At 69.2% G+C, this 55,238-nt stretch carries 60 protein-coding genes (1 of these 60 running past the window's edge); 26 read left to right on the top strand and 34 right to left on the bottom strand.

Features of this window, described 5'->3' with window-relative positions; translation table 11 throughout:
- Positions 1-590: 590 nt before the first annotated feature.
- Together Ahu01nite_RS19975 and Ahu01nite_RS19980 are read left to right on the top strand one after the other, a co-directional pair.
- Positions 591-1,133 (top strand): hypothetical protein, encoded by a 543-nt coding sequence (locus tag Ahu01nite_RS19975; protein WP_203838088.1) that lies wholly within the window; start codon positions 591-593, stop codon positions 1,131-1,133.
- Positions 1,134-1,257: 124 nt separating this feature from the next.
- A complete protein-coding gene (locus Ahu01nite_RS19980; RefSeq protein WP_203838089.1) occupies positions 1,258-4,104 on the top strand; it encodes an RICIN domain-containing protein in 2,847 nt (948 codons plus the stop codon).
- Here Ahu01nite_RS19980 and Ahu01nite_RS19985 read toward each other — a convergent pair.
- Positions 4,101-4,475, bottom strand: a complete 375-nt coding sequence (locus tag Ahu01nite_RS19985) for a DsrE family protein (protein WP_203838090.1) — start codon at positions 4,473-4,475, stop codon at positions 4,101-4,103. The two genes, Ahu01nite_RS19980 and Ahu01nite_RS19985, sit on opposite strands and share 4 nt — an antisense overlap.
- A gap of 14 nt (positions 4,476-4,489) precedes the next feature.
- Between Ahu01nite_RS19985 and mtfM the strand changes: the two genes are divergently transcribed.
- Both mtfM and Ahu01nite_RS19990 read left to right on the top strand, forming a co-directional pair.
- Positions 4,490-4,594, top strand: a complete 105-nt coding sequence (mtfM, locus tag Ahu01nite_RS51390; RefSeq protein WP_275411766.1) for a small membrane protein MtfM — start codon at positions 4,490-4,492, stop codon at positions 4,592-4,594.
- 38 nt (positions 4,595-4,632) lie between these two features.
- Positions 4,633-5,196 (top strand): heme-binding beta-barrel domain-containing protein, encoded by a 564-nt coding sequence (locus Ahu01nite_RS19990; protein ID WP_203838181.1) that lies wholly within the window; start codon positions 4,633-4,635, stop codon positions 5,194-5,196.
- Here Ahu01nite_RS19990 and Ahu01nite_RS19995 read toward each other — a convergent pair.
- Complete coding sequence (locus Ahu01nite_RS19995; RefSeq protein WP_239158990.1) at positions 5,177-5,956, bottom strand: aminotransferase class IV; 780 nt, start codon at positions 5,954-5,956, stop codon at positions 5,177-5,179. The genes Ahu01nite_RS19990 and Ahu01nite_RS19995 overlap by 20 nt on opposite strands.
- Positions 5,957-6,018: 62 nt before the next feature.
- On the opposite strand from Ahu01nite_RS19995, the gene Ahu01nite_RS20000 reads away from it, so the two are divergent.
- The 10 genes from Ahu01nite_RS20000 (at position 6,019) to Ahu01nite_RS20045 (ending at position 13,061) form a co-directional block, all read left to right on the top strand.
- A complete protein-coding gene (locus Ahu01nite_RS20000) occupies positions 6,019-6,420 on the top strand; it encodes a Fur family transcriptional regulator (protein ID WP_203838182.1) in 402 nt (133 codons plus the stop codon).
- The gene (gene ygfZ, locus Ahu01nite_RS20005; RefSeq protein WP_203838092.1) at positions 6,417-7,475 is read left to right on the top strand and encodes a CAF17-like 4Fe-4S cluster assembly/insertion protein YgfZ; all 1,059 of its coding nucleotides are present in this window, start codon (positions 6,417-6,419) and stop codon (positions 7,473-7,475) included. Before Ahu01nite_RS20000 ends, ygfZ begins: the two co-directional genes overlap by 4 nt.
- Positions 7,476-7,705: 230 nt before the next feature.
- Positions 7,706-8,539 carry a beta-keto acid cleavage family enzyme gene (locus tag Ahu01nite_RS20010; RefSeq protein WP_203838093.1) on the top strand — a complete coding sequence of 278 codons (834 nt, stop codon included), beginning with the start codon at positions 7,706-7,708 and terminating at the stop codon, positions 8,537-8,539.
- Entirely contained in the window at positions 8,536-9,471 is a 936-nt protein-coding gene (locus Ahu01nite_RS20015) for an asparaginase (RefSeq protein ID WP_203838094.1), read from the top strand. The genes Ahu01nite_RS20010 and Ahu01nite_RS20015 overlap by 4 nt, the downstream gene beginning before the upstream one ends.
- A gap of 68 nt (positions 9,472-9,539) precedes the next feature.
- Complete coding sequence (locus Ahu01nite_RS20020) at positions 9,540-10,046, top strand: helix-turn-helix domain-containing protein (protein WP_203838095.1); 507 nt, start codon at positions 9,540-9,542, stop codon at positions 10,044-10,046.
- Positions 10,043-10,504, top strand: coding sequence for a hypothetical protein (locus Ahu01nite_RS20025; protein WP_203838096.1), 462 nt, complete (start codon positions 10,043-10,045; stop codon positions 10,502-10,504). The genes Ahu01nite_RS20020 and Ahu01nite_RS20025 overlap by 4 nt, the downstream gene beginning before the upstream one ends.
- A gap of 66 nt (positions 10,505-10,570) precedes the next feature.
- A complete protein-coding gene (locus Ahu01nite_RS20030) occupies positions 10,571-10,882 on the top strand; it encodes a DUF2516 family protein (protein WP_203838097.1) in 312 nt (103 codons plus the stop codon).
- A complete protein-coding gene (locus Ahu01nite_RS20035; RefSeq protein WP_438874798.1) occupies positions 10,879-11,766 on the top strand; it encodes an alpha/beta fold hydrolase in 888 nt (295 codons plus the stop codon). The genes Ahu01nite_RS20030 and Ahu01nite_RS20035 overlap by 4 nt, the downstream gene beginning before the upstream one ends.
- 30 nt (positions 11,767-11,796) lie before the next feature.
- On the top strand, positions 11,797-12,234 hold the full coding sequence (locus Ahu01nite_RS20040) for a RodZ family helix-turn-helix domain-containing protein (RefSeq protein ID WP_203838098.1): 438 nt from the start codon (positions 11,797-11,799) through the stop codon (positions 12,232-12,234).
- An 11-nt stretch (positions 12,235-12,245) separates the two neighbouring features.
- Positions 12,246-13,061, top strand: coding sequence for an EI24 domain-containing protein (locus Ahu01nite_RS20045; protein ID WP_203838099.1), 816 nt, complete (start codon positions 12,246-12,248; stop codon positions 13,059-13,061).
- Positions 13,062-13,070: 9 nt separating this feature from the next.
- Here the strand turns inward: Ahu01nite_RS20045 and Ahu01nite_RS20050 are convergent, their stop codons facing one another.
- The 3 genes from Ahu01nite_RS20050 to Ahu01nite_RS20060 form a co-directional block, all read right to left on the bottom strand.
- A complete protein-coding gene (locus tag Ahu01nite_RS20050) occupies positions 13,071-14,087 on the bottom strand; it encodes a LacI family DNA-binding transcriptional regulator (protein ID WP_203838100.1) in 1,017 nt (338 codons plus the stop codon).
- Positions 14,088-14,091: 4 nt separating this feature from the next.
- Positions 14,092-15,498 carry a GH1 family beta-glucosidase gene (locus tag Ahu01nite_RS20055; RefSeq protein WP_203838101.1) on the bottom strand — a complete coding sequence of 469 codons (1,407 nt, stop codon included), beginning with the start codon at positions 15,496-15,498 and terminating at the stop codon, positions 14,092-14,094.
- Between the two features lie 133 nt (positions 15,499-15,631).
- On the bottom strand, positions 15,632-16,390 hold the full coding sequence (locus Ahu01nite_RS20060) for a maleylpyruvate isomerase family mycothiol-dependent enzyme (RefSeq protein WP_203838102.1): 759 nt from the start codon (positions 16,388-16,390) through the stop codon (positions 15,632-15,634).
- A gap of 53 nt (positions 16,391-16,443) precedes the next feature.
- Here Ahu01nite_RS20060 and Ahu01nite_RS20065 point away from each other — a divergent pair, with 53 nt between their 5' ends.
- Entirely contained in the window at positions 16,444-17,532 is a 1,089-nt protein-coding gene (locus tag Ahu01nite_RS20065; RefSeq protein WP_203838103.1) for a UDP-N-acetylmuramate dehydrogenase, read from the top strand.
- On the opposite strand, the gene Ahu01nite_RS52035 is transcribed toward Ahu01nite_RS20065, so the two are convergent.
- The 3 genes from Ahu01nite_RS52035 to Ahu01nite_RS20080 form a co-directional block, all read right to left on the bottom strand.
- Positions 17,527-18,810: a carbohydrate-binding protein gene (locus Ahu01nite_RS52035; protein WP_203838104.1), complete on the bottom strand. Its 1,284-nt coding sequence runs from the start codon at positions 18,808-18,810 to the stop codon at positions 17,527-17,529. The genes Ahu01nite_RS20065 and Ahu01nite_RS52035 overlap by 6 nt on opposite strands.
- A gap of 89 nt (positions 18,811-18,899) precedes the next feature.
- The gene (locus tag Ahu01nite_RS20075) at positions 18,900-19,397 is read right to left on the bottom strand and encodes a CAP domain-containing protein (protein WP_203838105.1); all 498 of its coding nucleotides are present in this window, start codon (positions 19,395-19,397) and stop codon (positions 18,900-18,902) included.
- A gap of 119 nt (positions 19,398-19,516) precedes the next feature.
- The gene (locus Ahu01nite_RS20080) at positions 19,517-20,209 is read right to left on the bottom strand and encodes a sensor histidine kinase (RefSeq protein ID WP_203838106.1); all 693 of its coding nucleotides are present in this window, start codon (positions 20,207-20,209) and stop codon (positions 19,517-19,519) included.
- Positions 20,210-20,392: 183 nt separating this feature from the next.
- Here Ahu01nite_RS20080 and Ahu01nite_RS20085 point away from each other — a divergent pair, with 183 nt between their 5' ends.
- From Ahu01nite_RS20085 to Ahu01nite_RS20135, 11 genes are all read left to right on the top strand, one after another.
- Entirely contained in the window at positions 20,393-21,091 is a 699-nt protein-coding gene (locus tag Ahu01nite_RS20085) for a response regulator transcription factor (RefSeq protein ID WP_023562706.1), read from the top strand.
- A gap of 79 nt (positions 21,092-21,170) precedes the next feature.
- Positions 21,171-23,516, top strand: coding sequence for a chemotaxis protein CheW (locus Ahu01nite_RS20090; RefSeq protein ID WP_203838107.1), 2,346 nt, complete (start codon positions 21,171-21,173; stop codon positions 23,514-23,516).
- Between the two features lies 1 nt (position 23,517).
- Positions 23,518-23,955 carry a chemotaxis protein CheW gene (locus tag Ahu01nite_RS20095; RefSeq protein WP_203838108.1) on the top strand — a complete coding sequence of 146 codons (438 nt, stop codon included), beginning with the start codon at positions 23,518-23,520 and terminating at the stop codon, positions 23,953-23,955.
- Positions 23,955-24,827 carry a hypothetical protein gene (locus Ahu01nite_RS20100; protein ID WP_203838109.1) on the top strand — a complete coding sequence of 291 codons (873 nt, stop codon included), beginning with the start codon at positions 23,955-23,957 and terminating at the stop codon, positions 24,825-24,827. Before Ahu01nite_RS20095 ends, Ahu01nite_RS20100 begins: the two co-directional genes overlap by 1 nt.
- 16 nt (positions 24,828-24,843) lie before the next feature.
- Positions 24,844-26,016: a protein-glutamate methylesterase/protein-glutamine glutaminase gene (locus Ahu01nite_RS20105; protein WP_203838110.1), complete on the top strand. Its 1,173-nt coding sequence runs from the start codon at positions 24,844-24,846 to the stop codon at positions 26,014-26,016.
- Complete coding sequence (locus Ahu01nite_RS20110; protein ID WP_203838111.1) at positions 26,013-26,858, top strand: CheR family methyltransferase; 846 nt, start codon at positions 26,013-26,015, stop codon at positions 26,856-26,858. Before Ahu01nite_RS20105 ends, Ahu01nite_RS20110 begins: the two co-directional genes overlap by 4 nt.
- A 15-nt stretch (positions 26,859-26,873) precedes the next feature.
- Positions 26,874-27,251: a response regulator gene (locus Ahu01nite_RS20115; RefSeq protein WP_239158991.1), complete on the top strand. Its 378-nt coding sequence runs from the start codon at positions 26,874-26,876 to the stop codon at positions 27,249-27,251.
- Positions 27,248-27,727, top strand: a complete 480-nt coding sequence (locus Ahu01nite_RS20120; RefSeq protein ID WP_203838113.1) for a chemotaxis protein CheX — start codon at positions 27,248-27,250, stop codon at positions 27,725-27,727. Before Ahu01nite_RS20115 ends, Ahu01nite_RS20120 begins: the two co-directional genes overlap by 4 nt.
- Positions 27,724-28,086 (top strand): response regulator, encoded by a 363-nt coding sequence (locus Ahu01nite_RS20125; protein ID WP_203838114.1) that lies wholly within the window; start codon positions 27,724-27,726, stop codon positions 28,084-28,086. The genes Ahu01nite_RS20120 and Ahu01nite_RS20125 overlap by 4 nt, the downstream gene beginning before the upstream one ends.
- A gap of 7 nt (positions 28,087-28,093) precedes the next feature.
- Positions 28,094-28,579 carry a hypothetical protein gene (locus Ahu01nite_RS20130; protein WP_203838115.1) on the top strand — a complete coding sequence of 162 codons (486 nt, stop codon included), beginning with the start codon at positions 28,094-28,096 and terminating at the stop codon, positions 28,577-28,579.
- Between the two features lie 492 nt (positions 28,580-29,071).
- A complete protein-coding gene (locus Ahu01nite_RS20135) occupies positions 29,072-30,256 on the top strand; it encodes a hypothetical protein (protein WP_203838116.1) in 1,185 nt (394 codons plus the stop codon).
- A gap of 24 nt (positions 30,257-30,280) precedes the next feature.
- Here the strand turns inward: Ahu01nite_RS20135 and Ahu01nite_RS20140 are convergent, their stop codons facing one another.
- The 26 genes from Ahu01nite_RS20140 to flgB form a co-directional block, all read right to left on the bottom strand.
- Complete coding sequence (locus tag Ahu01nite_RS20140; protein ID WP_239158992.1) at positions 30,281-31,330, bottom strand: sulfotransferase family protein; 1,050 nt, start codon at positions 31,328-31,330, stop codon at positions 30,281-30,283.
- A gap of 62 nt (positions 31,331-31,392) precedes the next feature.
- Positions 31,393-31,632, bottom strand: coding sequence for a hypothetical protein (locus Ahu01nite_RS20145; RefSeq protein ID WP_203838118.1), 240 nt, complete (start codon positions 31,630-31,632; stop codon positions 31,393-31,395).
- 3 nt (positions 31,633-31,635) lie between these two features.
- Entirely contained in the window at positions 31,636-33,342 is a 1,707-nt protein-coding gene (locus Ahu01nite_RS20150) for a hypothetical protein (protein WP_203838119.1), read from the bottom strand.
- Positions 33,332-35,377 carry a flagellar biosynthesis protein FlhA gene (locus Ahu01nite_RS20155; protein WP_203838120.1) on the bottom strand — a complete coding sequence of 682 codons (2,046 nt, stop codon included), beginning with the start codon at positions 35,375-35,377 and terminating at the stop codon, positions 33,332-33,334. The genes Ahu01nite_RS20150 and Ahu01nite_RS20155 overlap by 11 nt, the downstream gene beginning before the upstream one ends.
- Positions 35,378-35,452: 75 nt before the next feature.
- Positions 35,453-36,538 (bottom strand): EscU/YscU/HrcU family type III secretion system export apparatus switch protein, encoded by a 1,086-nt coding sequence (locus Ahu01nite_RS20160; RefSeq protein WP_203838121.1) that lies wholly within the window; start codon positions 36,536-36,538, stop codon positions 35,453-35,455.
- 3 nt (positions 36,539-36,541) lie between these two features.
- Positions 36,542-37,309, bottom strand: a complete 768-nt coding sequence (locus tag Ahu01nite_RS20165) for a flagellar biosynthetic protein FliR (protein WP_203838122.1) — start codon at positions 37,307-37,309, stop codon at positions 36,542-36,544.
- Positions 37,306-38,169 carry a flagellar type III secretion system pore protein FliP gene (gene fliP / locus Ahu01nite_RS20170; protein WP_239158993.1) on the bottom strand — a complete coding sequence of 288 codons (864 nt, stop codon included), beginning with the start codon at positions 38,167-38,169 and terminating at the stop codon, positions 37,306-37,308. Before fliP ends, Ahu01nite_RS20165 begins: the two co-directional genes overlap by 4 nt.
- On the bottom strand, positions 38,147-38,575 hold the full coding sequence (fliO, locus tag Ahu01nite_RS20175) for a flagellar biosynthetic protein FliO (RefSeq protein ID WP_203838123.1): 429 nt from the start codon (positions 38,573-38,575) through the stop codon (positions 38,147-38,149). The genes fliP and fliO overlap by 23 nt, the downstream gene beginning before the upstream one ends.
- A 3-nt stretch (positions 38,576-38,578) precedes the next feature.
- A complete protein-coding gene (fliN, locus tag Ahu01nite_RS20180; protein ID WP_203838124.1) occupies positions 38,579-39,331 on the bottom strand; it encodes a flagellar motor switch protein FliN in 753 nt (250 codons plus the stop codon).
- On the bottom strand, positions 39,328-40,266 hold the full coding sequence (locus tag Ahu01nite_RS20185) for a flagellar motor switch protein FliM (protein WP_239158994.1): 939 nt from the start codon (positions 40,264-40,266) through the stop codon (positions 39,328-39,330). Before Ahu01nite_RS20185 ends, fliN begins: the two co-directional genes overlap by 4 nt.
- Before the next feature lie 114 nt (positions 40,267-40,380).
- Positions 40,381-40,845, bottom strand: coding sequence for a flagellar basal body-associated FliL family protein (locus Ahu01nite_RS20190; RefSeq protein ID WP_203838125.1), 465 nt, complete (start codon positions 40,843-40,845; stop codon positions 40,381-40,383).
- Between the two features lie 20 nt (positions 40,846-40,865).
- Positions 40,866-41,876: a flagellar motor protein MotB gene (locus tag Ahu01nite_RS20195; RefSeq protein ID WP_203838126.1), complete on the bottom strand. Its 1,011-nt coding sequence runs from the start codon at positions 41,874-41,876 to the stop codon at positions 40,866-40,868.
- Between the two features lie 3 nt (positions 41,877-41,879).
- Positions 41,880-42,668, bottom strand: a complete 789-nt coding sequence (locus Ahu01nite_RS20200; protein WP_203838127.1) for a flagellar motor protein — start codon at positions 42,666-42,668, stop codon at positions 41,880-41,882.
- Positions 42,668-42,952 carry a flagellar FlbD family protein gene (locus Ahu01nite_RS20205; RefSeq protein ID WP_203838128.1) on the bottom strand — a complete coding sequence of 95 codons (285 nt, stop codon included), beginning with the start codon at positions 42,950-42,952 and terminating at the stop codon, positions 42,668-42,670. The genes Ahu01nite_RS20200 and Ahu01nite_RS20205 overlap by 1 nt, the downstream gene beginning before the upstream one ends.
- Before the next feature lie 184 nt (positions 42,953-43,136).
- The gene (locus Ahu01nite_RS20210; RefSeq protein WP_203838129.1) at positions 43,137-44,354 is read right to left on the bottom strand and encodes a flagellar hook protein FlgE; all 1,218 of its coding nucleotides are present in this window, start codon (positions 44,352-44,354) and stop codon (positions 43,137-43,139) included.
- 3 nt (positions 44,355-44,357) lie between these two features.
- Positions 44,358-44,957 carry a flagellar hook assembly protein FlgD gene (locus Ahu01nite_RS20215; RefSeq protein WP_203838130.1) on the bottom strand — a complete coding sequence of 200 codons (600 nt, stop codon included), beginning with the start codon at positions 44,955-44,957 and terminating at the stop codon, positions 44,358-44,360.
- 97 nt (positions 44,958-45,054) lie between these two features.
- Entirely contained in the window at positions 45,055-47,427 is a 2,373-nt protein-coding gene (locus Ahu01nite_RS20220; RefSeq protein WP_203838131.1) for a flagellar hook-length control protein FliK, read from the bottom strand.
- Positions 47,428-47,485: 58 nt separating this feature from the next.
- Positions 47,486-48,514 (bottom strand): transglycosylase SLT domain-containing protein, encoded by a 1,029-nt coding sequence (locus Ahu01nite_RS51395; protein ID WP_203838132.1) that lies wholly within the window; start codon positions 48,512-48,514, stop codon positions 47,486-47,488.
- A complete protein-coding gene (locus Ahu01nite_RS50470) occupies positions 48,511-49,188 on the bottom strand; it encodes a flagellar FliJ family protein (RefSeq protein WP_239158995.1) in 678 nt (225 codons plus the stop codon). Before Ahu01nite_RS50470 ends, Ahu01nite_RS51395 begins: the two co-directional genes overlap by 4 nt.
- Positions 49,189-49,578: 390 nt before the next feature.
- Positions 49,579-50,886: a FliI/YscN family ATPase gene (locus Ahu01nite_RS20235; protein WP_203838133.1), complete on the bottom strand. Its 1,308-nt coding sequence runs from the start codon at positions 50,884-50,886 to the stop codon at positions 49,579-49,581.
- Positions 50,883-51,548: a FliH/SctL family protein gene (locus Ahu01nite_RS20240; protein WP_239158996.1), complete on the bottom strand. Its 666-nt coding sequence runs from the start codon at positions 51,546-51,548 to the stop codon at positions 50,883-50,885. Before Ahu01nite_RS20240 ends, Ahu01nite_RS20235 begins: the two co-directional genes overlap by 4 nt.
- A complete protein-coding gene (gene fliG, locus Ahu01nite_RS20245) occupies positions 51,541-52,566 on the bottom strand; it encodes a flagellar motor switch protein FliG (protein WP_203838134.1) in 1,026 nt (341 codons plus the stop codon). Before fliG ends, Ahu01nite_RS20240 begins: the two co-directional genes overlap by 8 nt.
- Positions 52,567-52,616: 50 nt before the next feature.
- Positions 52,617-54,218, bottom strand: coding sequence for a flagellar basal-body MS-ring/collar protein FliF (gene fliF, locus Ahu01nite_RS20250; RefSeq protein ID WP_203838135.1), 1,602 nt, complete (start codon positions 54,216-54,218; stop codon positions 52,617-52,619).
- Between the two features lies 1 nt (position 54,219).
- The gene (gene fliE / locus Ahu01nite_RS20255) at positions 54,220-54,546 is read right to left on the bottom strand and encodes a flagellar hook-basal body complex protein FliE (RefSeq protein WP_203838136.1); all 327 of its coding nucleotides are present in this window, start codon (positions 54,544-54,546) and stop codon (positions 54,220-54,222) included.
- A 2-nt stretch (positions 54,547-54,548) separates the two neighbouring features.
- On the bottom strand, positions 54,549-54,944 hold the full coding sequence (locus tag Ahu01nite_RS20260) for a flagellar basal body rod protein FlgC (RefSeq protein WP_203838137.1): 396 nt from the start codon (positions 54,942-54,944) through the stop codon (positions 54,549-54,551).
- A gap of 6 nt (positions 54,945-54,950) precedes the next feature.
- On the bottom strand, positions 54,951-55,238 hold the 3' portion of the coding sequence (gene flgB / locus Ahu01nite_RS20265; protein WP_203838138.1) for a flagellar basal body rod protein FlgB. Its footprint extends 60 nt past the window's final position; 288 of the gene's 348 nt are visible here — the last part of the coding sequence; its start codon lies beyond the right edge, outside the window; its stop codon occupies positions 54,951-54,953.

Consider the following 55,238-nt stretch of genomic DNA (forward strand, 5'->3'; position numbering starts at 1 on the left):
CGGACCCTGCGAGCCCTGTGACCTCCGCGGACCCTGCGGACCCTGTGACCTCCGCGAACCCTGCGGACCCTGTGACCTCCGCGAACCCTGCGGACCCTGTGACCTCCGCAGACCCTGCGAATCCTGCGAATCCTGCGAATCCCGCGAATCCCGCGAATCCCGCGAATCCCGCGAATCCCGCGAACCCCGCGAACCCCGCGGATGCTGAGGCGGGGGTTTGGGGGGTTGCGCCTGGTGGGGTGGGGTCGGGGTTGCCGGAGTCTTGGGCTGCTTGGCCTGGTCAGGTGGAAGTGCAGGGGGCGGGGGAGGCTGGGCCGGGTAAGCGGCGGTGGTGGCTGGTGGCGTTGGTGGCGGCTTGGGGGGTGGTGTTGGCGGGGGGTGTGGTGTGGTCGGTGCGGAATGATCCGCCGACCGTGGCTGAGCAGCGGGATATCGGTGATGCGTTGCCGTTGGTAGAGCGGGTGACCGGGGCTGTTCTGGCTGCTGCTGATGGGCCGGATCGGACTGTGGAGCTGGGGGCTCTGAGGTTTGACCGTGGGTGTTCGCTGACGCCTGTTCGGGGTGGGGTGGAGGCGTCGCGGGATGTGGTGGTGCGGGTTCGGGATGACCAGGCGGCGGGGGTGCTGGAGTCGATCGCGGAGGGGTTGCCTGCGGGGTATGGGGCCGGGGTGCGGCACAACGCGGCGAGCACGAGGTTTGCGTTGCATGCCGATGCGGGGGAGTTCGTGGGGGTGGACTCCGAGGTTGCCGATACCTCGAGGGCGGTGACCGTGACGGTGAGCACGGGGTGCCGGCCGCTTTCGGAGGGGGTCGACTACGCGCCGGCTCCGGTGGTTCCGCCGCTCGGGGAGGTGCCCGATGCGTTCCTGGATGCTCTTTCGGCGCTGCAGGGTGAGCGGGTCTACAGCGGGGTTGAGGTGGCGTGCCCGGACGGGCGGGTTGCGCGGACGTTTGTGGCGGACGACGTCAAGGGGCCCGCTGATCTGGGGCGGGCGTTGCGGGATGTCACCGGTGGGGCCGTTGTGGTGCGGGCCGATGCGGGTGAGTGGGCGTACCGGGTCGGGGAGGTTTCTGTGGTGGTCACCGAGGGCGACGGGGTGGCGCGGGTTGCTGCCACGATCAGTTGCCGGTGAGTTAACGGGCATCGACCGGCGGCTATCTATTTACGGCGGTGGTGGGGTGATTTACGATCCTGTAACAACAGGATTCGAACAGAATCCACCATGAGCGCACGCCCTGGCCCACCCGGAGGCTGCTGTGGAACGTCGCAAATTTCTGGCCGCAACCGCCGCCATCCCCGCAGGCGCGGCAATGACGCAGCCGGCAGCCGAGCAACGAGCCAAACCGGTCACCAGGCCGGGGGCCGGCCTTGGGCGGGCAGCTCCGGGCGGACACGTCGTCAATCGCGCCCCGCTGCAGCCCGACGCCTTCATCCGCCTCGCGCCCGGCTCGACCCGGGCCACCGGATGGCTCGCCACGCAGCTCGGTCACCAGCTCGCCGGCCTCAACGGGCGGATGGCCGAGGTGTCGCACTTCCTGCAGTACGACAACACCGGCTGGATCCACCCGGGCCTGGGCGGCTGGGAGGAGGTTCCGTACTGGCTGAAGGGGTTCAGCAGCCTCGGCTACGTGACCGGCGACGCGCGGGTGCTGGCCGAGACCCGGCGCTGGATCGACGGGGTGCTCGCTGCGCAGGCGCCGGATGGCTATTTCGGGCCGGACGGGCTGCGTTCCAGCCTGAACAACGGCCCGGATCTGTGGCCGCACATGCCGATGCTGCACGCGGTGCGCGGGTTTCAGGAATACACCGGGGACGCCCGCGTCCTGCCTTTCCTGACGCGTTTCTTCCAGTACGTCAACGCGCAGGCCACCAGTGTCTTCTCGCAGAGCTGGGGCAGTTTTCGCTGGGCCGACACGCTGGAGGTGGTGTTCTGGACCTACAACCGGACCGGGGACGCTTTCCTGCTCGACCTGGCGCGGAAGATTCACGCGAACTCGGCGAACTACCTGAACAATCTGCCCAGCCCGCACAACGTGAACCTCGCCCAGGGGTTCCGGGAGCCGGCCGTTTACTCGGTGCTGTCCGGGGAGGCCGCGCACCGGGAGGCCAGTTATCAGGACTATGCGGCGATCATGAATGCGTGGGGGCAGTTCCCGGGCGGTGGGTTCGCCGGGGACGAGAATGCCCGGGGCGGGTTCGGGGATCCCCGGCAGGGGTTCGAGACGTGCGGGATCGTCGAGTTCATGGCGAGCCACGAGATGCTCGCGCGGATCACCGGTGACGCCGTCTGGGGGGACCGGGTCGAGGAGCTGGCGTTCAATTCGCTGCCCGCTTCGCTGGACAATCGGCAGACCGGGATTCACTACATCACGAGTGCGAACAGTGTTTCGCTGCTGGACCGGGCCGGGAGTCAGGGGCAGTTCCAGAACGGGTTCCCGATGCAGGCGTACATGCTGGGCATCGACAATTACCGGTGCTGCCCGCACAACTACGGGATGGGCTGGCCCTACTACGTCGAGGAGATGTGGGCCGCGAGCCCGGACGGTGGGCTGGTCGCGAACCTGCACGGGCCGTCAAAGGTCACGGCCGCGGTCAACAGCAACACGACGGTCAGCATTGCCGCCGAAACCGCGTATCCGTTCGGGGACACGATCACCTACACGGTGAGCACGGCGAGCCCGGTGGCGTTCCCGCTCTATCTGCGCATTCCCGGGTGGTGTGAAGCGCCGAGTGCGGCGGTCAACGGAGCACCCGCCAACATCCAGCCAGGGCCTGCGTACGGAAAAATCAGCCGGACCTGGTCGGAGGGTGACCGCGTCGTCCTGAAGCTGCCCATGCGGGCGCGCGCCCGGACGTGGAGCGGCAACCACAATTCCGTCTCGGTCGATTTCGGGGCCCTGACCTTCTCGCTCGCGATCACCGAGAACTGGTCGCGGACCGGTGGCACCGACGAGTGGCCGACGCAGGAAGTGCGTCCCGGATCAGCGTGGAACTACGGCCTCGACCAGACCACGGATTTCGCCGTGACCACCGGGCTGGGCAATGCCTCGGACCCGTTCACGCCCGCGACCGTTCCGATCCGCATCACCACGACAGCGCGGAAGATTCCGGCTTGGACGGCGGATGCCGATCAGATCGTGACGCCGTTGCAGGACAGCCCGACGCCCTCGGCCGAGCCGGTGGAGACCGTGACGCTCATTCCGATGGGTGCGGCCCGGCTGCGGATCACGTCATTTCCGAGGATCGGCGCGGGGCGGCCGTGGGTGCCGGCGGGGGTGGCGTTCCGGATCCAGAATCAGCACAGCGGCAAAGTGCTCGGCGTCGACCAGATGTCGCTCGAGGACAGCGCGCGGGTGGTGCAGTTCGCGGACAGCGGCACCGCCGATCACCTGTGGCAGATCGTCGACAACGGCGACGGTTTCGTGCGGCTGCGCTGCGTCAATTCGGGCAAGGTGCTCGGCGTCGACCGGATGCAGCAGACCGACAGCGCCCAGGTCGTGCAGTTCGCGGACAACGGCACCGCCGACCATCTCTGGGAAATCATCGACAACGGCGACGGGTACGCCCGCCTGCGCAATAAGAACTCCGGCAAGGTCCTCGCCGTGTCCGGCATGTCCACCGCCGACTCCGCGAACGTCGTGCAGTTCAGCGACAACGGCACCGCCGACCACAATTGGCGGTTCGTCCCGGACGGCACGGTCAAAATCGAGGCCGTCCACAGCGGCAAGGTCCTCGCCATTCAGGACATGTCGTCGGCGAACGGCGCGCAGCTGACACAATGGCCGCCCACCGGCACGGCCGATCACGTGTGGCGCTTCGAGGACGCCGGCGCCGGGCATTTCCGGATCGTCAGCACGCTGACCGGCAAATGTGCCGACGTCAGCGGGGCGTCAATCGCGGACGGCGCGCGAGTGGTCCAGTGGGACTACCTGGGCGGCACCAACCAGCAGTGGCGACTGGCCTGGGCCGGTCCGGGCATTTTCAAGATCGTCGCCCGGCACAGCGGCAAGCTGCTCGGGGTCTCGGGCCAGTCCACGGCGGACGGCGCGATCATCACGCAGGCAGCCGACGCCGGTCAGAAATGGCGCCTGATATTGGGTTAGTAAACGACAGCCTGGGCGCCGTCGGACATGATCTCCTCGACGAAGACGGCGGCGCCGGCGATACGGATGCCTGGCAGCACGTCCGCCGGGCCGATGTCGCGGCGGGCGGCGCACTGCGTGCACAGGGTCACCTTGCCGCTGGCCAGGATCAGGTCGATCAGGTCCGGCAGGGGTGCCGCGTGCGGCAACTCGAACTCCGCGGCGCGGCCCGGCAGCGCGAACCAGGCCGACTCGCCGGTGAGCCAGAACGACACGTCGATGCCGGACGCCGCCGCCGTGCTCGCGACCGTGAACGCCTGCGAGCAGCGCTCCGGGGCGTCCGCACCGGCGGTGGTCTTGACGACGAGAAGGCGGGCCATACGGGTCAGCATAGGATGGCTCCGACATGGTTACTGAGATCGGGTACGTGAGCCTGCTGGTCGCCGGGATCGGCGCGCTGGCCGGTGGGCTGGGTTATCTGGCAATGCGCATAACAAGGGGACGCTGGTGAGCAGTGAGACGGAGAACCCGCTGGGCCCGCCGCCCTGGATGAACGCCCCGCCGGTCGAGGAGTACCCGTTCGAGGACACCCACGACCTGCGTAAAGGCCCGGATCTGCACCCCGCGCTGCTGGGGCTGCTGCCGTTCATCGGGCTGTGGCGCGGCCGTGGTCAGGGTGGTTTCCCCGAGCCGGAGGACTTCAACTTCGCGCAGGAGGTGCGGATCAGTCACGACGGCCGGCCGTTCCTTGCGTACGAGTCGAGGATCTGGATTCTCGACGAGGACTCGAAGCCGACCGGGATGGGCGAGCGCGAGGTCGGTTTCTGGCGCCCGGTGCTCAACGCCGAAGGCCGCCCCACCGACGAGATGGAAGCCACGCTGACCACGCAGAACGGCGTGATCGAGATCTACGAGGGCGCGGCGACCGGCACCCGGCTGGAGATGGCCACCGCAGGGGTCGGGCACACCGCCACGGGCCTCGCGGTCACCGGCTCGCACCGCCTCTACGGCATCGTCGACGCTGCTCTGCTCTATGCGCAGGAGCTGGCCACGGCCGACGGCCCGACGCTGCACCCGCACCTCTCCGCCCGTCTCATCCGGGTCGGTGGATAAATCCGAGCAGTTCGAGCAGGCGCGGCGTCCAGGGTGACGCCGCGCGTGCCGAGCCGTTCAACGTCCGGGCCTCGGCAAGACCCCGCAACGAGCTGACGAGCCAGATCGCATCGGCTTCCGCCAGCTCGTCGAGGGAGACCATCCTTTCTTCGGTACGCAGGCCAAGCGCGACAACCGACGAAAGCAGCTTCGCCGCCGTGGTGCCGGGCAGGATCCCGGTCGGCTCAGCGGGAACCGTGCACAACGTGTCCCCGCTGAGCCAGACCAGGCTCGCCGTGGGGCCTTCGAGCGCGTACCCGTCGCTGGTCAGCCAGAGCAGGTCGTCGGCGCCCTGGAGCTCGGCCCAGCGCTTGGCGGCGAGATTCTCGGCGTACGAGATGGTCTTGGCGCTGGAGAGTGACCACGGCGGCCGTTTCGTCAGTCCCAGGTCGTGCGTGATCAGCCGGATGCCGTCCCGGCGCTGGATCCGGGAGATCTGCGGCACATCGGAAACCGTGGCGAAACTGGTCGCGGGCGTGACCACGAGCCGCAGGGCGCCGTCCTCGTGGGTGAGCCCGGCCACCAGATCGGCCAGCCCATCCGGGACCGTGAGCCCGAGCAACGCCGCTGACCTGCCCAAACGCTCCAGATGTGGGCCGAGCTCCCACGGCCCGTCCGGGCGCAGGTGCACGGTTTCGAAGACGCCCTCGCCGTAGAGCAGCCCGCGGTCGGTCGCGGTCAGCTCGCCGGAACCAGGAATTACCAGGATCGGTGCGCTCACAGCGCGGAGGGTATCGCCGCGCGAACTATGCTCGTAACGTGTCCGCCACATCCCTTGCCGAGATGCTCCGGGAGCGCGGCCTGCGTCTGACTCCGCAGCGCCAGCTGATCCTGGAGGCGGTCCACGACCTCGGCCACGCCACCCCGGAGCAGATCCATCACTGTGTGCGTGAGCGCGCCGCCGGAGTGAACATCACCACGGTCTATCGCACCCTCGAGCTGCTCGAGGAGCTGGGCCTGGTCAGTCATACCCACCTCTCGCACGGCTCGCCGACCTATCACGCCGCGGGCGAGGACCAGCACGTCCACCTCGTCTGCCGCAACTGTGGCTCGATCGACGAGGTCGACCCGGGAATCATGGCGCCGGTGAGCGAGAAACTGCTCGCCGACCGCAACTTCCGGGTCGACGTGGGCCACGTGTCGCTGTTCGGCGTCTGCGGCGACTGCAAGGAGGAGCCCTCATGACCACCGTCCTCATCCAGGATCTCGAGCCGGAGTCGGCCGACATCGGCGTGCCCGCGCACTACGGTGACCCGATGCGCGAGCAGCGCACCCTCGACACGGCGGTCGGCCTCGTCGACCGCTCCAACCGTGACGTCATCGCGGTGCCGGGTGTCGAGCGCGCGAGCTGGCTGCACACCCTCACCACCCAGCACCTCAGCGACCTGCGCGAGGGCCAGGGCACCGAGCTGCTGGTGCTCTCGCCGAACGGGCACGTCGAGCAGCACGCGATGGTCACCGAGGACGGCACGACGGCGTGGCTCGACACCGAGCCCGGTGCCGGTGCGGGGCTGTTCAAATACCTGACGATGATGCAGTTCTTCACCAGGGTCGAGCCGCGCGACGCCACCAGTGAGATCGCGGTGCTCTCGCTGGTCGGCCCAGAGGCTGCGGCGACCGCTGCCCGGCTGCTCGGCGTCGAGCTCGCGGAGCCCCGGGTGTTCGACGTGCCGGGGCCGAAGTTCGCCGCGGGGTCCGTGCCGAACGAGCCGACCGCGCTGTACGAGGTGCGGGCCTTCGACGGGGGGCTCGCCCGGAGCGTGCCGCTCGGTGTTGACCTGCTGGTGCAGCGGGAACGGCTCGACGACGTGCTCGGGAAGCTCGCCGACGTGCCCAGGGCTGGGTTGTGGGCCTACGAGGCCGTGCGCGTCGCGCGCAAGATGCCGCGGCTGGGCTGGGAGACCGACCACCGCACGATTCCGGCCGAGGCGGAGTTGCTCGCGCCGGCCGTGCACCTCGACAAGGGCTGTTACCGCGGGCAGGAGACGATCGCCCGGGTGCACCACCTAGGCCGCCCGCCCCGGCGCCTGGAGCTGCTGCACCTCGACGGCATCGCCAGTGATCACCCGCCGGCCAAGGGCACCGAGGTCATGCTGGACGGGCGTGCGGTGGGCTTCATCGGCACGGCGGTGCGTCACTACGAGCTCGGCATGGTCGCGCTCGCCGTGCTGAAGCGCAACGTCGCCCCCGACGCGAGCCTGCTGGTCGGCGAATCAGCCGCAGCCATCGACGCCGACTGACGGCGACCGTGCCCGTCCCGGGCGGCCTCCGTGCCCGCCCAGGGCGGCGACCGTGCCCGCCCAAGGCGGCCTCCGTGCCCGCCCAGGGCGGCGACCGTGCCCATCCAGGGCGGAGACCGTGCCCATCCAGGGCGGCGGACGGGGCCATCCAGGGCGGCGGACGCGGTTGTGCGTGGCGGGCGCGGCCATCGACCGTGGGCCGCGCGGATCTCCGTGGCAGGATCTCGGTTATGACCGGGACCCTGATCACTGTCGCGCCTACCGGTGCGGAGAGCAGTAAGGCGGCCGTACCCGCGCTGCCGGTGACCCTGGACGAGCTCGTGGCCACCGCCAAGGAGTGCGAGGCGCTCGGCGCCGCGATCGTCCACGTCCATATCCGCGACGACGCGGCCGAGCCGACCCTCGACCAGGGCCGGCTGCGCGCGACCGTGACCGCCCTGCGCGAGTCGACGGACCTGATCGTGCAGCTGTCCTCGGGTGGGGCGGTGACCGACCCGGAGGCCGCCCGGCTGGCGGTGCTCGACGCCGGCCCCGAGATGGCCTCCTGCACGATGGGCACGGTCAACTTCGGCGACGGGGTGTTCCTGAACCGCTGGGAGTTCATCGTCGACCTGCACACCAGGATGCAGGAGCGCGGCATCGTCCCCGAGTACGAGATCTTCGACCTGGGCCAGCTCACGACGCTGCAGGTGCTGCTCGACCGGCACGGGCTGCCGGCGGGCGGGCACGTCCACGTCGATCTGGTGATGGGCGTTCCGGGCGGGATGCCGGGTACGGCCGACGCGCTGGTCGCCTGTCACCGTGTGATCCGGGACCTGCCCGCGGGCACCACGTTCTCCGCGACGGGCATCGGGCGCAGCAGCATCCCGGTCATGCTCGCCTCGGTCTCGGCCGGCGGTCACCTGCGGGTCGGCATGGAGGACACCCTGACGTACGCGAAAGGCCGTGCCGTGGAATCGAACATGCAGCTCGTGGCGCGCGCGGTGGGGCTGGCCCAGCTGGCTCAGCGTCCGCCGCTGACCACAGCCGAGGCGCGCGATCTGCTGGGGGTTCCAGTCCGATGATTCTTGCCGAGGTGGTGCGTTCGGGGTTCACCGAGTGTGTGCACGAGGGTGCCGTGGTGGTGCTGGACGCCGCCGGTGCGGTGGTCGCCGCGGCGGGGGACGTAACCGGGCCGGTGTTTCCGCGTTCGTCCAACAAGCCGTTGCAGACGGTCGGGATGTTGCGCAGCGGTCTGCGTACGGCGGATCCGGCCGATCTTGCCCTGATCAGCGGCAGTCATTACGGCCAGCCGTTCCATGTGGCGCGGGCCCGCCGGATCCTGGAGACGGCCGGGCTGACCGAGGACGCACTGCGCTGTCCCGAGGCGCTGCCGTCGCTGGACAGCGAGCGCGACCTGGTCCTGCGTGAGGGCGGTGGGCCGTCGCGGATCCGGATGAACTGTTCCGGCAAGCACGCCGGCATGCTCGCGACCTGTGTCGAGAACGATTGGCCGCTCGACGATTACCGGGATGCCAAACACCCGTTGCAGGCGGCCATCGCCGCGGCGGTGACCGAGCTGGTCGGTGAGCCGATCGCCGCGACGGGGATCGACGGCTGTGGCGCGCCGGTCTTCGCGTTCTCGCTGACCGCGCTGGCCCGGGGGTTCCAGCGGCTGGTCGCGGCGCCGCCCACATCGTTCGAGCGGCTGGTCGCGGACACGATGCGGGCCGATCCGGAGCTGGTCGCGGGCACCGGCGCAGAGGACACGCTGCTGATGCGCGGGGTGCCGGGGCTGCTGGCGAAGGGCGGCGCGGAGGGCGTACAGGTGGTGGCGATCCCTGAGGTCGGTGCGGTCGCTCTCAAGATCTCCGACGGCGCCATGCGGGCGCGGATGCCGGTGCTGGTCTCGGGTCTGCGCAGGCTCGGTGTGGACGAGCCGGTCCTGACACAGCTGGCCGCCGTGCCCGTGCTGGGCGGCGGCAACGAGGTGGGCGAGGTCCGCGCGACCTGGTGACATGCTTCACGCTAACTCTTGCTAGCATTTTGCTTGCAAGAGTTAGCACCCCGCGCTACCTTCGATTCATGGCCACCGGTAAGGATCTGCCCCAGGACGTCGGGACGTTCATCCGCGACCTGCGGCAGACCGCGAAGATCTCGCTGCGGCAGCTGGCCGACCGGGCCGGGGTGAGCAACCCCTATCTCAGCCAGATCGAGCGGGGGCTGCGCAAGCCCAGCGCCGAGGTGCTGCAACAGCTGGCCAGCGCATTGCGGGTGTCGACTCCCGCGATGTACCTGCGCGCCGGCCTTCTCGACGGGGAAGGTCAGCAGGGGGTGATCGCGGCGATCGCGGTCGACCCCGATCTGACGATCGCCCAGAAGCAGTCGCTGACCCAGATCTACGAGACGTTCCGCAACGAGAATGCCCGCCAGGCCGCCGACGACGCTGCCGCGGCCGCTGATGCCGACGCCACGGTGCCCGATCCCGCCACCGGCGAGGTCGAGGTCCCGGATGAGGACGCGGCCATCAAGGCGGAGCTCCTGAAGACGCAGACGCAGACCACGACCACTCAGCCCGAGGAGAAACCGTGACCGAGCAGACCAAGACCCGTTTCCCTGCCCCGCTCTACGCCGCCGCCGGTGCCGGTGACCTCGCCTGGCAGGAGCTGCGCAAGCTCCCCGCCGTGGTCAGCGAGCTCAGCGACCGCGCCGCCGCGTCGCTGAAGACGGCGAACGACACCGCCACCACCACCGCCGGATCGCTGCGGGAGAAGGCCGGCACGACCGACTTCGACAGGCTGCGCAGCACGGCCACCACGTCCGCCGTCGCCTTCGCCCAGGTGGCTCAAGAGCGTGCGGTGTCGGTCTACACCTCGCTGGTCGCCCGGGGCGAGCGCGTTGTCGGCACCGGCGTCGTCGACGCCGCCGACGTGGTCAACGCGGACATGCTGACCACCGAGGAGCCGACCGCCGCGATCGCGCCCGGCGTCAGCCCGACCCCGGCGACGGTCAAGCCCCGCAAGCGCGTCACCAAGCCGGCCGCTGAGTAATCGGCGACACGACCTTGATCAGCGGGCCCCCGTGAAAGCGGGGGCCCGCGGCATAGAATCGTCGACATGATTTCCAGCGCGCCGCTGTTCTATGGCCATGTCAAGTTCTACATCGACGTGCTCGTTGTCATCGGATCGATGGTCGTGCAGGCCGTCGCCTTCATTCACTGCGTCACCCAGCGCGGCGACGGGTTCCAGGCCATCGGCACGCTGCCCAAGGGTGCCTGGCTCGCGATCCTCGCGGTCTGCATGGTGCTCACCCTGCTCGGCGGGGCCACCGGCATCTTCGGGCTGATCGGCATCGCCGCGGCCCTGATCTACCTGCTCGATGTCCGCCCCGGCCTGCGTGACCTGTCGGACGGCAAGGGCTTCTGGTGAGGTTCCGCCGCCCGGCACCCCCGGACGGTGGCCCCCGGGCGCACGGCCCGGGACCCTCCGCGCCACGGACCGGCCGGCCCACCCTTCCGGCACCGCCGACCCAGCTCATCGAGACTCCGCGCGGCGCGAGCATCGAGCAGCTGGTCACCGGCACAGGCGAGCCGGTCACGGTCTTCGCCCACGGGCTCGCCGGCGACATCTCGGGCACCCGTCCGCTCGGCAGCGCCGTCCTCGGCCGCCGGGTCTTCTTCCATTTCCGGGGTCACGGCCGCTCCGAGGCGCCGCCCGGGCCGTGGAGCTTCGGTGACCTCGCGGCCGACCTGCGCGCGGTCGCCGACAACGCGGGGGCGACCCGGGCCGTCGGGGTCAGCATGGGCTCGGGTGCGCTGTGCCGGTTGCTCGCCGAGGATCCCGGCCGGTTCGAGCGGATCGTCTGCTACCTCCCGGCGCCGCTGGACGGCGTGCGCCCCAAGATCGCCGAGGAGCGGTTGACGCGGTTGCTGGCCGCGGTCGAGTCCGGCGAGGCCGCGGCGGTGGCCTGGGCGGTCGAGGAGGAGCTACCCAACGCTGTTCGCGACACCCCGACCGGGTGGAGCTACCTGCGTCACCGGGTCGAACAGCTGCTGCGGGACGGGCTCGCGCCCGAGCTCGAGACGTTGTGGCGGGAGCCGGCTGTTGCGGATGTCGGGGCGCTCCGGGCGTACAAAGGGAAGGCTCTGATCATCGGTTGTCAGGGCGACGAGGTGCATCCCGTGCCGTGGGCGGAGCAGCTCGCCGAGCTCCTGCCCGATGCGCAGCTGCACGTGTACGACCGGCCCTCCGTGCTGTGGACGAACCGCCAGGAGTTGCGGGACCGAATCTCCACGTTCCTGAACATGCCGTAACTTTTTGCGGGTTCGAGCGGTGTTAATGGCGTGCGGCTCACCCCGAAATCAGTCTTCCTCGGCATCGTGCTGCTCGGGTTCCCGTTCGCGATCGCGCTCGGCTGGTCCCTGGGTCACCAGGAGGCCCCGCCGGCGATCGTGAGCGCGGAACCGGGCGGAGCGGGTGGCATCGGCGCGGCCCCTGTCCGAGTCACCCACCCCACGGCCGAGGCCACCACATCACCGCGATCGGTGTCCGAACCGGTCTCCGTGATCGAACCTGTGGCGACCAGTGTCGCCCCCAGCGCGCTGCCGTCGGCACCCGCGCCGGCCACCTCCGAGACCACGTCACCGGCACCGACGCTGACCGAACCGCCGGTGCCCACCCCGACCTCGGTGGCCCCGAGCGAGCCGAGCGGGTCGCCCTCGCCGTCGGAATCTTCCGAACCTGCCCCCTCCTGGCTGGGCGGACTGTTCCTGAGGCGCTAGTCTCACGGGCCGTGACCGACTCTCCGCTCCGAGCCGCGGCCCAGCAGACCGGCGGCGCCGCCCGTGACTTCTTCACCGGGGCGGGCCTGCTCGGCCGTGGCCTCGGTCTGGTGCTCGCCTCCCCGCGGCTGCTCGGCCTGGGCCTGCTGCCCGCGCTGCTCGCCGGGGTCCTCTACACCGGTGCCCTGTTCGCCCTGATCGCCTTTGTCGGCGACCTGGCCGCGGCGGTGACCTGGTTCGCCGACGGCTGGTCCACGGTGTGGCGGGACCTGATCCGGGTGGTCGCCGGTGCCGCGCTGATCGGCCTGTCCGGGCTGCTCGGCGTCCTGACCTTCACCGCGGTGACGCTGCTGATCGGCGACCCCTTCTACGAGAAGATCTCCGGTCTGGTGGAGCGTCGCTACGGTGGCGTGCCCGACGAGGTCGAGGTGCGGCTCCTGCATTCGCTGCGCCGGAGCCTCACGGACTCGCTGCGGCTGATCGGCCTGTCGATCGCGTTCGGCATCCCGCTGTTCCTCGCCGGTTTCATCCCGGTCGTGGGTCAGACGGTGATCCCGGTGATCGGCGCGGCGGTCGGTGGCTGGCTGCTCGCCCTCGAGCTGACCGGGGTCCCCTTCGAACGCCGCGGCAAGCGACTCAAGCACCGCCGCGAGGAGCTGCGCAAACGGCGGCCGCTCGCGCTGGGCTTCGGCGTCGCGGTCTTCCTGTGCTTCCTGATCCCGCTCGGCGCGGTGCTGCTCATGCCCGCCGCCGTCGCCGGCTCGACCCTGCTGTCCCGCAAGGTGTTCGGCCTGCCTACCTCGATCGAACGGGTGGCATCCATCTAGGCCATGGGGCTAGGCCGAGGCGCGGACGACCAGCTCGGTGGGGAGGACCACTGCGGCGGGTACGTCGAGCCGGTCATCGATCACGCCGAGCATCTGCCGTGCCATCGTGCGTCCCATGTCGACGATCGGCTGCCGGACCGTGGTCAGCGGCGGGTCGCTGAGCCTGCTGATCTCGACATCGTCGAAGCCGATGACCGCGACGTCGTGCGGGATCCGGCGGCCCGTCTCACGCAGGGCCTGCAGCGCGCCGTGGGCCATCATGTCGGAGGCCACGAAGACCGCGTCCAGCCCGGGGTCGCCGTCGAGCAGGACCCGCATCGCGCGGATGCCCGACTCGCGGGTGAAGTCGCCGATCGCGACCTGCTCGGGCAGGCCGGCCTCGGCGAGCGCGGTGCGGTAACCGGCGAGCCGGTCGATGCCCGCGACCATGTCCTGCGGCCCGGCGATCGTCGCGATCCGGCGGCGGCCGGTGGCCAGCAGGTGACGCACGGCGGCGGCGACCCCGCCCAGATGGTCGACGTCCACGTAGGGCACCAGCAGCTCGGTGGGGGTCATCGGGCGCCCGCTGCACACCACCGGGATGCCGAGCCGGGCCAGCGTGCCGGGCAGCGGGTCGGCGCCGTGCATCGAGGCGAACATGACGCCGTCGACGTGGCCGGCCATGGCGTACCGCTCGACCCGGTCGTGGCTCGCGGCCGAGCCGGCCATCATCAGGACGAGCTGCTTGTCGGCCGCCTCGAGCTCCGTACTCACCCCGCGGATCACCGCGGGGAAGAACAGGTCGTCGGAGAAGACCCGGCTGGCCGTCTCGGGCAGGATCAGCGCGATCGACTCCGTGCGCTGGGTCACCAGGCTGCGCGCGGCCTGGTTGGGCACGTAGCCCAGCTCCTCGACGGCCTGCTTGACCGCGTCGCGGATGGCCACCGCGACCGTGGTCGAACCGTTGACGACGCGGGAGACGGTCGCACGCGACACCCCGGCCCGGCGGGCCACCGCTTCGAGCGTCGGCCGCTCCCGCGTCACCATCAACTCACTCCAGACCGTTCCGTCGGATGACCGCGCTGTACCACTTGGCGCTCTGCTTGGGGAGCCGCTCCTGCGTCGCGTAGTCGACGTGCACGAGACCGAAGCGCTTGTTGTAGCCCTCGGCCCATTCGAAGTTGTCCATCAACGACCACGCGAAGTATCCCCGAAGGTCCACCCCGTGGGAAAGGGAGTCGAGACAGGCGCGCAGGTGCCCGTCGAAGTAGTCGATCCGGTCGGTGTCGTGCACCTCGCCGGTCTCCGGGGACGGCCCGTCGCCGTACGACGCGCCGTTCTCCGTGATCATCATCGGCACGCCGTAGTCGTCGTGGATCCGGTTCAGCAGCCGGGTCAGCGCGGCCGGCTCGATCTGCCAGCCGATGTCGGTGATCGGGCCGACCGGCTTGCGGAATCCGATGCCCTCGCTGCCCGGGGTGTCGAGGGCGGCGGGGGTGCCGGGCTTGGCCGACACGTACGTCGGCGTGTAGTAGTTCACGCCGAGCACGTCGATCGGGGCGTTGATGATCGCCTCGTCGCCGTCGTGGATGTAGTCGAGGTCGCCGAAGCGCGCCATGATCTCGCGGACGTCGGCGGGATATTCGCCCTTGAACAGCGGGTCGAGGAAGATCCGGTTGCCGACCCCGTCGACGATGCGGGCTGCGTCGACGTCGCCGGGGTTGGCCGGGTCGAGCGGCGCGACGGCCGTCGGGTTCAGGGTGATGCTGACCGTACGGGCGCCCGCGTCGCGCAGTGCCCGCGCGGCGAGCCCGTGCCCGAGCAGCAGGTGGTGCACGGCCTTGAAGGTCGAGCCCGGGTCCTGGATGCCGGGGGCGTGCACGCCGTTGCCGTACCCCAGGTAGGCCGAGCACCACGGCTCGTTCAGCGTGGTCCAGGTGTTGATCCGGTCGCCGAGGCGGGCGTAGACGATCTGGGCGTACTCGGCGAAGGCCTCGGCGGTCTCGCGGTTGGTCCAGCCGCCGCGGTCCTGCAGCGTCTGCGGCAGGTCCCAGTGGTAGAGGGTGACGACTGGGTCGATGCCCTGGCCGATCAGCTCGTCGGTGAGGCGGTCGTAGAAGTCCAGGCCGCGGGTGTTGACCGGGCCCGTGCCGTCGGGCTGGATGCGCGGCCAGGCGACCGAGAACCGGTAGGCGCCGAGCCCGAGGTCCTTCATCAGCGCCACGTCGTCGACGTAGCGGTGGTAGTGGTCGCACGCCACGTCACCGGTGTGGCCGCGATGGACCCGCCCGGGCGTACGGCTGAACGTGTCCCAGATGGACGGGCCACGGCCGTCCTCGTTGACCGCGCCCTCGATCTGGTAGGACGCGGTAGCCGCACCCCAGACGAAGCCCTCCGGGAACCGGAGCCCCGCTGTCTGTGGCTCGCCGCTGGATTCCACCTCGACGGTTGCCGTCATGCGTCACCGCTCCCTGCGTGAAGGCCGCCGCTGCCGGTCGGCTGGACCGGCCCCGGGGGCGCCGAACTTAACCGGTCCAGCGTACGGCCAAACACCTTCCCGGGAACCCTCCGGAAGTTGCGGAACCGGCCGTTCAGCCTGCCCGCAGCGCGGAAATCAGCCGCGGATCGCCAACAATGTGAAGATTGTCTGGTTCGACGCGGCCCATCAAAGTGAGCAATAGGTCGCTCGCGGTGCCGGTCGCCTCGGCGCGCGGGTGATGATCGTCGGAGTCGAGGATCGTGCCCGTGTCGAGCAGCGAGATGCCCGCGCCCCGCAGCCGCACGAACCACTCGTAGCTCGCGTCGGTCGCCACCAGGTGCACCACGCCGTGCAGATCGATCGGGCCCTTGCGGCGCCCGGCCGGCAGCCAGGTGTCGAGCACCTCGTTGACACCGTCGGCGGCGAGCTTGGTCTCGATCGCGGTCGCTCGCCCGGCGGCCGCCTCGGCGTCCCAGCGGTGCACCGAGACCTCGTGGGCGATGCGGCGCTGCCAGAACACCGCTTTTTTCGCCTGCGCGGGCCAGGACCAGGCGGGCAGATCGGGATCGAGCGCGTCCAGCGTCTCGATCGTGCCGGTCAGCTCGCGGCGCAGGGCATCCAGCGCCTCCGGCCACGGCGCCCGCGGGGGCTTGTCGGGATCCTCGGGTCTGTCGGTGACGCCGCGTGGCGCCGTCTCCCGGACCTGCCGCAGCACCGTGGTCAGGTGCTCGACGAGGTCGGCCACCGTCCAACCCGGACATGCGGCAACGGTGACCTCGGGGCCGGTCTCGGCGACGGCGTCCTGAAACGCCGGGCCATCGGCGCGCAGCGCCGCCAGCCAGAAGTCCTTCGTCGCGTTGAGCCTGTTCATTCAGCTTCTCCCGCTGGAGGAGGACTACCTGTACGTCCCCTAGGGTGGACGTCGTGCCTGACGTTAGTGCTGATTCCCCCGCCACCGCATCCGCAGTGCATGCCAGTTCGCTGGAGGCGTACACGACGCTACGCCTCGGTGGCAAGGCGGGCGCGGTGACGGTCGCGTCCGAACCGGACGAAGCGGTTGCAACGGTACGCTCCGCGGCTCGCCGGGGTGAACCGGTCCTGGTCCTCGCCGGTGGCAGCAACGTGGTCATCGGCGACGACGGCTTCCCGGGCACCGTGCTCCTCCTGCGTACGCGTGGGGTGAAGATCGTCAAACGGGACTCGCGCGGTGTCCTGGTGCGGGTCGCGGCCGGCGAGCCGTGGGACGAGTTCGTCGCCACGACCCTCGGGGACGGGCTCGCCGGGCTCGAGGCGCTGTCCGGCATCCCCGGCTCCGCGGGTGCGACCCCGATCCAGAACGTCGGCGCGTACGGCACGGAGGTCGCCCGGACCATCGAGGCGGTGCACGTGTACGACAAGGAAGCCGACGAGGTCAAGGAGTTGTCGCTGCCCGAGTGCGGGTTCGCGTACAGGTCCAGCGTCTTCAAGAACAACGACCGGTGGCTGGTCCTGGAGGTCGACTTCAGGCTCGACGATTCCACGGTCTCGGCGCCTGTCCGGTACGCCGAACTCGCAAGACAGCTGGGGGTGGAGATCGGGGAGCGGGTGGCAGCTGATCGCGTACGCGAAACGGTCCTGAAGTTGCGTGCCAGTAAGGGCATGGTCCTGGATCCTGAAGATCTCGACACGCGTTCCGTGGGCTCGTTCTTCACCAACCCGGTCCTTTCCGCGCAGCAGTGGGCCGAGGTGCAGGATCGGCTGGTCGATGCCGGTGAGCCGCCGAGCTGGCCGGCGCCGAACGGCACGGTCAAGGTCCCGGCCGCCTGGCTGATCGAGAAGGCGGGCTTCGCCAAGGGATACTCCGGACGCGACGGCGTGGCCATCTCGTCGAAGCACACCCTCGCGCTCACCCACCGCGGTGGCGGTTCCACGGAGGCGCTGCTCGACCTGGCCCGGGAGATCCGCGACGGGGTCCGGGACCGGTTCGGGGTCGTCCTGCACCCCGAACCGGTCCTGGTCAACTGCGAGCTATAGAGGGAGCCAGAGCGCGAGCACGTTCGGCGGCTCCCAGCTGACGATCGAGGTGTGCGCCTGCCGGCACTGGTAGCGCTTACCGCCGTAGGTCACGATCTGCCCGACCGTGTACGCGGTGTTGGGTGCCCAGGCCGTACCGCTCGGCGGTGCCGTCGTGGGGCTCGTCGTGGGCGGTGTTGCCGGGGTGGTCGTCGGTGGCGTGGTGGTGGGGGTCGTCGGCGGAGTGGTTGCCGAGCCTCCAGACGTGAAGCTCTGCATGATCTGGCTGAACTGCCAGGTGCTCTGCGCGACCCCGGAGCAGTTGTCGGCCGCCGCGCCGCCCGGGCACCCGCCGTTGTCGCGTTGCAACGCCCAGAAGGACAGCGCTGCGATGCCCTGGCTCTTCGCCCAGGTGGTGACCGTCTGCGCGTTGGCGATGGTGAACGTCTCGGCCGGGCCGAAGTCGTCCACGCCGATCATCTCGATGATGCCGACCATCGCCCACAGCTGGGCCGTGGTCTTGGCCGGGTAGAGCGTACGCAGCTGCGTCACCAGCCCGTTCGCCGAGCTGATCGTGTCGCTGGCCATGTTGTGCGCGGCGTTGTCGTAGTAGTCGAACGTCATCATGTTGACGATGTCGACCTTGGCGTTGTTGGCCACCGCGTTCTGCAGCACCGCGAGCCCGTTCGCCTCGAGCCCGTGCGTCGTGGTCGGCAGCGTGTAGCTGAACTCGACCAGCCGCCCGTTCGCGGCGGCCCAGTCCTGCACCTTCTTGATGGCCTTGTTGCGCCGGTCGATGCCGTCGCTGCGGGTCAGCGAGTTGTCCTCGATGTCGAGGTCGATCCGCGTCACGTCATACGTGGTGACCATCTTCTCGAACTGCGCGGCGATCGAGTCGACGCTGGTACAGCTGTCGGCGATCTCGGTGCCGGTGTTGTCGGCCGCGTACCCACCGAAGGACGGGATGACGTCTCCGCCGCGCGCCCGGATGGCGCTGATGTCGGAGCCGAACGTGGAGCTGGCGACCGGCATCGAGGTGTCGCCGTTCCAGTACGCGGTGCACGAGCCCACCGTGGCCGTCTGCACGAACGCCATGGTGAGGAATTTGTTGCCGGACTGCTGGGACAGCGTGTTCAGGCTGTCGCCGTTGTACGCCTCGAAGTAAGGGGCGAACACGTGCTGGGGGATGCGGGAGGCGGTCGCCGCCTGGGCGTCGGGGGAGGTGAGGGTGACGAATCCGGTCACCCCGGCCGCCACCGCGAGGGTGACGGCCAGGGTGGCGAGACGGGATCGGCGCATGGGGACTCTCCGGGGCGCGAGCGATCGTTAATAAAACTAACTAAGAGAACCGCTCGCGCCCGGATATGTCAATGCATCGATCGGGAACCTCAGCGGTAGCCGAACACCTGCGCCCAGTAGAAAGTGCCGTCCACCGCGCGCTGTACGCCGGCCCCGAACGACCGCGCGTCGCAGTTCAGAATGTTCTCGCGGTGCGCCGGGCTGGCCATCCACGACGCCACGACCTGGGCCGGGCTGACGTACCCCCAGGCGATGTTCTCGGCCGCGGCGTCCTCGTAGCCGATTGCCCGCGACCGGGTCTCGAACGTCGACCCACGCCAGCCTCGATGGCTGAAGTCGCCGGTCGCCGCCATGTAGTGGGCCTGCCGGACCGAGGCGATCGTCAACTCCAGATCAACGCTCAGCGGTTCGCATCCGCCGATCGCGCGCTGCTCGTTCGTACGATCCACCACCTGCGCCATCAACTGCTGCTCGGTGGTCGGCTGGGCATCCGGATTGATCGCGGCCTGCGCGGGTACTGCGGTGGCAGCGAGGATTGCGGCCGGCGCGGCCGCGGCAAGGGTGATGCGGCGTACGAGGTCGAACACGGTACTTGCCTCCCGGTCCAAGGCCGGGTCCCTGTTCGCCCGGCAAACGTATCGGACCTGGCTTCTCGGCTGTCCGTCCCTTCTTTCGTCGTTTCCGGCGGTACGGCAGGGTTGCTGTGTCAGTCTGTGGGGATGGTCAGGGGTAGGCGGATCTGTGCCCCGGCTCCCGTCTCGGGCTCGTAGGTCAGTTCGACCGTTCCGCCGTGCGCCGCCGCGATCGCCTCGGCGAGCAGGATCCACAGCGCGGTGCTGCGTCGCCGGTGCGGCGGTTCCGGATCGGCGAGCATCCCGGACATCAGGCTCTCGTCGGTGAGCTCCTCCGAGCGTTGCGCGGTGACCGTGACCGCCCAGCCGCCGGCTTCCGCGACCGCGCTGACCGAGGCACAGCGATCATTGGCCCCGCTGGCCACCGTCCCGACGACGGCGTAGAACAGGTCGCGCAGCAGGGGCGCGTCGGCCTTGATCGCCGGTCCGGCGGTGGCCTCGACCGTGGCGGCGGTGTACGGCTCCCCGCTCGCGAGCAGATCCGCGGCCTCCCTGATCAGCGCCCCGAGGTCGATCTCCGTGGGCCGCAGCTCCAGATCGCCGCTGTGCAGCCGGCTGACCACCATCAGATCCTGGGCCAGGGCGAGCATCCGGTCGGTATTGCGGCGTACAGCGGCCAGCGCGATCGAGCGCTCGACCGGCGCCAGATCGTCCGTGTCCAGGCTCTCGGTGAACGAGGCGATCGTCGTCAGCGGCGTACGCAACTCGTGGGAGATCACCGCGAGGAAGCGAGCCTGCAGCGCGAAGGTGTTCGTGGGGGTTCGCACGCTGAACTATAACTTTCCGTATATGAACAGACACGTAACGCTATCGTGGGTTTTGGACATTTCATCTTCGTCACCCGCGGCTGCGGGGGGCGTGAGCAAGACGCTGACCCGCGACCGAGGGCGTGCCGCCCGGGCGGGCAGCCGCGTCAGGCGACGCGGGCGAAGGGTGTGGTGGTGAGCTCAATGAGCAGGTTGCTCGTGGTCGAGGATGACCCGGACATCGCACTGGCCCTGCGGTTGCTCTTCAGCCGGGCGGGCTACGAGGTGGCCCACGCCGGCGATGGGCGGACCGGACTCAAGGAGGCGTACGCCGAGCATCCCGACCTGGTCGTGCTCGACGTCGGCCTGCCCGAGATGGACGGCTGGCAGGTGCTCGAGCGGTTGCGGGACGTCTCCGACGTGCCGGTGCTCGTGCTCACCGCCCACGGACAGGAAGCCGAGAAGGTCCGCGGCCTGCGCGGCGGTGCCGACGACTACCTGACCAAGCCGTTCGCCAACAACGAACTGCTGGCCCGTGTGGAGGCGCTGCTGCGGCGCTCGTCCGGCGGCCAGAACAGCTGGGCCAGCCAGATCTACGACGACGGTCTGGTCCACCTCGACCCGACCAAGCGCCGGGTCTACGTCAAGGGTGACGAGAAACGCCTCACCCCGACCGAGTTCCGGCTGCTGAACGCGCTGGTCCGGCATGCCGGGGCGGTGCTCAGCCCCAACCAGTTGCTGACCCAGGCGTGGGACGACCCCACGGGCATCGGTCAGGAACGCGTCAAGTTCGCGGTACTGCGGCTGCGGCGCAAGCTCGGCTGGTCGGATCCCGAGGAGTCCCCGATCGAGTCCGTACGCGGATTCGGTTACCGCTACCGCCGGCCCGGCGGAGACGCCTGAGCGGTAGCTGCCCGGGTGTCCTCAGGTGGAGCTCTCGCAGGTCGATGAGGGCATTGGGAAACGAGCAGGAGGTAGGGCGTTGGAAGACCTTGGCGAGATCGTCGGCGAATTCCTCATGGAGAGCCACGAGAACCTGGACCAGATCGACCGGGACCTCGTGGCACTGGAGCAGGAACCCGGATCGCGTGACTTGATCTCCCGTATCTTCCGGGCGATCCATACGATCAAAGGCACGAGCGGCTTCCTGGCGTTCGGCCGGCTCGAGACGCTGGCACATGCCGGCGAGTCCTTGCTGTCCAGGCTGCGCGACGGCGTTCAGCCGGTTACGCCGACCACGATCACCACGCTGCTGGCGACGATCGACGGCGTCCGTAACCTGCTGGAAGCCATCGAGCAGAACAACTCCGAAGAGGGAGTTGACGTCGAGAGCATCATCACCGCGGTCCACGCGCAGATGGCTGCTCCGACCACCGAAGCTCCTGTGGCGCCTGCCGCGCCTGCCGCGGCGGCCGAAGAGAAGCCAGAACCGCTGCAGGAGGTGCCTGCCCGTCCGGCCCCCGAGCCGGTCGAGGAGCAGCGCCGTCCGCTGGGCGAGATGCTCGTCGAATCCGGCGCGGCCGAACCCGCCGACGTCGGCTCCGCGCTGCAGTCCCAGCTCGAAGGCGACGAGCGCAAGCTCGGCACGATCCTGCTCGAAGAGGGCAAGGCGCAGCCCGCTGCGGTCTCCGAGGCCCTGCAGAACCAGGCCCCGAAGCGCAGCGTCGCCGACAGCGCGATCCGCGTCGACGTCGACCTGCTCGACACCCTGATGAACATGGTCGGCGAGCTGGTCCTCGCCCGTAACCAGCTCGTCCGCGGCGTCATGGAGACCGGCGACTCCGGCCTCGTCCGCAGCGCCCAGCGCCTCGGCATGATCACCTCTGAACTCCAAGAGGGCATCATGAAGACCCGTATGCAGCCGATCGAGCACATCTGGTCGAAGCTGCCCCGGGTCATCCGGGACCTCAGCCAGTCGCTCGGCAAGAAGGTCGAGCTGGTGATGGAGGGCAAGGAGACCGAGCTCGACCGCTCCCTGCTCGAGGCGGTCAAGGACCCGCTGACCCACCTCGTACGCAATGCCGTCGACCACGGTATCGAGGAGGAGGCGCGGCGCATCGCCGCCGGTAAGAGTCCTGAGGGGACGTTGACGCTCCGGGCGTACCACGAGGGTGGGCACGTAGCCGTTGAAGTTGCCGACGACGGTGCCGGCATGGACGTCAACCGGATCGCCGAGAAGGCTGTCGAGAAGGGTCTGCTCCGCGCGGAGCAGGTGCCCGGCATGGACAAGCGCGAGATCATGGCGATGGTCTTCCAGCCCGGTTTCTCCACCGCCGCCAAGGTGACCAACGTGTCCGGTCGCGGCGTCGGCATGGACGTCGTCAAGACCAACATCGAGCGGATCGGCGGCGCGGTCAGCGTCGACTCGACCCTGGGCGAGGGCACGGTCTGGCGGCTCAACATCCCGCTGACCCTGGCCATCGTGCAGGCACTCACGGTCGACTGCGGCGAGCAACGGTACGTCATCCCGCAGATCGCCGTGCTGGAGCTGGTCTACATCGACGGCAACTCCACGAAGGTCGAGTACGCGTCCGGCGCGCCCGTCTACCGCCTGCGCGGCAAGCTGCTCCCGCTGGTCCGCCTGGACCGCACGCTGGGCCTCGAGGTCGGCGGCGACAAGGGCGTCTACATCATGGTGCTGCAGGCCGACGGCCGGCGCTTCGGCCTGGTCGTCGACCGCGTCCTCAACACCGAGGAGGTCGTGGTCAAGGCGCTGAACAGCCGCTTCAAGGACATCGGGCTCTACTCCGGTGCGACGATCCTCGGCGACGGCAAGGTCGGCCTGATCCTCGACGTGTCGCAGCTCGCCCGCCGCTCGCACCTGACGGCCGAGGGCGACCGCGAGAACACGCTCGGCACCTCACGCGCCACGGCCGGCGCCACCAACGGGGAGCGTCTGCTCATCACCGCGGTCGGCGAACGCCGGGTGGCGATCCCGCTCGACACGGTCACACGGCTCGAGGAATTCCCGCGCAGCCGCATCGAACAAGCCGGTTCCCGCGAGGTCGTCCAGTACCGCGGCCAGATCCTGCCGCTCATGCGACTGTCGCATGTGCTCGGGGCGTACAGCGACGCGGAAGAGGGCGACACCGTGTCGGTGGTCGTCTACAGCGAGGGAGGCCGCAGCGTGGCGCTGGTTGTGGACCGGATCGTCGACATCGCCGAGAATTCGACCACGGCGCGACGCGACGTGGAGGAGGACGGCCTGGTCGGCACCGCGGTCATCCAGCAACGGGTGACCGAGCTGCTGGACGTGCGCCGCGCGATCCTCGCCGCCGACCCGAACTTCTACCGCGAGATGACCGCCGACGAACTGGTGGAGGCCTGAGATGGCGAGCCGTCAGTTCGCCACCTTCGAGGTGGCCGAGCAGCTCTTCGGGGTCGAGGTCGACACGGTCCAGGAGGTGCTCTCCTACAGCGAGTACACCCCGGTGCCGCTCGCGCCGCCAGCCGTCGGCGGGCTGTTCAACCTGCGCGGTCAGGTGATCGCGGCGGTGGACCTGCGGGTGCAGCTGGGCCTGCCGCGGCAGACCCTGGCCGGTCCGAAGATGAACGTGATCCTGCGGGGCGACGGCGAGCCGGTCAGCCTGCTCGTCGACCGCATCGGCGAGGTCGTCGACCTGGACGACGACGCGTTCGAGCCGCCGCCGGACACCCTCAGCGGGCACACCCGGGAGCTCGTCGTGGGCACGTTCAAGCTCGACGGGCGGCTGATGCTCGCTCTCGACGTGACCCAGGCCGTCGATACGTATCGAGCCACCACCTGATGTACAGCCTGGTCAGTGCCCCCGTACTCGGCTTCGACCTGACCCGCCTCAAGGGCGGATCAGCGACGGCCGAGGTGCTGCTGCGCGCGCTGCGCCTCAGCCTCGGGGACCTGCCGATCCTCGCCGAGCGGTTGCCGGACGAGGGCGTACGGGGACCGCTCTGGGTCGAGGTGGAGGGTGCGGCCCGCAAGCTGCCGTCACTGAAGGGGATGAAGGCCGACGACCCGGCGAGCTCGCTCGCGCTGGTCGAACGCGCCCCGATCGGGTCGGTGGACTCGCTGCTGACCTGTCTGCGGTACGACGTGATGGCCTGGACCTGGGAGGGTAGCGGCCGCGACGCCAAGCAGTCGGAGCAGGCCGCCGCGGCGACCGCGCTGCTGTGCGACGCCGCGGTCGCCAGCTATCTGCGCGAGGTGCTGGACGACTCGACCCGGCGGATGCTCGGCGCCGGCTGGGTGTCGGCGGTACGCAAGCTGCCGGTCGGCAAGCCGATCGACCTCGGCCCGCACCACTACGCGGTGTCCGCGCTGCTCGACCGGCTCCGATCGATCACGCCGAAGGACCTCGCCCGGCTCGGACAGTCGGCGGAGGACTCGCGGAAGAGCGCCGGCGGGTGGTCGCCGGCGGTGCATTCGGCGTCGTGGGCGGCGTACCTGTCGGATCGGGTCCGCACCGCCGCGGCCGCGCAGATGCTTCTCGTGCAAGCGATCGACACCGCCGCCATTCCGCTCGCGGAGCGGGCCGGCGGCGTCTGGAACATGCTCAGCGGCGCGGTCCAGGCCCTGGTCGTCCGCGACCTGCTGGACACCGCAACCGCCCACCGGCTGCTGGCCCCGGTGATCGCGGCGCTCGGCCCGGCCTGGCTCGGATGAGGGACGGAGGGTATCGATGATCAAGGTGCTCGTCGTCGACGACTCCGTGGTGGTACGCAGGCTCATCGTCGACTCGCTTGGCGGCGCCCCGGACATCGAGGTGGTCGGCACCGCCGCCAACGGGCTGCTCGCCCAGGCGAAGATCGACTCGTTGAAGCCGGACGTCGTCACGATGGACATCGAGATGCCGCAGATGAACGGCATCGAGGCTGTTCGGGAGCTGCGCAAGCGGCACCCGCGACTACCGGTGATCATGTTCAGCACGCTCTCCGCCGCCGGGGCGAGCGCGACGCTGGAGGCGCTCTCCGCGGGCGCGACGGACTACGTGACCAAACCGAGCAACGTCGGTTCCGTCGCGCAGTCCATCGCCGCTGTGCGGGAGCAGCTCGTACCGAAGATCCACGCACTCGCAGGCCGCCGCACCGTGGCACCGGGCCGGCCGGGACCCGGCACCGCACCGACCCGGCCCGGGGCGCCACCGCCCATGCCCGGGAGGCTCGGTCTCCCGCCCCGCCCCGGCTCGCAGCCCCCGGCGCGTCCCGCCACCGCACCGGCCCGTCCGGTACGGCGCGGACCGGCCGGCCGGGTGGACATCCTGGCGATCGGCTCGTCGACCGGCGGCCCGGACGCCCTGACCAAGGTGCTCCAGTCGCTGCCCAGTGACCTGCCCGTACCGATCGTGGTGACCCAGCACATGCCGCCGGTCTTCACCCGGATGTTCGCCGAGCGGCTGGACCGCAGCACCCCGCTGCACGTCGTCGAAGCGGGGGACGGCATGGAGCTGGTGCCCGGCACTGTCTATATCGCTCCCGGCGACAAGCACCTCGTGCTGCATCGCCGGGGCACCGCGACGCTGACCCAGCTCAGCGGCGCGCCGCCGGAAAACTCGTGCCGTCCGGCGGTCGACGTGATGTTCCGCTCGGTGTCGGCGCTCTTCGGGGCGTCGGTCTTCGCGACGGTGCTGACCGGCATGGGATACGACGGACGGAGTGGTGCGAAGGTGCTGCGTGACGCAGGCGCCGAAGTCCTGGCGCAGGACGAGGCGAGCTCGGTGGTCTGGGGAATGCCCGGGGCCGTCGTGGGCGCGGGCCTCGCCGACGAAGTGCTGCCCCTGGACCGGATCGCCGCCGCGCTGATCCAACGGGTCCAGGCCGGCCGCGCACCACGAGCTACGGCGGTGACCCGATGACCCTTTCGCAGTCCGACTTCGAATTCGTATCGGCGATGGTCCGGCGTGAAGCGGCGATCGTGCTCGCGCCCGGCAAGGAATACCTGGTCGAAGCGCGGCTGATCCCGGTCGCCCGGCAGGTCGGCGCCGCCAGCGTCGCCGAGTTCCTGGCAAATCTGCAGCGCAAACCGAACCCGGCCGACCAGCGCCGGATCATCGACGCGCTGACGACGAACGAGACCTCCTGGTTCCGCGACCGGGAGCCGTTCACCGCGCTCACCGACGTGGTGCTGCCCGATCTGCTCAAGAGCCGCGCCACCACCCGCAAGCTCCGGATCTGGTCAGCGGCGAGCTCCAGCGGGCAGGAGGCGTACAGCCTGGCCATCACAATGCAGGAACAGCTGCCGGCCGGCTGGCAGTACGAGATCATGGGCAGTGACATCTCCACCGAGATGGTCAAACGGGCCGAAGCGGCCGAGTACAGCCAGGTGGAGGTCAACCGCGGGCTGCCGGCGAGTCAGCTCGTGCAGTACTTCGAACGGGCCGGTGCTCACTGGCGGATCGCGCAGCACCTGCGGCGCAACGTCTCGTTCAAGCACATGAACCTGACCACGCCGCTACCGGCCATGGCGCCGTTCGACGTGATCTTCCTGCGAAACGTGCTCATCTACTTCGACGTCGCGACGAAGAAGTCGGTGCTGCGTAACGTCGCCCGGTTGCTCCGACCGGACGGCTGGCTTTTCCTCGGTGCGGCCGAGACGACGATCGGGATCGATGACAACTACGAACGGGTGGCAGCCGGCCGGACCTCTGCCTACCGAGTTCGAAGCGCGGTACCAGCCGGTGCCGTTAGGAAGGGGTGAGCTGCGGTGCGCGCCATGGTGATCGACGATTCGCGGGCGATGCGGATGATTCTGAAGCGCATCGTCGCCAAACTGAACTTCGAGGCGGTGGAGGCAGGGGACGGCCAGGAGGCCCTCGACCTGCTCGCCACGATGACCGAGGTGCCGGAACTGGCCCTCATCGACTGGAACATGCCCAACATGAACGGGCTCGAGTTCGTGACCAAGGTCCGCTCGGAGCCACGGCTCCGGGAGATGACCCTGGTCATGGTGACCACCGAGAGTGAACAGAGCCAGATCGTCCGGGCGCTCGCCGCGGGCGCCCACGAATACGTGATCAAGCCCTTCACCGAAGGGGCGATGATCGAGAAGCTGGCCCTGTTGGGCCTGGTACCGACCGGAGCGAACTCATGAGCGTCGAAACCGTGGTGACCCAGGACGACCTTGCCGAGATGGTGGAACAGGTCTGGGCGTCGTATCTGGACCCCGAGGGGGTCAGTCCGCTGCTCCCCACCGGGGACGACAAGCAGCCCACGGAGGTGCACTCCACCGTCTCGATCACCGGGACCTGGCACGGCCACCTCGTGTACGCGTCGTCCATGCTCGCCGCCCGCAGGGCCGCCGCCGCCTTCCTGGCGATGGACGCCGACGAGGTGGGCGCCGAGGACATCTCCGACGTCCTCGGCGAGCTGGCCAACATCGTCGGCGGCAACGTCAAGGCGATGCTGCCGGCCGGTTGCTTCCTGTCGCTGCCCACCGTGGTCCTGGCTCCCGAGACCGCGTCGTACTACCCGGCCGCCGAGCGGATCAGCGGCCTGTGGGGCCAGTGGGAGGGCGAAAGCATTTCCATCTCGATGTGGCAGAGCGTCAAGCAGGGGGAGGCGGCATGAAAATCCTGATCGCGGATGACAGCCGGGTCATGCGTCAGATCGTGACCCGGACGCTGCGCCAGGCCGGATTCGACGGCCACGACCTGGTCGAGGCCGCCGACGGCCAGGAAGCCCATGACAAGGCCCAGGCGGAGAAGCCCGACCTGGTCATCTCGGACTGGAACATGCCCGAGATGACCGGCATCGAGGTCCTGCGCAAGCTCCGCGCCGCGGGCAACGACGTCAAGTTCGGCTTCGTCACCTCCGAGTGCACGGAGGAGATGAAGAGCGCCGCCGAGAGCGCGGGCTCGGCCTTCTTCATCGTCAAGCCGTTCACAGCAGAGCAATTCGACGAGGTCTTCTCTCCTATTTTGGGATGATATAGCTATGTCTGACACCTCGGTTATCCCCGTCGCCCTGACCGTCAAGAACCTCTTCGAGGACCTCCTCGGCAGGGACGTCACCGTCGCCCCCGGCGACCCCATGACCGCGACCGACCTGCCCACCGGCGTGTTCGCCATCTACACGGACACCTCCCAGCAGCTCTACGCTGTGCTGGGCATGCAACTCTCGCTGGCGGCGAACGCCGGAGCGGCCCTCGGCCTGCTCCCCGCCGGCGCCGCCGAGGACGCCATCGACGAGAAGAAACTCTTCCCGAACCTCGCCGAGAACGTCTTCGAACTCTGCAACGTCCTGACCAGCCTGCTCAACCGCCAGGGCGCCCCGCACATCAAGCTCTACCAGGTCATCACCCCGGGCATGGACCTGCCCAACGACGCCCGGGCCCACCTGCTCGCCCTGGGCAAACGCCTCGACCTCACCATCGAGGTCGCCCGCTACGGCAAGGGAAAATTCTCGCTGTCACTAGCCTGACCGCGGCACCCACTCGCAGAACGGGCCAGGGCCGAGCAACACGGCCCTGGCCCTTCCGCATGTGTGACGTCCGTCGCTGTCCGATATTTGGCAGCGCCTGGAGGGCGTGTGCAGCCAAGGCATCGCTAACGTTGTCGAATGCACTTGACTAGTGACAACCCCTGGCGATGCATTGGCACCCGATGCAAGAGTCCCGGGAAAGAAAGTGGGGAGCGGCCTCAAAGAGGCGGCTCCCCAGCTTTAGTCGTCGAGCTTCTAGCTCTGTCGTCCACCTTAGCATCGGGTGACTGACATGCCCAACAACCTGGATGTGCCGCTGGGCTCTCCCTACGGTGCTCATGTCGCGGCTAGGCTCCTCGACTTCTTCGCGGATACGACGTCCTGGCCACGTCGATTGTGGGATGTCAGCAGCGTCCTCGCGCTGGAGGAAGCGTGGGAGGCCGGTGACTGGCAACGCCAGCTTCGCCGTCACCTGAGCGGCTGGCGCGGGCCGTGGCCACCCACCTGCTGGATCGTGGCTGGAGTTCGGGCCGGCTGCACCGTTGGGTCCGCGATGCCTCGGCACTTCCGGGTGTCAGCCTTCGGGATCTCCTTCAGGAAGCCGCCGACTTCGCCGCCCTCGACGACAGCGAATTCGAGGTGCTGGTGCCATTCGTGTCTCTGCCTGATCATCAGGATCTGGCGGAATGGCTACCGGAGTGGCGCCCGGCGCCCGTGGCGGCAGCCTGGTTCGAAGGCCAGGGGGTGGTGAATCGTCCGCGGCACAATGGGGCTTTCCTCTATCGGATTCAGGCCAAGGACGCGGTGGCGGCTGCGCGCAAGGCTGGTGCCCTGGTGTTGAGGCTTGAGGCGCGGAGCTCTTTTGCGCGTAACGGCAGAGGCCGGCTACAGCCTGTCGGGCGGGTGTGGGTCGGAAATTATCCAGAGCCGTTGCCTGTGCAGTTTCCAGCGCGCGGCGCGGACGTCCTGGCTCTTCAGCGGGAGCGGACGATGTATTCGATAACCGGTTCCGATCGTCTGGACGACGCGTTGGAGTTGGCGGCGCCTGTCAACGGCGGCCCACCCGCGCCGGCGGTATCGGGGGCATGGGCGGCGATCGAGTCGTTGATGTACCACCCCGGGGACAAGACCGACCCGAGTGCTGGTCGTGCGGTGGCGGCCGACCGCATGGCCTCTCTGGTGGCTTGCTCCTGGCCGCGAGCTGAGCTCACTGCTTTGTCCTACCGCCACAAGCCGCCGAAGCCTGACGATTTGAGCCTTGCTCTTGCGGACGCACAAAGCAATGCCGAGCGCTGCGACGTGCTGGTCGGGGTGCTGAGCACACCCGACCAGCCGGTGTTGACGAGAGCGAGTGACGTTGCGGCCCGGCAGCGGATGGCGAATCTGGTGATGAGCCCGCACCGGGAGCTCGCTGACGTTCAGCGCGTGTATTCAGGCGTGATGCGGCGGCTGTACAGGCAGCGCAACATCGTTGCTCATGGCGGCACCACTGCGGCGGTCGCGCTCGAGGCTGCACTTCGTACGGCTGCGCCCCTGGTCGGAGCGGGCCTCGACCGACTCGTGCACGCCTCGCTGACGCAGGGCCTCGAACCGCTGGAGCTGGCCGCCCGGGCGGAGAATTCGCTTGCCCTGGTGGGAGATCCACTCGGTCGAGGCGTGACCAGGTTGCTGGATTGAGGTGGCCTGAAAGGCCGTCGCAGGTCAGGGCTGGGTGGCGTCTGTGCGGCGGTGGGGGCCGCCCTGTTCCGGGGGTTTGGTGAGGGCGGCTGTAGGGAGGTGGGCGAGGTTCTGGTCTCGGCGGAGGCGGGTGGCGGCTCGGCTGAGGGTCTGGCGGGCGGGGTCGAGGCGTTGGGGGGCTGCTGACCAGCCGTAGCGGAGCAGGTCGGTGGTGGGGGGCCTGGTGGTGGTGGAGAGTTCGTAGCCGTTGGCTTCGAGGCGGCTGCCCAGGGCGGCTTCGCAGAGGGCGATCTCTTCGGGCGTCAGCCGGGATTCCCAGCTGCGTACGCGTTGCGTGGTGACGGGTGTGTGCGTACGTGCGTGCCAGGTTTTGAAGGTCGGGACCGCGACTTCCGCGACGGCTGAGGGTTGGGCCATGGCCGGGTGGTAGTCCTCGCCGAGGTATTCGCAGAGCTCGGTGAGTGGGCCGCGCGGGTCGGCGACCAGGTCTTCGTAGCGTAGTTCGAACCACTGGGACGAGTTCAGTCTGCGGGCCGCGCGGCGGGCGTCGTCGACGGCGCGGGACCAGGCGGCGACGGTGGCGTAGATGTCCTTGCGGTGCCAGGACATTTCCTTCAGGGAGGCTACGCAGTCGCGACCGTCGCGGACGATGTTGACGAACTGGGCGTCCGGGAAGAGGCGCAGCATGATGTCGATGTTGTGAAGGTACGCCGGCCGCTTGTCACCCCAGCGCGGTTTGCCGAAGCGGGCCGCGTACTGCTGGAAGATGGTGCCGAGGGCGGAGCCGAGGGTGGCCTGTGCGGCGGTGATGCGCTCGACGGTTTCCCCGGGGTCGAGGCCGAGGTCGCAGAAGCGGGTTTCGCGCCGGTCGACGATGCTCCGGGCGAGGGCTCGCCGGTTCTCCGGCCGGCGCAGGTCGCCGTGTTCGCGGCGGTCCCGGTAGGCGGTCAGGACGAAGCGGGTTTCGGGCGGGATCGCGATCCGCGGGTGGGCGTGCAGCATGAGCTGCAGCATCGTGGTGCCCGAGCGTGGGCAGCCCACGACGATGATCGGTCGGTCTGGGCAGTCGCTCACCGGACCTACCATATTGCCCTAAATGCCAATTGTTAACTAAATGTCAACGCATGTCGTAAAGGTTAGCTTTCCGAGCCGGAAGAGGAGGACGAGGGCGTCGGCGTCACCCGCGTCCCCGGCTCCTCCGTCCTGCCGTACCCCGCGGTGACAAAACGCAGGCCGGCCAGCAGTATCGCGGCGATCGGCACGGCGATGAGGAAGCGCAGCAGCACCTCGCCGATGTCGACCTCGTTGAGCACGTAGCGATACAGCGCCGGCGCGCTGATCAGCAGCGCGAACGCCAGGACGGAGGGCCGGATCACGGGTCAGCCCCGGCGGGCCGGCCGGCGGGGCAGCGCGGCCATCGGCACCACGTCCGCCGCGATCCGGGCGCAGAGCATCGCCGCCCAGGAGTGCGGGGTGGCCGGCTTGCCGTCCAGCGAGACGATCGGCAGGTCCAGGCCGAGCACGGTGGCCGGGTCCGAGGTGATGTCCACCCCATGGACGACCAGCGCCTCGACGTCACCGAGAGCGCGCAGGTGCCGGGCGGTGTCCGCGGTCTTGCGCGTGGCGTCGACCACGGCCCACACCGCTGTCGCCCCGATCGCCGCGCACATGTCGGTTACCCAGATCGGATCGGTACGCCCGACGGTCGCGTCAACCACGACGATCCACGCGTGATCGGCGCTCTGCAGCTTCTCCGCCTTGGTCCTCGCGGTTTCCGGGTCGCCGAGGATCCGCGAAGAGTGCATGCCCGTACCCGCTGCGGTCGGTCCGCCCATGAGCAGGTGTGCCTGGTCGATCCCGGACTGCTCGCACAGCCGCTTGCCGATCGGCACGGCATGGTCGAAGTCACCGGCCAGCACCAGGATCTCGCCCGGCGCGTCCGGGACGCCCGGTGCCATGGGGCGGGAGGCGAGGACGCTCAGCACGCCGGCGTACGTGTCACCGCCGACGATCTGGCCCGCCAATTCCTCGGGCATGCCGACCTTCATCAGGTTCTGCTGCACCGTGTCGTAGTGCTGGTGCCGGATCGTGGCGGGCGGCTGCGCCATCGGGCTCGCGATGTGCGTCGCCGGGATCGCCGACACCGGGCGGTCCAGGCCGAGCCCGCCGAGCTGCTCGACCAGGCTGGTGGTGGCCGGTGAGGTCGGGGCCAGCCCGTACGCCTCGGCGGGCGTGCGGGGCGGTGCCGGGTTCTGCGCTGCTCGCATCGCGGCCGGGGTCGGTGGCGCTTGCTGGCTGTCGTTCACCCCGAGGCCGCCCATCAGTTCCGCCAGGGAAGGGACGGGAGGCAATGGGCGTACGCCACCCGCGGACCCGCCGTTGACCGGCGACCCGGTGGCTTGCGCCGGCCGGAAGGGCCGCACGGTCGGGCTCTCCGGCCGTTCCGGTTCCGCCGCCGCGGCAGGTGGCGGCGGTGGTGTGACACGCGGAGCCGGCCGGTTGTACGACTCAGCCCGGTCCAGATTCGCCATCAGCTCGGCAAACGCCGTCTGTGGATCGCTCAGGCCACGAGAAGCCCCCGGCCCGTCGGTGTTGAACGGGCCGCCAAGCCCGGAACCGCCCCCAAGGCCGAGGCCACCCCCGCCCCCGAGACTGGGTCCACCAAGACTGGGGCTACCAAGACTGGGGCTACCAAGACTGGGCCCACCAAGACTGGGACTGCCTCCGAGACTGGGCCCGCGCCCGGTCATGGCGGCTACGGTGTCGTCCATCCCCGCGCCCCGGCTGACGGCCCGGTCGATGCCGGCCGGCCCGTCGTCGTGCGCGATCCGGTCCCGGGACTCGGCCCGGGCCAGCAACTGCTCCAGCGTCTGCGGGCCGTCGTCGGCCGGAGCCGGACGGCGTGGAGTGGCGGCGTGTTCGTCGGGGTCGGGAACCTCGACGGACAGCTCGTAGTGTTGCTTGGCGAAAAACCCGCCGAAGCCCCCGGACCGGACCTTGTCCGCCGAGATGATCCGTACCGAGGAGCCGTATTCGTCGCGCACCTGCGCGAGCAACGGCTCGATGGCCGGCCCCTCAAGCAGCACCCGCGTAGGCACCGTTCACCACCCCCATCGTTTCTATCTGTGCGGTGGAACCAGAGATCTCCGAGTAGGACAGCACCTGCACGCGTCGGGAACCGGCGCGCAGGAGACGCATGAGTGGCAGCCGTAGCTGCGGGGAGCAGGCCAGCACCGGGGTGATCCCGGACTGCTCGGCGGCCTCGACGAGCCGGCCGGCCTCGCTGACGATCGCCTCGGCACGCAGCCCGTCGATCGCCATGAAGGCGCCGGTCTCGCTGGGCCGCAGGGCTTCGAGCAGGCCCTGCTCCAGCATCGGGTCGAGGGTGATCACCGTGAGCCGGCCGCCGGCGGCGTACTGGGCGGCGATGGCCGGGCCCAGCGCGGAGCGGGCCGCCTCGACCAGGCCGTCGTGCTCCGCGGAGACCTTGGCGCGCAGGGACATCGACTCGAAGATCCGGACCAGGTCGCGGATCGGTACGCCCTCGTCGAGCAACGCCTGCAGCACCCGCTGGATCTGGCCGAGGCTGAGCAGCGTCGGGGTCAGCTCCTCGACGACGACCGGGTGCGTGCGCTTGACCATCTCGGTCAGCGACCGCACGTCCTCGCGGCCGAGCAGGCGGCTGGCGTTGGTCCGGACGATCTCGGCGAGGTGCGTGATGATGACCGAGGCCCGGTCGACGACCGTCGCACCGGAGAGTTCCGCCTGGTAGTGCAGCTCGGCGGGGACCCACTTGCCGGCCAGGCCGAACACCGGTTCCACGCCGGCGCGCCCGGGCAGCGCCTGCAGGCTGTCGCCGATCGCGAGGACCGTGCCGGGTGGTGCCTGGCCGGTGCCGGCGTCGACCCCGGAGATGCGGATCGCGTACGACGAGAGCGGCAGATCCAGATCGTCGCGCGTACGCACGGGCGGCATGATGATCCCCAGCTCGAGCGCCATCTTGCGGCGCAGCGCGCGGACCCGGTCGAGCAGGTCGCCGCCGTTGGTGTCCACGAGGTCCACGAGGTCGGGGGAGAGCGCCAGTTCCAGCGGGTCGACCCGCATCTCGCCGAGCAGCTGCTCGGGGGAGTCCGGCGACGGTTTCTCCACGTCGGCCACGGCAGCGGCGGCCGCCTCCTCGGGGTCCGGTTCCTTGATCCGCTGCGCGATGAGCAGCACCGTCGCGCCGATGATCAGGAAGGGGACCTTGGGCAGGCCGGGGATGATGCAGAGGCCGAGCGCCGCGCCGCCGGCGATCCGCAGGGCCAGCTTGTTCTGGCCGAGCTGGGCGGTGACGCTGGTGCCCATGTCGCCCGACGTCGCCGAGCGGGTGGTGATCAGACCGGTGGAGACCGACAGCAGCAGCGCGGGGATCTGCGACACCAGGCCGTCGCCGACGGTCAGCAGGCTGTAGACGTTCATCGCGTCGGCCGGGGACAGCCCCTGCTGGAGCATGCCGACGGCGAACCCGCCGACCAGGTTGATGACGGTGATGATGATGGCGGCGATCGCGTCGCCCTTGACGAACTTGGAACCACCGTCCATCGCGCCGTAGAAGTCGGCTTCCGAGGCGACTTCGGCGCGGCGGCGCTTGGCCTCGGAGTCGTCGATGAGCCCGGCGTTGAGGTCGGCGTCGATCGCCATCTGCTTGCCGGGCATGGCATCGAGGGTGAACCGGGCGCCGACCTCGGCGACCCGCTCGGCACCCTTGGTCACCACGATCATCTGCACGATGATCAGGATCAGGAAGATCACCAGGCCGATGACCAGCGAGCCGCCGACCACGAAGTCACCGAACGCGTGGATCACCTTGCCGGCGTCGCCGTCGCGCAGCACCAGCCGGGTCGCGCTGATGTTGAGCGCCAGCCGGAACAGCGTCATGACCAGGAGCAGAGCCGGGAAGACCGAGAAATCCAGCGGCTTCTGGACGAACATCGAGACCAGCAGGACCAGCAGCGCGATGGTGATGTTGGTGGCGATCAGCAGGTCGAGCAGGAAGGTCGGCAACGGCACGACCATCATGACGATGATGCCGATGACCCCTACGGGTACGGCAAATTTGCTGAGGTTGCGATCCTTCACGGCCCCCCTTCCACCTGCTGATACTGACGCAGGCGGGACGCCGATGTGAGGAAAACTCCCAGATGGGACGGATTGTCAGGAGGGGTGTGGGTTCGGGTTGCGGTGCGTCCCGGCCGCCGCGCCCTTCGACTTGAGGCTCATCACGAACGCGAGCACCTTCGCCACCGCGCCGAAGAAGTCCGCGGGGATCTCCATGCCGATCTCGACGTTCTTCTCCAGGGCCCGGGCCAGCGCGATGTCCTGCACGAGCGGGATGCGGTTCTCGGTCGCCACGTCGCGGATCTTCTGCGCGATCGCGCCCTGTCCCTTGGCGATCACCCGCGGCGCGCCCTTGTCCGCCTCGTAGCGCAGCGCGACGGCGACGTGGGTCGGGTTGATCAGCACCACATCTGCGGTCGGCACGTCGGCCATCTGGCGGTTGCGGGCCATCGCCATCTGCTTGGCCCGGATGTGGCCCTTGAGGTGCGGGTCGCCCTCGGAGTTCTTGTTCTCCTGTTTGACCTCTTCCTTCGTCATACGCAGCTGCTTGTTCGTGCGGCGGCGGACCACGAAGTAGTCGGCCGCGGCCATCACGATGCCGGCGACCGAGGCCGCCCGGATCAGCCCGATGGTGGCGTCGTTGACCACGGCGAGCAGCGACCCGATCTGCAGCCGGCCGGCGGTCATCAGCAGCGGGACGATGTCCTTCATCGTGGACCAGAGCACGAGACCCAGCACCGTGGTCTTGATCAACGCCTTGCTGCCCTCCCACAGCGCCTGCGGGCCGAGCATCTTCTTGATGCCGGGCAGCGGGTTGAGCCGGCTGAACTTGGGGATGAACAGCTTGGTGGCGACCCGGATGCCGCCCTGCGCCCCGGCCGCCGCGATGCCGACCGCCATCATCGTCAGGGCCAGCGGCAGCACCGCCCAGGCGGCGCTCATCAGGCCGTTACGCAGGATGCTGAGCGCCACCGCAGGGTCCGGGTCGGCGATGATGTCCGGGATCTTGGTCATCAGCTCGCGGGACTGGCCCATCGCGGAGCGCATCGTCCGGGGCAGCATGATGCTGGCGGCGAGCATGCCGAACCAGGCGCCGACGTCCTGGCTGCGGCCGATCTGGCCTTCGGCTTTGGCCTTCTTGAGTTTCTGGGGTGTCGGCTGTTCGGTTTTCTCACCGGACACGGATCACCCCCCGCCGCTGAGGTGGACGACCGCGCTGACCGCGTGGTTGACCAGGGTCTCCAGGGCCTTCGGCAGGATCGCGATCGCCGTGCCGGAGAGGGTGAGCACCAGGAAGATCTTCGCGGGGAACCCGAGCTGGAACGCGTTGAGCGCGGGTGCCACCCGGTTGAGCAGGCCGAACGCCACATCGGTGAGGAACAGGACGGCGATCAGCGGCCCGGCGATCTGCAGCGCGGACACGAACATCTCGCCGACGCCCTCGATGAGCAGCTTGTTGAACGTCTCCATGGAGAAGCTCGCGTCCAGCGGCAGCGTCTTGTAGGACTCCATGAAGCCCCGCAGCACGAGCTGGTGGCCTCCGCTGGCGAACAGCAGGGTCACCGCCACGAGGTTGTAGAAGCGGCCGAAGACCGAGCTCTGGTTCTGCGACAGCGGGTCGTACGCCGAGGCCAGCGTGAAGCCGCCGAACACGTCGAGCAGGTCACCGGCGGCCTGGACCGCGGCGAAGAGCATCAGCGTGATGAAGCCGAGCGCCGCGCCCACGAAGACCTGCAGGGCGGTCGCCGCGATGATCGCCGACGTCTCGATGACCGGCACCGCGGAGGTCAGATACGGCGCCATCGGCAGCGAGATCCCGATCGAGAGCAGCACCTTGACCTGCGCGGGGATCAGCCGGGAGTTGAACGGCGGGCAGAGCATGAGCCAGGCACCGGCGCGCGCCGCGCCGAGGAAGATCGCGATCAGCTGCCCGATCGGGATGTCCCAGTTCATTTGTACGAGCTGACAAGCGCCGTGATGATCAGCCCCCACCCGTTGACCAGCACGAACAGCAGCAGCTTGAACGGCATGGCGACGGTGACCGGTGGCAGCATCATCATGCCCAGCGACATCAGGGACGCCGAGACGACCATGTCGATGATCAGGAACGGGATGAAGACGACGAACCCGATGATGAACGCGGCCCGCAGCTCGGAGAGAACGAACGCCGGGATCAGCGTGGTCAGCTCGACATCCTCGACCTTGGCCGGGGCCTCCTGACCGGAAACCTTGATCATCAGGGCGAGCTCGTCCTGGCGGGTGCTCTTGAGCATGAACCCGCGCAGCGGCTGCACGCCGTCCTTGAAGGCCTGCGACTGGGTCTTGTCACCGGCCAGGTAGGGCTGCACGCCCTGCTCGTTGATGTCGCTCAGCACCGGGCTCATGATGAAGAGGCTGACGAAGAGCGCCAGCCCGGCGAGCACCTGGTTGGGCGGCATGCTGGTGAGCCCCAGGGCGTTGCGGCAGATCCCGAGGACCATGAAGACCTTGGTGAAACACGTGCAGAGCAGCAGCGCGGCCGGCGCGACGGAGAGCAGCGTCAGGCCCAGCACGATCACCAGCGAGGTCGCCGGTTTGCTGCCGTCCGGGTTCGTCCCGTTGATGTTGAAGTTGATCGAGCCGCCGCTCGGGGTCACCTGCGGCGCGACCGGTGCGGTCGGCCCGGGTGCCCGGGGAAGTTCATAAAGAACCGGCACGGGGATCGGTTGCGGCGGTGCGGCCTGGGCGGCCGCAGCGGGCAGCAGCCAGCCAAGGGCCAGCAACAGGATGATCACCGTACGCCGCCACATGTCAGCGCCTCGTCGTCCGGTCACGCAGAAAGTTCAAGGTCGAGCTCCAGGTACGCGGTGACAGCACCGAGCCGTCCAGCTTGCCGCCGTGATGGGGCAGCACCATCGGATGGGCCGGCAGCAGGTCATCCGGCTCCATGGCCAGGTGGTCACGCTTCTTGAGCAGGTGGTGCGTCTCGTGCTCGAAGGCCTTCAGCTCGGTCTCGCCGAGCAGGCTGACCTGGGCGTCCGTGACACCGAGGATCAGTGCCCTGTCGGCCACCTGGACGACCGCGATCGACGAGCCCCGGCTGAGTGTCTGCCGATTGAGCACGTGCAGGTTGCCGTGCCCGCTGCCGATGCCACCGCGCCGGATGACCCTCGCCAGCCCCCAGAGCAGGCCGAAGACGACCAGCAGCGAGAAGCCGATGCGCATGGCGAGCTCGAACAACGGTTACTCCCGTTCGCTGCCGGGAGAGACGATCTCCGTGATCCGGATGCCGAAGTTCTCGTCGATCACGACCACCTCGCCGCGGGCCACGAGCCGGCCGTTGACCAGCAGGTCGGCGGGGCTGCCGGCGGCCCGGTCGAGCTCGACGATCGCCCCCGGGCTCAGCGAGAGCAGCTCGCGCACGCTCATCCGGGTCCGGCCCAGCTCGGCCGAGACCTCCATCTCGACGTCGTGCAGCATGTCCAGGCCGCCGCGCATCACACCCGCGCCGGAGGGGCCGCGTTTCGCCATGCCGCCCGGTGCGCCGTCGGACGGCCATGGGCTCAGCGCCAGCGCCAGGACGGCCCGGATCTCACCACCGTCGAGCAGCGGTACGGCGATCGCGTCGGGCTTGGCCGCGATCGCACTCAACGCCACCCCCGGCTCCATGAGCTGGCCCGGGTCGAGCACGGTCGGCCCGAACGCCCGGGATGCGGCTTCCAGGGCCGGGCGTACGGCAGCGGTCAGGTCCAGCTCACCGAGCGGGCTCTCCTTCAGCGCGTCGGCGAGGTCCTGGCCCACCACGACGACCACCTCGCCGGTGGCCGCGCCGGTGAACTTCGCGGTGATCGCCTGTCCGGTGGTCAGCATGTCGGGGGAGGCCGGCACGGGTGCGCCGACCATCAGCTCCCGGCTGGTCGGCAGCACCGCCAGGGCGGCCTCCGCGGCGGTACGGACCAGCGCGAGCTGTGGCTCGGTGATCGTGGGCGCGGTCATCTACGTTCTTCCTCCTTGGGCGACGGCACGACCAGGCACGCGAGCCGGGCACCCTGATTGCCGGGAACCGCATGAGCGAAAACGGTGTCGTTGACGGTCACCTCGAGCGGCACGCTGGTCGGATGGCCCAGCGGCACGACATCGCCGGGGCGTAGATCCACGATGTCATCGGTGCGCATACGGATGGGGTGGAATCGGACAGCTACGTCGATCGGCGCCGCGGAAAGCCCGGCTGTGAGGTTGCGCAGGGAGTTCTCGCGTACCATGCGCTCGGCCGGGGTGAGCTCGATGGTCTCCTGCTTCTCCAGCACCGGCAGGATGGTGTTGAACGGCAGGCAGATGCTGGCCACGCACTCCTCGGTGCCGATCTTCATCTCGAACGAGGCGATCACCACCGCGTCGCCGGGCTGGTGCGCGCGCAGGAATTGTGCGTTGTACTCGATCTCCTTGAGCTTCGGGTGGATGTCCACCAGCGACTCGAAGCCGTAGCGCAGTTCGCCGAGCATCCGCTCCTGCAGCCCGCGCAGCAGGGGCATCTCCACCTCGGTGAGCGGCCGCTCCGGCTGGGCGCCGCCGGGGCCACCGAGCATGTGATCAATCGCGGTCATCACCGCCGACGACGCCATCTCCATGAGCACCGTGCCGGGCAGCGGGTCGATCGAGACCACGGCGATGACCGTCGGGTTCGACAGGGAGGCGACGTACTCGTCGTAGTTGAGCTGCTCGATCGAGACCAGGGAGACGCTGCTGATGACGCGCAGGCGGGTGGTGAACAGGGTGCCGCAGCTTCGGGCGTACGTCTCGAAGGCGATCTGCAGGGTCCGCACGTGGTCGCGGGAGAGCTTGATCGGCTTGCGGAAGTCGTACGTCGTCGGCCCCGCGCCGGCGCCTCGGCGGGACATCTTTCCGGAGGGACGGGTCGCGGAGGTGGTCACGTCGTCCTCATCGGCTCCCTTCCGCAACCGCTGAGGCGTACGGCGTGCTATGTCCTTATCTAAGGCGAATGGGCGGATCCGCTCGCCGCGGACCCGCCCATCCGAACTGTGGAGCTACTGCGTCACGAACTGCGTGAAGTAGATGTCCATGATGTATTGCTTGTCGTCTTCCTTGTACGCCTCTTCGATCTTCTTGAGCAGCTCTTCCTTGGCGGCCAGGCGGCCCTTCTCGGTGGAGAGCTCGGCGACCGTCATGCCGGTGTACTGGTCGATCGCCAGGTCGGCTGCCTCGCTCAGGTCGACGGCCTCGGTGCCGGCGTCCGCGGTCTCCTGCAGCGCGAAGCCCAGCTTGAGGTAGTGGCCGTCGGCCAGGTTGATGGTGATCGCGTTCTCCAGCGTGGCGATGATGCCCTTGACCGGTGGCTTCGGGGTGTCGTCGCTCTTCTTGATGAAGAGGAAGTACGCGGCCGCACCGCCACCACCGAGCAGCACGACGGCCGCGATGATGATGATCAGCATCTTCTTGGACTTCTTCGGCGCTTCCGCCGCGGCGTCCTTTTCCTTCTCGTCCTTCGCCATCGGAACTCCTTCCGTCCTGCTCAGTCGTGGGTGGTGGTCGTGGTGGTCGTTTCGGTCTTCTCCGCGGCCTCAGCTGCGGCCTTGGCCTGCGCGGAGGTCTGGCCGTCGTGCAGCTTGGCGTCATCACCGGCCGCGGCCGGCAGCAGCGCCGCCTGGTTCGCCGGCAGCGTGGTCAGGACCACGACGTCGACGCGGCGGTTCATGGTGACCGCCCGTGGGTCCTTCGGGTCGATCAGTGGCTTGGTGTCGGAGTTGCCGACCGCGGTCATCCGGCCCTTGGCCAACCCGTGGTCGATCAGGTACCGCACGGTCGTCGAGGCGCGTGCCGCCGACAACTCCCAGCCGCTCGGGTAGAACGTCGTGGTCGCCTTGAGCTGGTTGGTGTTCCCGTCGACCTCGATGTTGTTCGGAATCTTCACCAGGGCCGGCGCGATGGCGTCCAGGATCTTCTTGCCGCCCGCTTGCAGATCCGCCCGGTTACCCGCGAAGACCACCTCGTTGGTCACGATGGTGACCACCAGGCCGCGCCGGTCGATCGTGAACTTGACCTGGCCCAGCAGCTTGTTCTTGGCGAGCTCGTCGGCGATCTTGTTCTCGAGCTTCTTGAGATCCTCGGCCTCCTTGGTCGCCGCCTGGGCGTCCTTGGAAGCCTGCGCCCGGTCCGCCGCCTTGATGGCGCGTTCCACGGCTTCCTTCTGTTCCTTGGTCATGCCCGCCGTGCCGCTCCCGCCGGAACCCGGGTTGGTGCCCGGGTCGACCGGCACGACGGTGCTGGCCTCGCCGGCGCCGTCAAGGTTGGACACGTTGCCCTGCAGAGCCGCGCTCGAGGCGCCGAAACCCTCGGAGAGGCCGGCCGCCAGCTCGGCGAACTTCTTCTGGTCGACGCTGCTCATCGAGAACAGCACCACGAACAGCACGAAGAGAAGCGTGAGCATGTCGGCGTACGACACGAGCCAGCGCTCGTGATTGACGTGCTCTTCGTGCTCCTCGTGACCGCCTTTCTTCCGACGGCCCCCGCCTCCTGAACTCATGCGTTATGCCGCCTTCTTGGTCGATGCGGCCTCAGCGGCCTTCGCAGCGTCGGGGGGCAGGAGACTACGCAGCTTCTGGGCGACCAGACGCGGGTTCGAGCCGGCCTGGATCGCGAGCACACCGTCGATCACGAGCTCCATCTCCTCGGCCTCGATACCCGAGAGCCGGGCGAGGCGGGCGGCGACGGGCAGGAAGATCAGGTTGGCCGAGAGCACGCCCCACAGGGTCGCGACGAACGCCGCGGCGATGGAGTGGCCCAGCGACTCCGGCTTGTCGAGGTTCTCGAGCACGTGCACGAGGCCCATGACCGTGCCGATGATGCCGACGGTCGGGGCGTACCCACCCATGTTCTCGAAGATCTTCATGCCGGCCTTGTCGGCCTTCTTCTTCGCGGCGACCTCGGCGTGCAGGATGTCGTGCAGTTCCTCCGGGTCCGTGCCGTCGATCGCCAGCTGCAGGCCGCGCTTCAGGAACGGGTGCTCCACGGTCTTGACCGCGTCCTCGAGGGCCAGCAGGCCCTCGCGGCGGGCCCGCTCGGCCAGCTTCACGACATCGTCGACCAGCTTGTTGGGCGGGGCGACCTTGGCCAGGAAGGCCTTCTGCAGCAGCTTGCCGGCGCCGAGGGCGTCCTTGAGCACGCCACCCGCCATACCGGCACAGAAAGCGCCGCCGAAGACCAGCAGCATCGAAGGGATCAGGATGATGGAGGCGGGGCTACCGCCCTCCAGGATCTGCACGGTGAAGACGATCACCAGGGCGACGACTACACCAATGATGGTGGCGAGGTCCATCAACGGTCCTTTCGGTGCAGCGGCAGCACGGTCGCGTTCTTCGACGGTGCGTCCTCGGCGGTCAGGTCGGCGGTGGCCGGCTCGGCCTCCATGCGGCTCGCCTGGGCGATCAGCGAAGCGCGGTAGTGCCGCACCGAGTCGATGAACTCGGGCACGGACTCGGCAATGACGTACTTGGTGCCGTCCACCAGCGTGATGACCGTGTCGGGCGTGCAGTCCGCGCGCTCGACCAGGTCGGGGTTCAGGGCGAAAACGGCTCCGTTGAGGCGGGTTACGAGAATCACGACATCCGTCCTTGGGGCGTCTATTGGCTGGTGGGCCGTCCGTGGCCCTTCACATGACCATTCGGCCTGTTTCCGGTTGCCGATGAGCGCGTTCCGGTCGCATTCCGGGTGCGAGCATCGCCGGAAACGCAGATGCCGGGGCGGGCCATGCGGCCCGTCCCGGCATCGCCGGCTGTGCGGTCTATCAGCGCTTGAGGTTGACGAGTTCCTGGAGGATCTCGTCGCTGGTGGTGATGATCCGGCTGTTGGCCTGGAAACCGCGCTGCGCGATGACCAGGTTGGTGAACTCCTGCGCGAGGTCGACGTTCGACATCTCCAGCGCGCCGTTGGTGATCAGGCCGAGCCCTGCGGAGCCGGCGGAGCCGACCTGGGCGAGGCCCGAGTTCACGGTGCTGCGGAACATCGAGTCACCGATCTTCTCCAGACCGTTCACGTTGTTGAAGTTGGCCAGGGCGAGCTGGCCGAGCGTCTGCTTGAGCCCGTTGGAGAACACACCGACGATCTGGCCGGTGTTCGACACGGTGTACGAGCTCAGGATGCCCGCCCCGGAACCGTTCGCGTCGCTGACCCGGGCCTCGGTGTTACCGCTGTAGTGCGTGAGGTCGGTGATGTCCACGTCGTACGTCTCGGTGCCCTCGGTGAGACTGAGGCTGGTCAAGGGCGTGACACCGTCCGCAGCCACCGGTTTGCCGTTCACGAACGTGATCGGTACGGCGGTGCCGGTCGGGGTCTTGGCTGTCCACTCGTTCGCCCCGGACTTGGTGAGGGTCACGTTGAGCGTGCTGGACGCGCCGTTGATGTCGACGACCGGGATCGGGATCACCTTCGAACTTCCCGCGGTGGCACCCGTCGCGTCGATCGGCGCCTCGTAGGAAAGGTTGCCGGTCAGCGTGAACTTCGTGGTCTCCTCGGGTTTGAGGCTGATCCCGATCGGAAGCTTGATGTTGCCGGGCGCACCGGCGACGTTGACCTCGCCGTCGGTGTTCGCGGACCAGCCCTGCACGATCTGGCCGTTCGGGGTGGTCAGCGAGCCGTTGGCGTCGAAGTTGAACGAGCCGGCCCGGGTGTAGACCGACTCCCCGCCGCTCTTCACGACGAAGAAGCCGTCACCCTGGATCATCATGTCGCCGGACTTACCGGTGGTCTGCGCGGCGCCCTGGCTGAAGTTCGCGTTGATGCTCGCCGTCTTCACACCGAGGCCGACCTGCGCCGGGTTGGTGCCGCCCGCGCCGTTCTGCGGGGCACCGGCGGCGTTGACCATCTGCGACAGCGTGTCCTGGAAGACGGTCTGGCTGGACTTGTAACCCGTGGTGTTGACGTTGGCGATGTTGTTGCCCGTCACATCCATCATCTGCTGGTGCGCGCGCAGGCCACTGATGCCGGAGAAGAGGGAACGCAGCATAGGTCAGATTTCCTTCGTGGTAGAGGAATCGGAGGCGGTGTTCTCAGTTGCGGTCTGCTCAGCCGGTTTCGCCCCGGTGGCCGCCTTCTCGCTGGCCGCCACGTTCGCCGGGGTGGCCGCGGCAGGCGCGGGGCCGGCGGTGGCCGCGGGCGTGGCGCCCGCCGCCTGCTGAACTTCCGTGACCTTGGACAGCTGCACATCCATGTTCCCGACCACGAGCGTCGGTTCGCTGTCTCCGTTGAGCTTCGTCTTCGTGACGACGCCCGAGTGGGTGTTGCCGTCGCCGTCCTGATACGTGACGGTCCGGCCGACCAGCGCGCTCGCGCCGATCAACTGCTGGGCCTGCAACATGTCGGCGATCTGGCCCAGCTTCTGGACCTGGGTGAACTGCGCGGTCTGCGCGAGGAACTGGGTCGAGTCCGCCGGCTTGCTGGGGTCCTGATACTTCAGCTGGGCGACCAGCAACTTCATGAACGTGTCCTGGTCACCGACCGTCTTGCTGCCGGCATCCGTCGTCGTCTTGGTGGTGTACATCGACGTGGACTTCGCAGTCTTGTCGTCATACTTGCCGTTGTTGACGCTTCCGTTGATCGGCGAGGTCATGACCGGCCCTCCTGAAGTAGCGGTTGGTGCCCTCGCACAACAGGTTCGGCCAGGTTGCGAAATCGCTTAGGCCCTGTTTGCGGGGCTGTTTTCGCAGCTAGGCCTCGATGTCGAGACGACTGTTGCCGGTGGGACGCGACGGAACCGGGGTGGTCTCGGCAGGCACGTCGGTCGCTCCCGCATTCCCATTGCCCGTACGCCCACCGCCCCCGCCCCCGTTGTTCAGGAACGCGAACTGCTGGCGAGCCTGCTCCTGCCCCGAACCCTGGCGCAGATCCACCGACGTCCCCGTGAACCCCGACTGCTCCAGCTCGCGCCGCAGGTCGTCCATGGCATTCCGCAGCGACTCGTGCCCCGCGTCGGTGGAACTCGTCAGCTGCACGCTCACCTCGCCGTTGCGGATCTCGGCGACGACCTGCACCGGCCCGAGGTCGACCGGGTGCAGATTCACGGTCAGCCTGTGTACGCCGTCCGCGTCCAGCTTCAACGGCGTGATCCGGGTGGCCAGCTGCATGGCGAGCGGCCCGGGCGTGGGCGGCGCAGGCGGGGGCGCGACGTTCGACACCGGTGCTGCGGGTGCGGCCGGTGCTGCGGGCCCGACCCCGGTGATGCCGCCGATGGGGAAGTCCTGCCCGGGGATTCCCGGCGTGGCTCCCGCCCGCTGCGCACCTCCCTGGCCGGCGAGATCCTGGCCGGCGCTCTGGCCGTTCGTACCCTGGCCGTTCGAGTTCTGGCCGCCGGATTCCTTGCCCGGGTCTCCGGTCGCGGAGGCTGGGTCGCCCGTTGTCGCGTCGGCGGAAGCACTGGTCGTGGGGTCGCCCACGGTGAGGTCGTCGCGGCCGGCGGGCTGGTCGCCGATTCCGGGGTTGGCGTCGGTGTCGCTCAGCGGGGTCGCTGTGACGTCGGCGGCGGCCGCGTCATCGGCGGTTGCAGCGGTGGGCGCGTTCACGGCACCCGGGTCGGTCGCGACCGGGCCCGTTGACGTCGCTGCCTGCCCCGTTGTCGTCGCGGCCGGGTCGCCCGTTGTCATCGCGGCCGAGTCCGTTGTCGTCGCGGCCGGGTCCGTTGCCGCCGGGCCGGTCGTCGCGGCGCCGGCTGACGGAACGGTCGTCTCACCGCTGATCGCGGCCTCGGCGGTGGTGACCAGGTCGGCGGTGTTGGCCGCGCTCACTGCGGCTGCCGCGGCGGGTCCGATGGGTACGCCCGCAGCGCCGGTCCCCGTACCCACTCCATCCGCAATCGCCTGAGCCACCGCTTCCGGGGCCATGGCAGCCGACCCGGCACCGACCCGGCCCATGGCGGCCTCCGCGCCGACCGGAAGTCCGGACTGCGGCCCGATCGCCACGCCCGTGAGCGACTGGGGCTGCCCGGCCAGATCCACCTCGGCCTGCGAGACGGCATCCGCCTGGGTCATCGCGGTCTGAGCGGCACTGCTCGGTGCCAGCGAGATACCGGGCGGCGGGGCGGCCGCGGCTTTCGCAGCGGCCTGCGTCTCGGCCTGAGCCCATGCGGCGGCCTGCGCGGTGCCCACGTTCGTGATCGGCGCTGTGCCGGAGACGGCTTCCTCGTTTGCCGCCGCGTTCGCGGGGGTGGTGGTCGCGACGAGCGCGATCTGCGGCACCGGGGTCAGCACTGCCGCGGGAGTGGTCACGGCGGCTGCAGCGGTTTCGGTCGTCTCGGCGCTCACCTTGGCCTGTTCGTCGGACGACACGTTCTCGTCCGACGCAGCTCGGGTTTCCGGGCTCAGCTCCCCGGCGCCTTCCGGCCGGCCGTTCTCCGATCCGGCGCGCAGGGCTCCCGGGCGGCGGTGCTCGGGCCGGCGGTGCTCAGCCCGTTCCACGCCGGGTCGGTCCACGCCGGGCCGTTCCTGGTCGGCACGTTCCTGCTCGACCCGTTCAGGCCGGTCGTCCGCGCCGCGCTCAACGGGTTTGCGCTCGATCGGGCGGCGTTCGATCGGGCGGCGTTCGATCGGGCCGCGCTCGATGGGGCGGCGTTCGATGGGGCCGCGTTCGATCGGGCGGCGTTCGGTGGGGCGGTGTTCGATGGGAGGGCGGTCGATCTGGGTGCGCGCTGCCGGGTGGCGGTCGAGCGCGGGCGGCTCGACGCGGGGTCGTTCGATGCGGGGTCGTTCGATGCTGGACCGTTCGATCGGGGGCCGTTCGGCGAGGGCGCGCTGGGCGCTGGCTCGGCGGGCGGCGGCGAGGCCCTGATCCGGCTTCTGGTCCGCTCGTTGCTGGTCCACCCGCTGCTGGGCGGCGCGTTCCAGCAGTTGCTCGGTCCGGGAGCGGCGCAGATCGGCCAGCCGGCTGTCGGCTGCCCGGCCCGCGTCCAGGCCGGGGTCGACCGGGGTACCACGGTCGAGCTCGGCCGAGAGCGCCGATCCGAAGGCCTCGCCGCCCCCCGAACTCGCCGAGCGGCGGGAGGTGTCGATCGCGGGCCTGCGTTCGGGGCCGTTGACAGAGCTCGTCATGGGCGCGTCCTTTCAGTTCGGCCGGGCTCAGCCCGTCCGGGCGGCCCATCCAGGCGGCTCAGCCGAGCGCGGCGAGCGCCTTCTGGACCTTCGGCACGTACGCCTGGGTCTCCGCGAACGGCGGGATGCCGCCGTACTTGTGGACGTTGCCCCCGCCCGCGTTGTACGCCGCGAGCGCCAGCGGCACCGACTTGAATTCCTTCAGGTGGCTGGAGAGCAGCTTCGCGGCACCGTTGATGGCCTGCTTCGGATCGAACGCGTCGTCCACGCCGAGGCCGCGTGCGGTGGCCGGCATGAGCTGCATCAGCCCCTGGGCGCCGACCTTGCTGACCGCTTTCGGGTTATAACCCGACTCGACCTTCGCCACGGCGGCGAGGAGCTTGGGCGAGACGCCGTACTTCGCACCCGCTTTGACGAACATGTCGGCGTACGGCACTCCCGCGAGCGAACTGGAATTCTGCAGGCTGGCCGGGCGGACAGCAGCGGCCGCCGCGGCCGCGTTCGCCCCTTTAGCCCCGTTCGCCCCGGTCACCGCGGTGGCACCGGCGGCGTCCGAGGTGCCGACGACCCGGCGGATGTGGGTCGGCGTCTCGTAGACCGACTGGATCTTGACGTGGTCGCCGGGTTTCGGCGCCGCGATCATCTTGTTGTTGCCGACATAGATGGCGACGTGATCGACCGGCTTGTCGAACGCCAGGATGTCGCCGGGCTCAGCGTTGGCCAGCCCGTCCACCTTGGTGCCGGCCTGGGCCTGCTGCTTCGAGTTGCGCGGCAGATCAATTCCGAGATCCTTGTACGCCCGCTGCACGAGCGCCGAGCAGTCCAGCCCCTTGGCCGGGTCGGTGCTCCCGAAGACGTACTTCGTGCCGAGGTACTTTTTCGCCGAGTCGACGACGGCCTGACCGGTGACGCCGGGGCTGGTGGGACCGGCGGTGGCTCCCGCGAGCGCGTTCGCGAACGACGTACCCGAGGTCGTGGAGGTGCCGGTAGCGGTCGCGGTGCCGGCTGTGCCAGTGGTCGTGGGCGCGATCCCGAGCTGCGTCTTCAGCTCGGAGATGCGCGACATGACACCCTGAACACCGATCATTCCCGGCTCCCGTCGTCCTCGTCCTCACCTTCGAGTTCGGCGCGATCAGCGGGTCGCTTAGCGACAACGGCCAACCGGTCCCGGGCAGCGTCGATGGACTGCCGCGCGTCAGCCAGTTCGATCATCGGACGCTGAGCGGCAACGGAGTTCGCGGTCTCCCGGGCCTCATCCTCCCGCTCAGCAGCCGACCGCCGATTCGCCACCGACCCGCCCCCGGTACGCAGCACGCTGCCCCGCTCCTCAGCCGTATCGACCCCCCGCGCGGCATTCCGTGCCTTGGACGTCACCGCGATCTCGTCAAGGTTGTTCTGCTCGGTAGCCAGATCGAGATGCTTGATCGTTTCGGCATGCCGCTCGGCCATCATCTCCACCGCCCGGCGCCGTTTCGCGGCATCGGCCAGCTCAGCGACCTTCTCCCGGGTCCGCTCCTCCGCCTCGTCGACCAGCTTGTGCGCCCCGGAAAGCGTCGCGGCCAGCGACTGCCGCGCCACCATCGACGCCACCATCGCCCGCGCGGTCCCCTCGCTAGGGGCATCGGCCCCGGCCAGGTCAAGCTGGCGCCGCTTCACCAGCGCCTGCGCATCCCGGATCTCCTGCCGCGACTGGACAACCGCGCCGCGAGCGGCATCCTCCTGAGCTTTCCGCGCACGCAGCACGGGCCCGAGCCGGAACATCCGATTCACAAGACCTCCCAGAGAAGCGCCTACACAGACCCGGTCGGCCCGTCACCCCAACCACTGAGCCTCTGCACCCGACCTGCAACCCGCCCCCAAAAGCCGGACCGTTACCGCCCCGTTGCACCCAGCTAGGTTGCCCACAATTAAGTTGTGCACAACTTAATTGCACACAACCTAATGCGGAGTGGGCGGCCGGATCGGGGCTTATGTCCGGATGAGGGGAATTGAGCTCGGCAGCCATGCGGCCATGCGGCCATGGGCCATGCGGCCATGCGGCCATGCGGCCATGCGGCCATGCGGCCATGCGGCCATGCGGCCATGCGGCCATGCGGCCATGCGGCCATGCGGGCGGCCACCGGGGACTTTGCTCCGGACGTACTGAAACGGTCAGGAATTTGCGATGAGCTGGCGCAATTGCGCCCAGGCCTGGTCGGCGGGGACCTTTTCGTCCAGGCCCTGGCGCAGGAAGGCGGTGATCTGCGGCCAGATCGCCGTGGCGCGGTCGGCCTCAGGGTTGGTGCCGGGGACGTAGGCGCCGATTTCGACCAGCTCGCGGACGTCGCGGTGGGCGGCCATCATGCGGCGGAGTTCGGTGGCGTCGCTTTTTTGTTCGGCGGTGGTGATTTTGTTGGCGACGCGGGAGATGGAGTCGAGGGACTGGATGCTGGGGAAGTGGCCGGCGGTGGCGAGTTTTCGGTCGAGGACGATGTGGCCATCGAGGATCGAGCGGGCGGCGTCGGCGATCGGTTCGTTGTGGTCGTCGCCTTCCACCAGGACCGTGTAGAGGCCGGTGATGCTGCCGCGGGCGCCGGGGCCGGCTCGTTCCAGCAGGGAGGCGAGCATGGCGAAGACCGAGGGTGGGTAGCCGCGGGTGGCGGGGGGTTCGCCGACGCTGAGGCCGACTTCGCGCTGGGCCATCGCGGCGCGGGTGACGCTGTCCATCAGCATGAGGACGTCGCCGCCCTCGTCGCGGAAGTATTCGGCGATGCGGGTGGCCACGAGGGGGGCGCGGAGCCGGACCAGCGGCGGGGTGTCCGAGGTGGCGATGACCACCACCGAACGGGCCAGGCCTTCGGGGCCGAGGTCGTGTTCGATGAACTCGCGGACCTCGCGGCCGCGCTCGCCGACCAGGGCGACGACGTTGAGCTCGGCGGTCGTCCCGCGGGTGATCATGGACATCAGGGTGCTCTTGCCGACGCCGGAGCCGGCGAAGATGCCGATCCGCTGGCCGCGGCCGCAGGGGACGAGCGTGTCCAGGACGCGTACGCCCAACGGCATCGGCCGGTCGACCAGCTGCCGCTCCATCGCCGACGGCGGGGCGGCCTCGATGCTGACCATCTCGCCTCTGAGCGGGGGTCCGCCGTCCATCGGGCGGCCCAGCCCGTCCAGGATGCGTCCGCGCAGGTCCGGGCCGACGGCTACGCGCAGCGGACCGCCGGTGTTGGTGACCGGGCTGCCGGTGCCGAGGCCGGCGATCGGGCCCAGCGGCAGGCAGGCGAGCCGGTCCCCGTCGAGCGCGGCAACCTCGGCCAGGATCGCGTCGTCGCCCTCGTTGATCTGCAGGAGGTCGCCGACCCGGGCTTCCAGACCGCTCACCGTCACGCGCAGGCCCACCGCCCCGGTGACCTTGCCCCGGCTCAGTGGCTGGGCCGCGGTGAGGGCGGCGTTGATGCGGTTGCGGAAGACGTCGGTCACAGTCGCAGGGCTTCCTTCGCTCTAGCCACGGCGGCCGCGATGGAGGCGTCGACCGTCGTGGTGCCGGTCTCGGCCACGGCGTCGCCGGGGTGCAGGGCGGGCTCGGGGCGCAGATGCACCGGCCGGCCCTCGTAGTTGTAGTCGGCGTCGGTTGCCGTGCCGACCAGACTGCGGAAATCGTCGGGGTGCAGGCTCACGACGACGTCGCCCTGGTCGGGGGCGGCGTTCATGGCCCGCCGCAGCGCTGCCGCGGCCCGGCCCTCGGCGTCGTCCATGGCCCGTCCGATGATGGCCTCGGCCAGCTCGAACGCGTGCCCCAGCACCGCTTCCTGCAGTTCGTGCAGGGTCGGCATGAGCTGGGTCTCCAGGTTGGTCACCGCCCGGCCGAGCGCGTTCACCGACTGGGCGAGGGCGGCCGCGCGGCGCTGGTCGTGGGCGTGTTCGCGGGCGGTGGCCCGTTCGGCGGCCGCTTCCGCCTCGAGCGCGGCGGCCCGCTGGCCCTGCGCCCAGCCCTCGGCGTACCCGGCGGTGCGGGCTTCCTGTTTGGCCCGTTCGACCGGAGCGGAATCCTTCGGTACGCCGCGGCGCAGGTCCACGCCGAAGCTGACCGCGGTCGCCGATTCGGCCACCGAGCCCCGCAGCACCGGCTTCTCCTCAGGCAATGAGTTCCTCCGCCTCGCCGCGCTGGATCTCGATCTGGCCGGAGTCCTCCAGCGAGCGGATCACCGAGACGATCTTCTGCTGCGCCTCCTCGACCATCTTGACCTTGACCGGGCCCATCAGGTCCATCTCCTCGACCAGGTTCTCCCGGCCACGTTCGGACAGGTTGCCGGTGACCTTGTCTCGGACGTCGTCGCCGACACCCTTGAGCGCGAGCGCGAGGTCGGCGGGTTCGACCTGACGCAGCACCAGCTGGATCGAACGGTCGTCGAGGGACGTGATGTCCTCGAACATGAACATCCGCCGGCGGATCTCCTCGGCGATCTCCGGGTTGCGCTTCTCCAGCGCCTCCAGGATGAGCCGCTCGGTGGTGCGGTCCGCGCGGTTGATGATGTCGACCAGCGGTTGCAGGCCACCGACCGTGGACAGCTCGTCGGGCTGGAGCACGCTGGACAGCTTGCGTTGCAGCGCCATCTCGACCTGGCGGATCACGTCCGGCGAGGTGCGGTCCATGACGGCGATCCGGTGTGCGACGTCCGACTGCACCTCGGGGGCGAGCCCGGACAGGATCGACGAGGCGAGCGCCGACGGGATGTGCGCGAGGACCAGCGCGATCGTCTGCGGGTGCTCGTACTGCACGTAGGAGAGCAGTTGGCGGGGATCGGCGTGGCTGAGGAAGTTGAACGGCATGTCGGTCATCGAGGCCTGCAGCCGGTCCAGGATCAGCTGGGCGCGTTCGACACCGAGGGAGGCTTCGAGCAGCTCACGGGCGTACGCCATGCCACCCGCGCCGGCGTGCTTGGTCGTGGCCAGCGCGTAGAACTCGTCGATGACGTCGCCGACGACATCCGGCTCCAGCTTGCCGAGCCGGGCGATCTCGGCGGAGAGCTCCTCGACCTCGCCCTCGCTCATGTTGGCCAGGACCCGCGTCGAGTACTCCTTGCCCATCCGCACCAGCAGGATGGCCGCCTTGCGCAGGCCTGTCATCGACGTGGTGGTCAGCGCTGCTGGCGTGGTCAATGTGGTTCCTCCTTGAACCAGGGGGGCGGGGGACGAGCTTCAGGTCAGGGTCAGCGGCCGGCACCGAGCCAGCCGCGCAGCAGTGCGGCCATCTCCTCAGGCTGGTCCTCGACCATCTGCTCGATCTCGCGCTGGCGCTCCTCGAGCTCCTGGAAGCTCGCGTTCGCCTCGATGGCCGCCGACGGGATCGCCGCGTTCAGCTCGGCGAGACGCTGCGCCTCCAGGGCGGCCTGCATCTCCTCGAGGTGCTTGAGCTCGGCGCTGGTCAGCGACTTGCGCTTTTTCTGCTTCCGGCTCCAGCGCCAGGCGATGAACATCAGCAGGAGTACGACCAGCGCCATCGCGGCGGTCCTGATCAGCGAGGTCTGCTTGGCCGTGGTGTCGGCCGCGACGGAGGCGGCCAGCGCGTCCTTGGCGGCGGTCGCGGCGCTGGTGTCGAAAGCCATCGCGCTGACCGCGATCGTGTCGCCGCGGGTCGCGTCGATCCCGGCCGCGGCGCTGACGAGCTGCTGCACGTCCGCCTGGTTGACGGCACCGGCGGTGGTGGCGTCCAGCAGCACCGCCACGCTCAGGCGCTTGATGCCGCCCGGGGCGCTGTTGCGCGTTTCGGTGGTCTTGTCGACCGCGTTGTTGCGTACGGTGTTGCTGTTCTCGTACTGCCCGGTCCCGGCCGTGTTGGTGGTGCCGTTCGGAACCTGGATGTTGTCCGGGCCGAGCACCCCGCCCTGGCCGTTGCCGTTGCCGTTGTACGCCTCGCGGCTGATGCTCTCGGACAGCGCCGCGACCGACGGGTCCGAGGTGAACTTCTCGGTGTTCGTCTGCACCGTGTCGAAGTCGAGCTCGGCGGTCGTGGTGACCACGGAGTGCCCCGGCCCGACCACGGAATCCAGCATGGCCTGCAAGGAGTTGTTGAGCCGGGTCTGGAACTGGACGGTCGCCGAGTCGGAGCCGCTGTCACTGCCGCTGCCCCCGATCGCTGCGCCGCCACCGGTCGAGAGGATCTTGCCGTCCGCGCCGGCCACGGTCACCTGGGTCGGGTCGAGGCCTTCGACGCTCGACGCGACGAGGTGGACGATCGACTGCACCTGGTCACCGGAGAGCGGTTCGCTCGGCGAGGTCTGCACCAGCACCGAGGCGGTGGTCTTGTTCTGGTCGTCGGCGAAGACGTCTTTCTGGGGCATGACGAGGTGTACGGTCGCCGCCTCCACGCCGTCGATCGCCTTGATGGTGTTCGCCAGCTCGCCCTCGAGCGCCCGCTGGTAGTTCGTGTGCTGCATGAAGTCGCTGGTGGTGATCCCCTGCTGGTCGAGCAGCGAGTAGCCGGTGTCGGCGTCTCCGGGTAGGCCTTCACCGGACAGCTGCAGCCGCAGATTGTTCACCTGGTCCTGCGGAACGAGGATCGTCGAGCCGCCGTTGGCCAGCTCGTACGCCGTCCCGGACTTGTCCAGCGACTCGACGATCGCACTCGCGTCCTTCGTCGACAGATTGCTGAACAGCGGGGAGTACGAGGGTTTCGAGGCCCAGGTGGCGAAGAAGTAACCGCCGATGAGCAGCGCGAGCAACGCCGCGACCGTGACGGCTTTCTGACCGGGCGTGAAGGATTTGAAGGTGTCGCCGACTTTACGAACAGGCGCTGGCAGACGGTCAGACATTTTAGGCCTGCATTCTCATGATTTCCTGAAATGCTTCGACAGCTTTATTGCGGATCGCCATGGTCATCTGGAGGCCGAGCGAGGCCTCGGTGGCGGCCATCGTGTACTGCGCCGGGTCCTGCAGGGTGCCGTTGGCCACCTGTACGGCGAGATCGCTCGCGTTCGCCTGGGACGCCTGCACGCTCTCCAGGCCCTTCGACAACATGCTCGCGAAGTCGCCGCCGGCCGCACCGGCTCCGGTGGTGGCCGCTGCGCTCGAGGCACCGCTGATCGCGCTGACGCTGGAGAGACCGTTCACGGCACCGAGCGCGCTGATGGGGGACGTCATGATCAGCCCTTCCCGAGGTTGATCGCGGCCTGGTAGGACTCCTTGGCACGGTCGACAACCGAGATGTTCGCCTGGTACGCCCGCTGCGCCATCATCAGCTGAGCCATCTGGCTGCCGAGGTCGATGTCGGGGCGGCGCACGTAACCCTCGGTGTCGGCGAGCGGGTTGTCCGGCTCGTACGCGAGCTGGCCCTCGGCACTGCCGTAGGCGATCCCGCCGACCTGGGCCCCGTTGCCGTCCTGGGCCTCCTGGGCAACGACGTACCGGGCCTGGAAGGCGCTCTCCGAGGTCCGGCTGACGTTGTCCATGTTGGCGATGTTGTCGGAGACGGCGTCGAGCCACTTGCGGTAGACGGTGACGCCGGATGCGGCTGTGCCGATCGCGTTGAAGGTGCTCATCTAGGATCAGGCCCCCTTGATCGCGTCGCGGATCAACCCGTACTTGCTGTCGAGGGCGCGGATCGTCAGCTGGTAGCGCATCGTGGTGTCGATGTGCGACAGCGTCTCCTCGTCGAGGTTGACGTTGCTGCCGTTCAGGCGCGTCGGCTCCAGCGAGTTCTGCACGCTCGGCGTCACCGACGAGGGCGAGGCGCCGTGCTTGACGGCGCTGCTGAGCGCCTCCTCGAACTTGACCTTACGGGCCTGGTACCCAGGGGTCTCGATGTTCGCGATGTTGTTGGAAATGGCGTTCTG

The sequence above is a fragment of the Winogradskya humida genome (assembly GCF_016862215.1).
GTDB lineage: Bacteria > Actinomycetota > Actinomycetes > Mycobacteriales > Micromonosporaceae > Actinoplanes > Actinoplanes humidus.

Bases quoted from the DNA above. Each gene is read 5' to 3' on its own strand.
- ygfZ (WP_203838092.1), top strand. From the start codon at position 6,417: ATGACCACCGTCCTCATCCAGGATCTCGAGCCGGAGTCGGCCGACATC.
- Ahu01nite_RS20260 (WP_203838137.1), bottom strand. From the start codon at position 54,944: ATGAGCACCTTCAACGCGATCGGCACAGCCGCATCCGGCGTCACCGTC.
- fliF (WP_203838135.1), bottom strand. From the start codon at position 54,218: ATGTCTGACCGTCTGCCAGCGCCTGTTCGTAAAGTCGGCGACACCTTC.
- Ahu01nite_RS20030 (WP_203838097.1), top strand. From the start codon at position 10,571: ATGATTTCCAGCGCGCCGCTGTTCTATGGCCATGTCAAGTTCTACATC.
- Ahu01nite_RS20115 (WP_239158991.1), top strand. From the start codon at position 26,874: ATGGTGATCGACGATTCGCGGGCGATGCGGATGATTCTGAAGCGCATC.
- Ahu01nite_RS50470 (WP_239158995.1), bottom strand. From the start codon at position 49,188: ATGTTCCGGCTCGGGCCCGTGCTGCGTGCGCGGAAAGCTCAGGAGGAT.
- Ahu01nite_RS20130 (WP_203838115.1), top strand. From the start codon at position 28,094: ATGTCTGACACCTCGGTTATCCCCGTCGCCCTGACCGTCAAGAACCTC.
- Ahu01nite_RS20200 (WP_203838127.1), bottom strand. From the start codon at position 42,668: ATGGACCTCGCCACCATCATTGGTGTAGTCGTCGCCCTGGTGATCGTC.
- Ahu01nite_RS20010 (WP_203838093.1), top strand. From the start codon at position 7,706: ATGACCGGGACCCTGATCACTGTCGCGCCTACCGGTGCGGAGAGCAGT.
- Ahu01nite_RS20215 (WP_203838130.1), bottom strand. From the start codon at position 44,957: ATGACCTCGCCGATCAACGGAAGCGTCAACAACGGCAAGTATGACGAC.
- Ahu01nite_RS51395 (WP_203838132.1), bottom strand. From the start codon at position 48,514: ATGATCGGTGTTCAGGGTGTCATGTCGCGCATCTCCGAGCTGAAGACG.
- Ahu01nite_RS20095 (WP_203838108.1), top strand. From the start codon at position 23,518: ATGGCGAGCCGTCAGTTCGCCACCTTCGAGGTGGCCGAGCAGCTCTTC.
- Ahu01nite_RS20015 (WP_203838094.1), top strand. From the start codon at position 8,536: ATGATTCTTGCCGAGGTGGTGCGTTCGGGGTTCACCGAGTGTGTGCAC.
- Ahu01nite_RS20210 (WP_203838129.1), bottom strand. From the start codon at position 44,354: ATGCTGCGTTCCCTCTTCTCCGGCATCAGTGGCCTGCGCGCGCACCAG.
- Ahu01nite_RS20220 (WP_203838131.1), bottom strand. From the start codon at position 47,427: ATGACGAGCTCTGTCAACGGCCCCGAACGCAGGCCCGCGATCGACACC.
- Ahu01nite_RS20055 (WP_203838101.1), bottom strand. From the start codon at position 15,498: ATGACGGCAACCGTCGAGGTGGAATCCAGCGGCGAGCCACAGACAGCG.
- Ahu01nite_RS20020 (WP_203838095.1), top strand. From the start codon at position 9,540: ATGGCCACCGGTAAGGATCTGCCCCAGGACGTCGGGACGTTCATCCGC.
- Ahu01nite_RS20000 (WP_203838182.1), top strand. From the start codon at position 6,019: ATGCTCCGGGAGCGCGGCCTGCGTCTGACTCCGCAGCGCCAGCTGATC.
- Ahu01nite_RS20125 (WP_203838114.1), top strand. From the start codon at position 27,724: ATGAAAATCCTGATCGCGGATGACAGCCGGGTCATGCGTCAGATCGTG.
- Ahu01nite_RS20050 (WP_203838100.1), bottom strand. From the start codon at position 14,087: ATGGTGACGCGGGAGCGGCCGACGCTCGAAGCGGTGGCCCGCCGGGCC.
- mtfM (WP_275411766.1), top strand. From the start codon at position 4,490: ATGGTTACTGAGATCGGGTACGTGAGCCTGCTGGTCGCCGGGATCGGC.
- fliE (WP_203838136.1), bottom strand. From the start codon at position 54,546: ATGACGTCCCCCATCAGCGCGCTCGGTGCCGTGAACGGTCTCTCCAGC.
- Ahu01nite_RS20120 (WP_203838113.1), top strand. From the start codon at position 27,248: ATGAGCGTCGAAACCGTGGTGACCCAGGACGACCTTGCCGAGATGGTG.
- Ahu01nite_RS20190 (WP_203838125.1), bottom strand. From the start codon at position 40,845: ATGGCGAAGGACGAGAAGGAAAAGGACGCCGCGGCGGAAGCGCCGAAG.
- Ahu01nite_RS20100 (WP_203838109.1), top strand. From the start codon at position 23,955: ATGTACAGCCTGGTCAGTGCCCCCGTACTCGGCTTCGACCTGACCCGC.
- Ahu01nite_RS19985 (WP_203838090.1), bottom strand. From the start codon at position 4,475: ATGCTGACCCGTATGGCCCGCCTTCTCGTCGTCAAGACCACCGCCGGT.
- Ahu01nite_RS20060 (WP_203838102.1), bottom strand. From the start codon at position 16,390: ATGAACAGGCTCAACGCGACGAAGGACTTCTGGCTGGCGGCGCTGCGC.
- Ahu01nite_RS20105 (WP_203838110.1), top strand. From the start codon at position 24,844: ATGATCAAGGTGCTCGTCGTCGACGACTCCGTGGTGGTACGCAGGCTC.
- Ahu01nite_RS19990 (WP_203838181.1), top strand. From the start codon at position 4,633: ATGAACGCCCCGCCGGTCGAGGAGTACCCGTTCGAGGACACCCACGAC.
- fliN (WP_203838124.1), bottom strand. From the start codon at position 39,331: ATGACCGCGCCCACGATCACCGAGCCACAGCTCGCGCTGGTCCGTACC.
- Ahu01nite_RS20195 (WP_203838126.1), bottom strand. From the start codon at position 41,876: ATGAGTTCAGGAGGCGGGGGCCGTCGGAAGAAAGGCGGTCACGAGGAG.
- Ahu01nite_RS20165 (WP_203838122.1), bottom strand. From the start codon at position 37,309: ATGAACTGGGACATCCCGATCGGGCAGCTGATCGCGATCTTCCTCGGC.
- Ahu01nite_RS20110 (WP_203838111.1), top strand. From the start codon at position 26,013: ATGACCCTTTCGCAGTCCGACTTCGAATTCGTATCGGCGATGGTCCGG.
- Ahu01nite_RS52035 (WP_203838104.1), bottom strand. From the start codon at position 18,810: ATGCGCCGATCCCGTCTCGCCACCCTGGCCGTCACCCTCGCGGTGGCG.
- Ahu01nite_RS20085 (WP_023562706.1), top strand. From the start codon at position 20,393: ATGAGCAGGTTGCTCGTGGTCGAGGATGACCCGGACATCGCACTGGCC.